Here is a 57,671-nt window from a genome sequence, read left to right as displayed (position 1 = left end):
CGCAACACCGCAGAAGCCCAGCGGTTGGGTATCGGCACGGTTTATCAGGAAGTGAACCTGCTGCCTAATATGTCGGTTGCCGACAACCTGTTTATTGGCCGTGAGCCAAAACGCTTCGGCCTGATCGACCGTAAAACCCTTAATCAGCGGGCGATAAAGCTGCTGGCTGACTATGGCTTCGAACTGGATGTCACCCGTCCGCTGGGGCAGTATTCAGTGGCGATGCAGCAGATTATCGCCATCTGCCGCGCCGTCGATCTGTCGGCTAAAGTGCTGATCCTCGATGAACCGACCGCCAGTCTGGATGCCAGTGAAGTGACCATGCTGTTTACCCTGATGGAACAGCTGAAGGCCAGAGGCATGAGCCTGGTGTTCGTCACTCACTTCCTCGACCAGGTTTACCGTATCACCGACCGCATAACCGTGCTGCGCAACGGGCAGTTTATTGCCACGCGTGACACCCGCACGCTGCCGCAGATTGAACTGATCAAACTGATGCTGGGGCGCGAGCTGCTGGAAACCGCGCTGCAACGGGCGGGCAGTACGCTGAAAAGCAACCAGCCGGTAGTGGAGTTTAAAGATTACGGCAAGAAGGGCACCATCGAACCCTTCAGCCTCAGCGTGCGTCCGGGGGAGGCCGTCGGGCTGGCGGGGCTGCTCGGTTCAGGACGGACAGAAACGGCGGAACTGCTGTTCGGCATTAAACGCGCCGACAGCGGCCGCGCCTTCATCAAGGGAAAACCTCAGACCATTCGCTCTCCGGCTCAGGCATCGCGCCTCGGCATGGGTTTCTGCCCGGAAGACCGTAAAACCGACGGCATTATCGGTGCCGCCTCGGTGCGCGAGAATATAATTCTGGCGCTCCAGGCTCAGCGCGGCTGGCTGCGACCCATTCCGAAGCGTGAACAGCAGCAGGTGGCCGACCGCTTTATCAAAAGCCTGGGCATCCGTACCCCGGATGCTGAACAGGCGGTTGAGCTGCTCTCCGGCGGCAATCAGCAGAAGGTGCTGCTGTCGCGCTGGCTGGTGACGAAACCGCAGTTCCTGATTCTGGATGAACCGACGCGCGGTATCGACGTCGGGGCGCACGCGGAGATCATTCGTCTGATTGAAACGCTGTGCGCCGACGGCCTGGCGCTGCTGGTGATCTCCTCAGAGCTGGAGGAGCTGGTCGGCTACGCCGATCGCGTGGTGATCCTGCGCGATCGTCAGCAGGTGGCCGAAATCCCACTCGAAGAGTTGTCCGTTGCCGCCATCGTTAACGCGATTGCGGCGGGAGGGGAGCAACATGCCTGAATCGCATTTGATGACGGGGAAACCACCGATGTTAAAACGAAAACTGCCGCCGGGGCTGCCCCAGATTGGCGCACTGCTGCTGGTGCTGCTGATTGACAGTCTGGTTGCCAACAACTTTTTTGCTGTTCACCTGCAGGACGGACGGCTGTTCGGCAGCCCGATTGATATTCTCAACCGCGCTGCGCCGGTGGCCATTCTGGCGATAGGCATGACGCTGGTGATTGCCACTGGCGGCATCGACCTGTCGGTCGGCGCGGTGATGGCGATTGCCGGGGCCACGGCGGCTACGATGACTGTCGCCGGGCACAGCCTGCCGGTGATTATTCTGGTGACGCTGGGCAGCGGTCTGCTCTGCGGGCTGTGGAACGGCGTGCTGGTGTCACTGCTGAAGATCCAGCCGTTTGTCGCCACCCTGATCCTGATGGTGGCGGGGCGCGGCATTGCCCAGCTGATTACCCAGGGGCAGATTGTGACCTTCGACAGCGATGCGCTGGCGCGGCTTGGCAGCGGCACGCTGCTCCTGCTGCCGGTTCCGGTGTGGATAACGGTCGCCCTGGCGCTGCTGGTCTGGCTGCTGACGCGAAAAACTGCACTCGGCATGTTTATTGAAGCGGTGGGCATTAATCTGCGCGCGGCGCGCAATGCGGGTGTTAACGGCTGGCTGGTGGTCATGAGTACCTATGTGCTCAGCGGGCTGTGTGCCGCCGTTGCCGGGCTGATTGTTGCTGCGGATATTCGCGGTGCCGATGCCAATAACGCCGGCCTGTGGCTGGAACTGGATGCTATCCTGGCGGTGGTGATCGGCGGGGCATCGCTGATGGGCGGTCGCTTTAATCTACTGCTGTCGCTGATTGGCGCGCTGATTATTCAGGCGATGAATACCGGGATCCTGCTGTCCGGTTTCCCACCTGAGCTGAATCAGGTCGTCAAAGCGGTGGTGGTGATGCTGGTACTGCTGCTGCAATCCCCGCGCTTTATCCAACTGTTTAAAAGAGGGCACCGCCGTGATTAAACGTCATCTGCCGTTAATGATCACCCTGCTGGTGTTTGTAGCGGGTTATCTGTTCTGCCTCAGCCAGTTTCCGGGGTTTGCCTCAACCAGGGTGATTGCCAATATCCTGACGGATAATGCGTTCCTCGGCATCATCGCCGTCGGCATGACCTTTGTTATCCTCTCCGGCGGTATCGACCTGTCGGTCGGGGCGGTGATTGCCTTTACCGGCGTGTTCCTCGCACGATTAATCGGCGACTTTCACGTTGATCCGTGGCTGGCCTTTGCGCTGGCGATGTCGCTGGGCACCGCATTCGGGGCATTTATGGGCTGGCTGATTGATGCCCTGAAGATCCCGGCATTTATCATTACCCTCGCCGGGATGTTTTTCCTGCGCGGCTGTAGCTATCTGGTAGCAGAAAGCTCGTTACCGATCGATCATACCCTGTACGCCACGCTGTCCTCAATGGCGTGGAAAATCCCCGGCGGCGGGCGTCTCAGCCTGCTGGCGGTGATTATGCTGGCGGTGGTGGCGCTGGGAATTTTACTTGCACACCGCAGCCGCTTTGGTAATCAGGTCTACGCTATTGGCGGCAATGCCACCTCGGCGCAGCTGATGGGGATTTCCACCCGCAGCACCACGGTGCGCATTTACATGCTGTCTTCCGGGCTGGCGACGCTGGCAGGCATCGTGTTCTCCATCTATACCTCTGCGGGCTATGCGCTGGCCGGGATGGGCGTGGAGCTGGATGCGATTGCATCCGTAGTGATTGGCGGTACGCTGCTGTCCGGTGGGGTTGGCACCGTACTGGGAACCCTGTTCGGCGTGCTGATACAGGGGCTGATCCAGACATGGATCAACTTCGATGGCACCCTGAGTTCGTGGTGGACCAAGATTGCGATTGGCATACTGCTGTTTGCCTTTATCGCGCTACAGCGCCTGCTGACGGTGATGTGGGACCGCCAGCAGAATGCGCCGGTGAAACGGTTGATATCATAAAAGTGTGACGCAAGGGGCGAGCCAACAAGGGTCGCCCTCTGCGCTAACCTGCCTGTGGCAGCGGGATTAAACATCATGCTGTTGCAGATAACGCCACGCGTACTCGCAAAATCCTCGCCGCCGGTGGTCGTCTTCTCGGCAAACAGCACCCCCATGCATCCGATAGTCACTACCGCTGGTTACAGCGCGGAGGTCTCGCAGGAGACAATGCTCTGCACATTATCATTCCCCAAAAATCACAGGGTTTTCAGCTATCGGCTTGAGTGGTCTCTATAACCTGGCCGGAGTGACCAGCAGATATTTAAACAGGGTGAGGGGGCGGCAGGAGGGAATCTGGCAGGCGGTAAGGCGGACCCTTTCCTGGTCCGCCCTTACTGTTCTCAGAATAAGGATATTAACGCTGATTCAGGCGATAGTACGCTTCATTCCAGCGCAGGGCGTCGCGGAAGCCGTGCAGGGTGGTCTCTTCATCGATAACCAGCACTTCAATTCCGTTCAGCTCGGCATACAGACGCATATCTTCCACCGTCAGCGCCTGGCTGAACACGGTGTGGTGAGCACCACCGCCGAGGATCCAGGCTTCGGATGCGGTAGCAAGCGATGGCTGGGCGCGCCACAGGGCGCGGGCCACCGGCAGCTTTGGCAGCGCCTGAGGCTGTTCAATGGCATCCACCACGTTAACCAGCAGGCGGAAACGGTCGCCCATATCAATCACGCTGGCATTCACCGCGCGTCCCGCCGGGGCGGAGAAGATCAGACGGGCCGGATCGGCTTTGCCGCCAATGCCCAGCGCCTGGACATCCAGCAGCGGTTTGGCTTCACGCGCAATGGTCGGGCACACTTCCAGCATGTGTGAGCCCAGCACCAGGTCGTTACCCGGTGCAAAATGGTAGGTGTAATCCTCCATAAACGAGGTGCCACCCGGTAAATCTCCCGCCATGACCTTAAATACGTGCAGCAGCGCGGCGGTTTTCCAGTCACCTTCACCGGCAAAACCATAGCCCTGCTGCATCAGGCGCTGTACCGCCAGGCCCGGCAGCTGCGTCATGCCGTGCAGGGTCTGGAAGTTAGTGGTGAAGGCCCGGCAGCCTTCGCCGTCGAGGAAACGCTTGATCCCCAGCTCAATACGGGCGGCATCCAGTACGTTCTGGCGTTTGTCGCCGTTGACGGCCGCCGCAGCGCTGAATTCGTAGCTGCTCTCATACTCATCGACCAGCGCGTTCACGTCGCCGTCGCTGACCTGGTTGATTACCTCCACCAGGTCACCCACGCCCCAGCCGTTAACGGCATAACCGAACTGAATTTGCGCCGCTACTTTATCGCCTTCGGTCACTGCCACCTCGCGCATGTTGTCGCCAAAGCGCGCGACCTTGAGCTGCTGGCTGGCCTGCAGGGCGGCGGCACCGCGCATCCACTGGCTGATGCGCTGCTGTGAGCGCTGATCCTGCCAGTGGCCGGTGATCACCTGATGCGGCAGACGCATGCGCGCGCCGATAAAGCCGAACTCACGGCCGCCGTGTGCGGTCTGATTCAGGTTCATAAAGTCCATATCCATGCTGTCCCACGGGATCTCCGCGTTGAACTGAGTATGGAACTGTAACAGTGGCTTATTCAGAATCGACAGGCCGCCGATCCACATTTTGGCCGGGGAGAAGGTGTGCAGCCAGGTGATGATGCCCAGACAGCTCTGGTCATGATTGGCCTCACGGCACAGCGACAGCGCTTCATCGGGCGTTTTCACCAGTGGCTTCAGGTGCAGCGGGAAGGGCAGAATGCCCGCACGGTTGAGGCCATCCACCACCTGCTGACCGTGCTGCTCGACCTGGCGCAGGGTTTCCGCACCGTACAGATGCTGTGTACCAATCACAAACCATACGCTGCGGGCGTTTAACTGTGTCATAAAACGATTCCTTAACTGACTGATGAGGGTTGTGGAGCAAACTGCGGTTCCGCCAGTTCACACCATTGAAGATAACGCTGATAAAGCTGCTGGAAGCGGGCGACGCGCGCCGGATCGGGTTGCAGGGTCTGGTCCAGCGGGCTGGCCATCTGCGCCTGCGCCGACGGAATATCGGCATAGACCCCAGCGGCAACGGCGGCAAAGATGGCAGCGCCCAGCGCACAGCACTCGTCGGAGGCGACGATATCCAGCGGACGATTCATCACGTCACAGCACACCTGCATAATCGCCGGTGATTTACGCGCAATACCGCCAAGCGCCAGCACCTGCTGTACCGGGATATCCTGTTGTTCGAAGCACTCCATAATGGCGCGGGCACCAAAGGCAGTGGCGGCGATAAAACCGCCGAACAGCGTCGGGGCGTCGGTGCCGAGGTTAAGGTCGGTGATCACCCCTTTCAGACGCTGGTTAGCAAACGGGGTGCGGCGGCCGTTAAACCAGTCAAGTACCACCGGAAGGTGGTCGAGCTGTGGATCGGCAGCCCATGAGGCCGTTAATTGTTCCAGTAATCCCTGCTGAATGGCTTCCAGCTGGGTTTTCAGTTCCGGCTGCTGCTGCGCCGCCTGCACCAGAGGCCAGCTCAGCAGGCGGCTGAACCAGGCATACATATCGCCAAAGGCTGACTGCCCGGCCTCCAGCCCAATCATTCCCGGCACCACGCTGCCGTCCACCTGACCGCAGATCCCTTTGATAGCGCGGTCAGCCACGCGGTCAGCGTCGGCAATCAGAATGTCGCAGGTGGACGTACCAATCACTTTCACCAGCGTATACGGCTGCGCTCCGGCACCGACGGCACCCATATGGCAGTCGAATGCACCGCCGGAAAGGGTCACCTGACCCGGCAGCCCCAGGCGCTGCGCCCATTCGGCACTCAGCTGGCCTACCGGCACATCGGCAGTCCAGGTGTCGCTGAACATCGGGTGGTCGAGGTCCGAGGTCAGCAGCGGATCGAGAGCATTAAGGAACTGCGCGTCGGGAAGCCCCTGCCACAGCGGGTGCCAGAGCGACTTATGACCCGCCGCACAGCGCCCGCGTTTCAGGTCGGCCGGGGCCGTAGTGCCGCTCAGCAGCGCCGGCACCCAGTCGCACAGCTCTACCCAGGAAACCGCCGCTTCACGCACCGCCGCATCGTTGCGGCTGATATGCAGAATTTTCGCCCAGAACCATTCTGAGGAGTAAATACCGCCGATAAAGCGCGAATAATCCTGGTACTCGCCGCTGTGGCACAGCCGGGTAATGGCTTCCGCCTCTTCAATGGCGGTATGGTCTTTCCACAGCACGAACATGGCATTCGGGTTGTCGGCAAATTCAGGCCGCAGCGCCAGCACCCGACCTTCGCGATCGATGGGCGCCGGGGTTGACCCGGTGGAATCCACCCCGATGCCGACCACGTTTTGGCGCTGCTCAGGCGTCATTTTAGTGACAACGTCACGAATAGCCTGCTCCAGCGCATCAATATAGTCCTGGGGATGATGGCGGAACTGGTTGTGGGACGGATCGCAGAAGCGTCCGGTTTTCCAGCGCGGATAAGCCACCACCTGCTTGTACAGCTCGCGACCGCTGGCGCACTCTACCGCCAGCGCCCGCACCGAGTCGCTGCCGAAATCCAGACCGAGGGTAATCGCACCCTTTTGCATAGTTGCTCTCCGTAATGTTCAGAACAGACTTTTTTAATGTTCCTCTATCCTGGAAACATGGCGGCGGAGTGGTTAGGTGCGGCTGGCTGCATATATGTACTTTCCTGTCATCAGGTACGGGAATGTGATGGGCTTCAAATGTTGCGTATCGGTTAAATTTGCTGAATAGATGGACAAAACGACTGTAATTTCAGGGTGTGATAGCGCTCTACAAATTTCCATTTACTTGCGGGTAAAACTAGCGCACTACCGCCACTGTTATGACGTCAGTGCTCAGGTAAGGTGTTGTTTAGAAGCTTTTAAATTTTCCTACAACCGATTGTTACCGTTTACATAATCCCGCCTCAGGCGGGCACTGAGCCGGAGAGCCTCATGCACAAATTCACTAAAGCGCTGGCCGCGATTGGCCTTGCTGCTGTTATGTCACAATCCGCTATGGCGGAATCCATGAAGCTGGGTTTCCTGGTGAAACAGCCGGAAGAGCCCTGGTTCCAGACGGAATGGAAATTCGCTGACAAGGCCGGTAAAGATCTCGGCTTTGAGGTAATTAAAATCGCCGTGCCGGACGGTGAGAAAACCCTGAATGCTATCGACAGTCTGGCCGCCAGCGGAGCAAAAGGCTTCGTCATCTGTACGCCCGATCCGAAACTCGGTTCGGCGATTGTGGCCAAAGCACGCAGCTACGGGCTGAAAGTGATCGCCGTTGACGACCAGTTCGTGACGGCAAAAGGAAAGCCGATGGACACCGTGCCGCTGGTGATGATGGCCGCCACCAAAATTGGCGAGCGTCAGGGGCAGGAGCTGTATAAAGAGATGCAGAAACGTGGCTGGGACGTGAAAACCACCGCCGTGATGGCGATTACGGCCAATGAGCTGGACACTGCCCGCCGCCGCACCGGTGGCTCCATTGAGGCGCTGAAAGCGGCCGGGTTCCCGGAAAAACAGATTTACCAGGTCCCGACGAAATCCAACGATATTCCCGGTGCATTTGACGCCGGTAACTCTCTGCTGGTTCAGCATCCTGAGGTGAAAAACTGGCTGATCGTCGGCATGAACGACAACACCGTGCTCGGCGGCGTGCGTGCCACCGAAGGTCAGGGCTTCAAGGCGGCTAACGTGGTAGGCATCGGTATTAACGGTGTGGATGCGGTCAGCGAGCTCTCCAAAGGCAAGGCGACCGGCTTCTATGGTTCTCTGCTGCCAAGCCCGGACGTTCACGGCTATCGCAGTATCCAGATGCTGCACGACTGGGTCACCAAAGGGGTTGAGCCTGCCAAATTCACCGAGGTCACCGATGTGGTACTGATTACCCGCGATAACTTCAAAGCTGAACTGGCGAAAAAAGGCCTGATGTAAGGCACTGGCGAAGGGGCGGACCTTTATCCGGTCCGCCCGAAACGGCATGCCCCGGTATTCGTAGGGGCGGACCTTTTTTTCCGGTCCACCCGAAACGGTATGCCCCGGTATTCGTAGGGGCGGACCTTTTTTTCGGTCCACCCGAAACGGCATGCCCCGGTATTCGTAGGGGCGGACCTTTTTTCCGGTCCACCCGAAACGGCATGCCCCGGTATTCGTAGGGGCGGACCTTTTTTTCCGGACCGCCCGAAACGGTATGCCCCGGTATTCGTAGGGGCGGACCTTTTTTTCCGGTCCGCCCGAAACGGTATGCCCTGATATTCGTAGGGGCGGACCTTTTTTTCCGGACCGCCCGAAACGGCATGCCCCGGTATTCGTAGGGGCGGACCTTTTTTCCGGTCCGCCCGTAACAGACGTCCCAAATGCAGGAGACACCATGACCTCGCAACCGCCGTATCTGAGTTTTCACGGTATCAGTAAAACCTTTCCCGGCGTCAAAGCGCTGCAGGACATCAGTTTTGACTGTTATGCAGGGGAAGTGCATGCCCTGATGGGCGAAAATGGCGCGGGCAAATCGACGCTGTTAAAAATTCTCAGCGGAAGCTACCAGGCGAGCGGCGGCGAAATCCGCCTGCAGGGCCAGCCGGTCAACTTCCAGAATACCACCGACGCGCTCAACGCCGGGGTGGCCATCATTTATCAGGAACTCCATCTGGTGCCGGAAATGTCGGTGGCAGAAAACATCTTCTTAGGTCAGCTACCGCAGCGCGGCGGGCTGGTCAACCGTTCCCGTCTGCGCAGCGAAGCCGCGCGTCAGCTGAAAACCCTGGGTATGGATGTTGACCCGGATCTTCCCCTGAAGTATCTCTCTCTCGGTCAGTGGCAGATGGTGGAGATCGCCAAAGCGCTGACGCGCAATGCTCAGGTGATCGCCTTTGATGAACCGACCAGCTCGCTGTCTGCGCGTGAAATCGATCAGCTGTTCCGGGTTATCCGCCAGCTGCGGGCTGACGGACGCGTGGTGCTGTATGTCTCTCACCGCATGGAGGAGATCTTTGCCCTCAGCGATGCCATCACGGTATTTAAAGATGGCCGCTATGTGCGCACCTTCACCGATATGACCACCACCGGCAATGATCAGCTGGTGCAGGCGATGGTCGGGAGAGATATCGGCGATATCTACGGCTACCGCCCGCGCGCGCAGGGTGAGGTTCGCCTGCAGCTGAACAACGTGCATGCCAGAGGGGTGCGCAGCCCGGTGTCATTCAGCGTGCGCGCCGGGGAAATTGTCGGGCTGTTTGGCCTGGTCGGGGCCGGGCGCAGTGAACTGATGAAAGGGCTGTTTGGTGCCACGCGCCTTATCAGCGGTGAGCTGAGTCTTGACGGCAAACCGCTCACCATCAGGGAGCCGATTGAAGCCATCCGTGCCGGGATCATGCTGTGCCCGGAGGACCGTAAAGCTGACGGTATCATCCCGGTGCACTCGGTGCGCGACAATATCAACATCAGCGCCCGCCGTAACAACCTGACGGCAGGCTGCCTGATTAATAAAGGCTGGGAAGCCAGCAACGCCGGAGTACACATCCGTTCGCTGAATATCAAAACCCCCTCGGCTGACCAGCTGATTATGAACCTGTCCGGCGGCAACCAGCAGAAGGCGATCCTCGGCCGCTGGCTGTCTGAAGAGATGAAAGTGATCCTGCTGGATGAACCGACGCGGGGCATTGACGTTGGGGCTAAAAACGAAATTTATCAGCTGATCTACGCGCTGGCAGAGCAGGGTATCGCCGTGCTGTTTGCCTCCAGCGATTTGCCCGAAGTCATGGGGCTGGCCGACCGCATCCTGGTGATGCGCGAAGGTGAAATCGCCGGAGAGCTGGATCATAACGACGCCACAGAAGCGCTGACGCTGAGCCTGGCGATGCCGAAAACCGCCAAACCTGCCACACACGTGGCCTGAATATGCAGGAGAAACCTATGTCTACGACCTCATCCGTAACACCCGCCGCGCCGTCGCGTTTCAGTCTGAGCCGCATCTGGGACAATTTTGGCATGCTGGTAGTGTTTGCCGCGCTGTTTATTGCCTGCCTGGTCTTTGTGCCTAACTTTGGTTCGCTGATCAACATGAAAGGCCTGGGTCTCGCTATGTCGATGTCCGGCATGGTGGCCTGCGGCATGCTGTTCTGCCTGGCGTCGGGGGATTTTGACCTGTCGGTGGCGTCGGTGATTGCCTGTGCCGGGGTAGTATGCGCGGTGGTGATCAACATGACGGAGAGCCTGTGGATTGGCGTGGCGGCCGGGCTGGTGCTCGGCGTTGCCTGCGGCTTTGTGAACGGGTTTGTGATTGCCAAACTGAAGATCAACGCGTTAATCACCACGCTGGCCACCATGCAGATCGTCCGCGGGCTGGCCTATATCTTCTCTGACGGTAAGGCGGTAGGGATTGAAGATGAGCGCTTTTTCGCCCTCGGTTACGCCAGCTGGCTTGGCGTGCCTGCGCCGGTGTGGCTGACGATAATTACGCTGGCCCTGTTTGCCTTCCTGCTGAATAAAACCACCTTTGGCCGCAATACGCTGGCGATTGGCGGCAATGAGGAAGCGGCGCGCCTCGCCGGAGTGCCGGTGGTACGTACGCGGATTATCATCTTTATTCTCTCCGGGCTGGTCTCAGCGGCGGCGGGTATTATTCTGGCTTCGCGTATGACCAGCGGCCAGCCGATGACCTCGCTGGGTTATGAGCTGATTGTTATCTCTGCCTGTGTGCTCGGCGGCGTGTCCCTCAAGGGCGGCATTGGTAAAATCTCTTATGTTATCGCCGGGGTATTGATCCTCGGAACGGTAGAGAATGCGATGAATTTACTGAATATATCGCCTTTCTCACAGTACGTGGTTCGCGGTCTGATATTGTTAGCAGCGGTGATTTTCGACCGCTACAAACAGAAAGCCAAAGCGGTCTGACAGGAGGCGTTATGTATCATCGTCTGGCGCCGGTGGCGCAGTCCAACCCGTTACTGCCAGGATATCCGTTCAGCGCCTGGCTGGTGGCCGGGTTGACGCCGATTAACGCGGCGGGGCCGCTCGATTTCTTTATCGATCGCCCGCACGGCATGAAAGGCTACATTCTTAATCTGACCATTAAAGGGCGCGGGCGGGTGTTTGACGGTGAAGCCGCCTTCGACTGCGAACCCGGCGATCTGCTGCTGTTCCAGCCGAAAACGCCGCACTACTATGGCCGCCAGCCCGACAGTGACTGCTGGTATCATCGCTGGGTCTATTTTCGCCCGCGCGCCTACTGGAGCGACTGGCTGGAGTGGCAGGATGAAGCTCAGGGCGTAGGGCGGCTGCGGCTGCCGGAGTCGCTGCGCGGCGAGTTTGACCGCCTGTTTGCCAACATTGAACACACCCATAACTCCGGGCGTCCCTTTGCCGAAGAGCTGGCGATGAACCTGCTGGAACGCCTGCTGCTGCGCGCGGTGCAGGAGGATCCGCGCAGCCAGCAGCAGGTGCGTGACGCCCGCGTGGTGGAAGCCTGCCAGTACGTGACCAACAATCTGGCGGCTGAAGTAAAAATAGAAGAGGTCGCCAGACACGTCTGCCTGTCGCCATCGCGGCTGGCACACCTGTTCCGCGAGCAGATGGGCGTTAACCTGCTACGCTGGCGTGAAGATCAGCGGGTGATCCGCGCCAAGCTGCTGTTGCAGACGACTCAGGAACCGATCGCCAGTATTGGCCGCGAAGTCGGGTATGACGACCAGCTCTACTTTTCGCGGGTGTTCCGTAAACGCGCCGGGGTCAGCCCCAGCGATTTCCGCCGCCGCAGTCTTGATGCCCACGACGCGCTGGTTGCCCAGGAAACCTGGCATTTGCCGCGCCGGGCCAACGAGTAGTTTTAGGGTTAATCCTCCTTGTGGTTGCCGCATCGATCGTCTTAAATCAACGGGTAACCACAAGAGGGATAATAATGAGTGATAAAATTCGTGTTGGTCTGGTCGGCTATGGCTTCGCCAGCAAAACTTTCCATGCGCCGCTGATCGCCGGTACTGCCGAAATGGAACTGGCTGCCGTTTCCAGCAGTGACGCCAGCAAAGTTCATGCAGACTGGCCCTCGGTGCAGGTGGTGTCTGACCCTCAGGCGCTGTTTGATGACCCCACGCTGCAGCTGATCGTCATTCCTACTCCTAACGATACCCACTTCCCACTGGCGAAAGCGGCACTTAACGCCGGAAAGCACGTCGTCGTCGATAAACCGTTTACCGTGACACTGTCACAGGCGCGGGAACTGGATGCGCTGGCAAAGTCTAAAGGGCTGTTGCTGTCGGTATTCCATAACCGCCGCTGGGACAGCGACTTCCTGACCGTGAAAGCCCTGCTGGCGGAAGGCACGCTGGGCGACGTCCGCTACTTTGAGTCGCACTTTGACCGGTTCCGCCCGCAGGTGCAGCAGCGCTGGCGCGAGCAGCAGGGTCCCGGCAGCGGCATCTGGTACGATCTGGGTCCGCATGTGATTGACCAGGCGCTTCAGCTGTTTGGCTCTCCGGTCGCCATCAACGTGGATACCGCCGACCTGCGTCCGGGCGCGGTGACTACCGACTATTTCCACGCAACCCTTATCTATCCCCAGCGCCGCGTGGTATTGCACGCCAGCATGCTGGTGGCCGCTGAGTCGCCGCGTTATCAGGTGCACGGCACCCTTGGCAGCTATGTGAAATACGGCCTGGACCCGCAGGAGGATCGTCTGAAATCCGGGGCGCGTCCGCCGCAGGAAGACTGGGGTTACGACATGCGTGACGGCGTGCTGACGCTGGCAGAAGGCGAGGGGTTGGTTGAAAAAACGCTGCTGACGATCCCTGGCAACTATCCTGCCTATTATGCGGCAATCCGCGATGCGGTGAACGGCGTGGGTGAAAACCCGGTGAAAGCAGAAGAGGCGATTCAGGTGATGGAACTGATCGAGCTGGGCTTGCAGTCCGCCGCGAAGCGTCAGACCCTGTCGTTGAAATAGAAAAACGGGCTGACCGCAACGCACGGCCAGCCCTGAATCAAACGGCTATCATGATTGATTACGCCGCAACGCGTGCCCGCACAGCAGCTCGCTCAGCATCACTCAGGAATGCAATTTTCAGTCCGTTCTCCTGCGCCACACGCATCTGCGCCAGGCTCAGGCCCGCTGCCGGGGCTGCCACGGCGTACTCATGGCCAATCTCAATCCCCTGAACCGCCGGGTCGTCAGTGTTAATGGTGGCAAGAATACCGTGCTCCAGGAAAGTCTTCAGCGGATGGCGCGCCAGGGAGGCCACGGTGCTGGTCTGAATATTCGACGTCAGGCACGACTCGACGCCAATACCGTGCTTCGCCATGAAATCCATCAGCGCCGGATCTTCTACCGCTTTCACGCCGTGGCCGATACGCTCGGCACCCAGTTCACGAATGGCCTGCCAGATGCTTTCCGCCCCTGCGGCTTCTCCGGCATGAACCGTGATGCGCAGTCCGGCATCGCGCGCGCGGGTGAAGTGGCTGAGGAACTGGCTGCCGGGGAAGCCCAGTTCGTCACCCGCCAGGTCCAGCGCGGTGATGCTGTCGCGGTGTGCCAGCAGGCCGTTAAGTTCGTTCAGGCAGGCTTCTTCACCAAAGGTACGGCTCATAATGCCAATCAGACGCACGTCAATATTGTGCTGACGACAGCCGGCTTTAATGCCGTCCACCACCGCTTCCACCACGCCCGCAATCGGCAGGTTGTGGGTCATGGCCATATAGCCCGGTGAAAAACGCAGCTCGGCATAGTGAATACCGGCACGTGCGGCATCTTCGACGTTTTCCTGCGCCACGCGGCGGCAGGCATCCAGTGAACCCAGCACTTTTACGCCCCAGTCCAGCTTGTTGAGGAAGCTGACCAGATCTGGCTCGGCCTCAATCACCTGCACGTGTGGACGCAGGGTATCCAGGGTGGTGGCAGGCAGCGCCAGGTTAAACTCGCGGCCTAAATCAAGGATGGTTTGCGCACGGATATTGCCGTCAAGATGGCGATGGATGTCTGTGAGGGGAAGCTGGGAATCGATCATGTCGGCACTCTCTGTTTTTTTAATAAAGTGCGGAGCATTATAAAAACTTATTGCGCAACTATGCCACTAAATTGCGCAACAAGCGTCTTTCGTGACGACCAACTGCTGCTTAATCACGCGGTGAAGAGGGCGGAAACGCCGCGATGGGGGGGTTCAGCCATCAACATCGCGCCTGCCAGGGCTAAAGGTTTCTGATGATTTGCCGACACTAACATCAGTAGGATCTTACTCACTGTGACGTCAGGGCATAAACAAGGGAACTGAAACAATGACGGTTATTCATTCTGTTGGAAACCTCTTAGCAAATACCTCGCTGCTTAACTCAACCCGTCTGAATACTGCTACGGTAGCTGAGACAGCAAAGGAGACCCCTCCCTCCTCTACCTCGGTGACGCTGGGGCAGGTGATAAGCGCCGCGCCGGTCTATTCGCTGGGCAGAATAGCCACGCCGGTGGCGCAGAGCGAGAGTCAGGGCACCCTCAGTGTGAAAACGGCCAGCGGCGCGCAGGTGGAGCTTTCTGAAGCCAGTGACGGATCCGGTATTCTGATCACCCTGAAAAAGGGGAGTCTCAGCGAGGCCGAGCGCGGAGCGCTGGAAACCTTGTCAGAAGGTTTCCGCAAAGCAATGGACGGCCTGACGGGTCTGCCGCCGCGTCTGGATCTCAGCGCACTGACCCAGTTTAACCGCGCCGTGCTGACTTCTGTCGATCTGAAAGCGAGAGTGGACGGCGATAATACGCTGACGCTGGATTTTCATGCGGACAGCAATACGCGATCGGTAAAAACGACGGGCACACTCGGCGCGGTGAATATCAGCGTGGATATGAGCAAGCGCGCGATCCAGGGTAGTGAAAGCCAGCAGCAGCGCGCGCTGAGTCAGTATCTGAAGCAGTTTGACCGTGCGCAGAATCGGGGTGAGGGTGACAGCACGCTGATGGCGATGTTCAGGGATGCCTTCACCGCGCTGAACAGCCACTACGGCGACAGCGCCACTCCGGCAAAAAGCAGTCAGCAAACGATTTATATTTCGCTGACGCGCTCCGATAAAAATATGCTCACCGGGCTGGCTGATTTTACCGCCTCGGTGACACAGACCCCGACAGCCATTAACCCGCTGCGCCTGAGTGAGGTCAATACTTTCTCATACCAGGTATCCCAGACCAGCACGCTGACGGGAACCAGCGATCAAAACCGGCATATCACCCAGAAACAGCAGTCACAATTGACTGCCAGTTTCCATAAGGCCCTGACCGCCGGATTGCCGCTCAATCTGACCAGCGACAGCAGCTCGCAAAACTATCTGTTTACCCGGATTGACGATCGGGCGCAAAGCACCACGGATGTGCAGTATCGCCAGGGGGCGCTGGTCTCTGCCATGCTCGACCAGTCGGCAACCACTTCAACACGGGTGCAGAAGTATCTGAAAGGCGCGCTGGAGTCTGACCTGACTACACCACAGCAGACGGCCAAATCAACGGACCTGCTCGGTAAGTTAATGTCGGACTGGAAGGCGGCAGATTCACGTCAGTCATTTGCCAACTATCTGCGTCAGCATACGCTGCCTGATTTCGGTGGGGATGTGCTGCTGCAGTCGGATCCGCTGGCGCTGTAAAGCAGAGGGGCCGCATCTGCGGCCCCTCTGTTCATCTGACTGCTTACTGTGGCATGCCTTCCGGTGCACCACCACCGCCCAGCATATAGCGGGAGAGGAACTGTTCCAGCGACATTTTTTCACCGTTCATGGTGATCTGCCCGGTGCTGTACTGCAGGCCGGTGGTGATGTTGTTATCCTGCTGCGTGGTCAGTTTAAACATCTGCCCCATCGCTGCCAGGCCTTTCACCTGCTGATCGGCCAGTTTGGTGGCCTCTTCCTGATTGTAACCTTCTGACATCGCCACGCGCGTCATCATCTCGGTCGCCATTGGCATCGAGATAGTCAGTTTGGTATCCAGCGTTTTCAGTACGCTGTCCACCTGCTGGTCCAGGCTCTGCGGTGGAGCCGCAGCGGTAGACGGATCTTTGAACTGGGCGTTGAGGGTAAAGCTGCTCTCGCCTTTGTCGTTTTTCCAGCTTAACGGTGCAATGCTGACGGAAGGATCGCCCTTCAGCAGCAGGGCAAGGTTGGCCGACAGCAGTTCGCTGGCGCGCTGCTGATACAGTTCAATGTTTTCCTGCAGCGCCGGATCGTTGCTTAACGCCTGAATCTGACGGTTATAGTTTTCTGAGAAGGTTTTAACTGATTTACCGTCAAAGCCGTCAAGCTTAATCGCCAGTTTGCCCTGGCCGAAGCCCTGACCCTGAAGTTTCAGGTTGTCGAGGGTGTAGTCAATCTGACCGGAAACGCGGTTGTTAGTGGAGTCAAAGGTAGACTTACCGTTGAAGCCTTCCGCGACCATCGCCTCTTTACCATCCACGGTACTCGTTATCTTCTTCAGATTGATGGTCTGATCGCCAATGCGCAGTCCTTCCGGGCTGAGGTGAGTGTTGGCATCTACTTTCAGATCGTTAACGGTAAACATCATCTGCATACCCAGCTCATTTTTGCCGGCCATAACCAGGCTACCGATGTCGCCGCTGAAGTTAACGTTGTCGCCTTTGTCGTCGGCACTCACTTTCAGCGTGCCGCCGTTGAAAGCAAAACGCTCACCGCTCGGCACATCCGTATAATCAGCCGGCACCAGGGTAATGTCGGAATCGGTGCTGCCGCCGTAGCCAATGCGGGTTTCAGCCTGCACGATTGACTGACCTTTAGCGATTTCAAACAGCTTCTTCACCGCCTCGGTATTTTCCAGCTCGGTGTGGACCGACGCCATGCTTGGCACCAGATTGAATTTTTTCAGCTGCGCCAGAGGGAAAGGGCCGTGATCAATGTTTTCACTGAAGACGATGCTCTGGCCTGGTTTCAGAATGGAGTTGTCTTCGGTTTGTGAACTTGACTGCAGAACAAAGCGCGCATGGCTGCTGAAGATACCGCGCTGAAAATCCTGATAGCTTAACTTCAGACGGCTTTCCGGGGCGGTATTCTGAATCTGCGCGTTAGCCTGCTGAACGACGTGATCCATGTTTTTTTCTATCTGCTTACCGGTAAACCAGGCACCCGCAGTCCAGACTACGCCCAGGGCAACAACCACACCCACAGCAATCTTTGTTTTTTTCATCGGTTATAGCGTCCTTTTAATGTTCACTCACTCAGGAAAACCTGTTCGGCTCCTGCAGGTTGCCCTTTGGCGATAAAAAACGCCTGACGGCGTTTTTTAGTAATTAATGGATAATCTTAGCAATTCTGGCCCGTGGCGTCAGCCGCAATTCAGAGTTCGTTGAATACCCTGGCCACACGGCCCTGGCCGGCGATCGTCAGCGGCGACTCGCTGGCGCTGATAAAGGCAGATTCCCCCGCCTCTAATGACAGCGTCTGCTCACCACAGTTCACGACGGCCTGACCCTCAATGCAGAACAAAATGGCAGCACTCTGCTGGCTGACGGTGAGCGGCCGGGCGTTGAGAGTATGTATGGCAAAGGAAAAATCCTCTACCGGGATCGGGAAATTAAGCGTGCTGCCCTGCTGGTGCGGTGTGGTCAGCAGGGTTTCTGCTGCGCGGGAATCAAAGCGCAGGTTGGCCAGCAGCTCCGGCACGTCGATATACTTTGGCGTCAGTCCGGCACGCAACACATTGTCGGAATTGGCCATCACCTCCAGCGCGACGCCGTGAAGATAGGCGTGCGGGGTTTCGGCAAACAGGAACATCGCCTGCGACGGCTGTAACACGATGACGTTGAGCAGCAGCGGGGCAAACAGGCCGCTGTCGTCGGGATAGACCTGTGCCGTCTCCGCGATAGTCAGCCAGGGTTCAGCCGACTGACGGGCAAGGGCAGCGCGCAGGATATCCAGCGCCAGCGCCTTCTCTTCACCCTGCATGGAGAGCAGGGCAGCAAACAGCGCAGAGAGCGTTGACTCGCCGGGATGATTGAGAAAATGAGCAATAGCCGGATGCGCGCCTGCCACGGGTTCCAGCAGTGAGACGATGTCAGACAGCGGGCGGAAACCGTTAATCGCTTTAAACGGCGTCAGGGCATAGACCAGTTCGGGCTTGTGGTTGGCGTCTTTGTAGTTGCGCGTGGCGGCATCAAGCGGGATCCCGGCTTGATTCTCACGCGCATAGCCTGCTTCTGCAGCAGACTTACTGGGGTGGACCTGAATCGATAAGGGCTGTTCGGCACACAGCACCTTAAACAGAAACGGCAGCTCACCAAAACGTTCGGCTACCGCCGCGCCGAGCAGGCCGGTTTTGTCGCCATCAATCAGTTCGCGCAGCGAGTGCGGCTCACCGTTAATCAGCACCTTCGACGGGCTTTTCGGGTGCGCTCCCATCCATAATTCAGCCATTGGCTGCTGCGACGGATTGGCAATGCCATACAGTTCCGTCAAAGCGGTTTTGCTGCCCCACGCATAATTCTGCAGCGAATTGATTAACTTTTGCATCCTGTCTCCCTGGTCACTCACTGGTTACTGGCAGTATTAAAACAGAAAACTACACTGGTAAAACAATCGGGATGCAATAAACGCGAATGAGTCGCATAATCGTAACCCTGTATATGTCAGACTACTGCCGCGCTTTTGCCCGCCTTGCCGGGCTAACCGCGCCATTAAATCATATGTTTGTACAAAGGAGACAGGAATGGCTGCCAACCGCGTTGAAAAAGACTCAATGGGACCGATTGATGTTCCAGCCGATAAACTTTGGGGGGCGCAGACGCAGCGCTCGCTGGAGCACTTTCGTATCTCCACGGAAAAGATGCCGGTTGAACTGGTGTACGCACTGGCGCTGACTAAACGTGCCGCTGCCAAAGTCAACAATGACCTTGGCCTGTTACCGGATGACCGCAGCGGTGCCATCATCAAAGCCGCTGATGAAGTGCTCGCCAACCAGCATCAGGGTGAGTTCCCGCTGGCCATCTGGCAGACCGGTTCCGGTACACAAACCAATATGAACATGAATGAGGTACTGGCTAACCGCGCCAGTGAAATTCTCGGCGGCGAGCGCGGCATGGCTCGTCTGGTACATCCGAATGATGACGTTAACAAGAGCCAGAGCTCCAATGACGTGTTCCCGACCGCCATGCATGTGGCGGCGGTGGTGGCGGTGCAGCAGCATCTGATCCCTCAGCTGAAAGTGCTGCAAAAAACGCTGAGCGACAAAGCCGAAGCCTTTAAAGATATCGTCAAGATTGGCCGTACTCACCTGCAGGATGCCACGCCGCTGACGCTGGGCCAGGAGATTTCCGGCTGGGTGGCGATGCTCAGCCACAACCTTAAACATATTGAGCAGAGTATTCCGCACGTCGCCGAGCTGGCGCTGGGTGGAACGGCGGTGGGGACCGGGCTGAACACCCATCCCGAGTACGCCGTGCGCGTCGCTAAGGAGCTGGCAGAACTGACGAAACAGCCCTTTGTCACTGCGCCGAACAAGTTTGAAGCGCTGGCGACCTGCGATGCGCTGGTGCATGCGCACGGCGCGCTGAAGGGGCTGGCGGCGTCGCTGATGAAAATCGCTAACGATGTGCGCTGGCTGTCATCCGGCCCGCGCTGCGGCATCGGTGAAATTGCCATTCCGGAAAATGAGCCGGGCAGCTCAATTATGCCGGGTAAAGTGAACCCGACGCAGTGTGAAGCAATGACCATGCTGTGCTGCCAGGTGATGGGTAACGATGTGGCGGTGAACATCGGCGGCGCGTCGGGTAACTTTGAGCTGAACGTTTATCGCCCGATGGTGATCCACAACTTCCTGCAGTCAGTGCGTCTGCTGGCGGACGGCATGGACAGCTTTAACCACCACTGTGCTATCGGGATTGAGCCTAACCGCGACCGTATCAGCCAGTTGCTGAACGAATCGCTGATGCTGGTGACGGCGCTGAACACCCATATCGGCTACGACAAGGCGGCTGAAATTGCCAAAAAGGCACATAAAGAAGGGCTGACGCTGAAAGGCTCGGCGCTGAAGCTGGGCTACCTGACGGAAGAGGAGTTTGACGCCTGGGTTCGTCCGGAAGAGATGGTGGGCAGCATGAAGGTTTAACGCCAGTTAACCTTTATGTCCGGGCCGGCCATTTTTGCGGTCGGCCCGTCTTTTATCTTTTATACCAGCCGGTCGGTATAGAGATGCAGACGCGGGATCAGCAAAAACAGCGGCTGAGCATCGGGTTTATAGCGATGCGTGACGCCCGCCGCATCGTAGTTCAGCAGTTCCCCCAGTTTCGGTACGCTGCTGGCATCCGGGCACAGCACCAGTAGCGGAGAAGGGCAGGCCAGCTGGGTCTGTTTTTGATCGCGACTGTTCCAGACGCGGGCAATAGGCTGCACCTTCACCGGGCGCTTGATCTTCAGCGCCGCTCCGTCAGGCAGTGATTTCACGGCTTCAATCTCATCGGCCACGCGTTCCGCCCACTGTTCACGCGTCCAGGGGGCCACGGCGCGCCCGGCTTTGAGGCTTTTTTGCAGCGTTGCCAGCATGTCGTCACGGCTGACATTCTTAATAATATGTTTGTTTGCCCAGCCGAAACGCACGGAATCCGGTGCATCCAGCAGGGTCAGCGAACGGTAAGCATTCAGGGTAATCAGCCCGCGCAGATGGCGATGCACAAACTCAAAACGTTCTTCACTCGGCAGGCCGGACTCAACGGTAATAATCTGTTCCAGGCGCTGTTTCAGCTGATTAATACCGGCTACCTGCTGGTGGAGCAGGGCAGACTGCGCGCCGTCCGCCTCTAAACAGACTGCGCCGGGCAGACGCACGGCGGCTTTGGTGCTGAGCTTTTCCGACTGGTGCTGCATAAACAGGCGGCGGTAATGTGCCAGCGCCCGCTCAAGCGCGCGGGACCCGGTAAGCTGCTCAACGGCGACCTGCGTCAGCGGGTCATGCTCCTTTCCTTTCTCTACTTCCGGTAGTTCAAAGACGCGTGCGGCCAGCAGACGCAGAGTCAGCAGCTGTTGCTGAAGGGCTGCCAGCGCCTGCTCCAGTTCGGCCACGCAGTGATGAAGTTGATCAACAGCATCATAACGGCTCATTACAGTCTCCATTAGTTACAACATACTAAAGACTATAGCAGCGAGAAACCGCGATGAACATCAGCAACGGTGATTTTTTCGTCATCAGGGCTGGTTGCGCATCTCGCCGCAATCTCCGAACGGGATAAAACAAGCGGGTAACAGCAGAATTCAGCTGTTACCCGGTGAGCTTCAGACGGTCAGTATTACGCTGCCCGTCGTGCGTCCAGACTCAAGGCTGGCATGCGCCTGCCAGGCTTCTGTCAGCGGGAATTCTGCACCGACGGGATTGATCAGCCCCTGCTGTAAGGCTGCCATCAGGTCCGTCGTTCCCTGACGGTAAAGCCCGGCATCGTCCGCATAGGCTAGTGAACTTGGCCGCATCAGTGCAATCGATCGCCTGAAACCTAAATCCTCCACCGGAACGGCAGGAATGGGGCCGGCCGGCTGCCCCATACTCGCAACCATACCAAATGGGCGGACCACGCCCAGTGTGGCTGAGAGCATGGTTCCGCCGATACCATCAATGGCGAAATGCACTCCGTGACCCTGCGTTATTTCACGAACCTTATCCTGCCACGATGGATCGGTATGAAGCAGTACCTCTGCCGCACCCGCAGCAGAAGCCAGCGCCATCCTTGCCGGAGAACTCGCGGTGCCGATCACTCTGGCCCCCTTCATGGTTGCCCAGCGCGTCACGAGTTGCCCGAGGCCGCCAGCCGCCGCATGGACCAGCAGCCATTCCCCCGGCTGCACGTTGCGGACTTTGTGAAGCAACATATGCGCCGTCAGTCCGCGCAGCATTGAGCTTCCCGCAGTACGGAAATCAATCCCCTCAGGGATTTTTATCAGACGGCTGGCAGGAATGTTTCGGCATTCGCAGTATGCGCCCTGCGGATTGCCAGTATAGGCAACGCGATCGCCGGGAGAAAAACAACGGACATGACTGCCAACGTCGATAACCACACCGGCACCTTCGAAGCCCGGCACGGCGGGTGAGGCCGGCAGTGGGTAAAGGCCTGAGCGGTAATAGATGTCAACAAAGTTAACGCCAATGACCGAGTGGCGAATCCGGACTTCATCCGGACCGGGTTCACCCGGGAAAAACGCGATGGTTTTTAAAACCTCCGGGCCTCCCGGTTTGCTGATGATGATGGCGACAGACATTTTCTCTTCCTCGTTGATTAACTGACAGGCAGTATAAAAATGTTTAAGAAGAGAAAATACGCGTATAAAAGACCTAAATACGTGAATTTTTGCACAAGGGGTAACGATGGACTGGCAGGACTTACGCTTTTTTCTGGTGCTTGCGCGCAGGGGATCGATGTCGGCGGCGGCAAAAGAGCTGAAGGTTGATCATGCGACGGTGAGTCGTCGTGTCGCCTCGCTGGAAACCACCCTCGGTCTGCGCCTGACGGAACGTTTGCCCCGCCGAACCACATTAACGGAACACGGGCTGATCATTGCGGCAATGGCAGAGGACATGGACAGGATTGCCGATCGGGTTCGGCTGCAGGCCCAGGCGCTCTCCGATACGCCCACCGCCGTGATTCGGATTAGCGCCTCGCCTGCGGTTGCGGCCCGGATTATTGCGCCAGGCGTTTGCGACTTCACCCGTGATAACCCCGGCGTGACGCTGTCGCTATCGGGCGTACCACACCATGCGCTGCTGGAGAAAGGGGAGGCCGACATAGCGGTACGCCTGACGCGGCCAGAGAACCCCGACCTGGTTACCATGCGCATCGGCACCATGCGTTTTGGGTTGTACGCGGCTGAGAGCTTCAGCACAATCCCCCCGCACCGCTGGACGTTCATCGCTTATGAACAGCAGCACGATTATCTTACCCAACAGCAGTGGCTCAACACGCTGTTGGCGGGCAGGCCGGTGGTGTTTCGCGCCAGCGACCTGATGGCTCAGCAGCAGGCTGCCCGCACCGGACTTGGAGCGGTGGTATTACCCAGTTTTATGGGCGATGCAGACCGTTCATTAATCCCACTGGCAACAGATATTCCTGCGCCGGTCAGGGATATCTGGCTGGTCACCTATCCTGAGTTAAAACGGCTGCCGGCGGCCGTGAAGGTGATGAACTTTTTAGCGCAGCTTGTCGGCCAGTCATGCCCTGGCGATCGGATACTCTGACAGGCTGAGCAGTACGGTCTCCGCACTTTGGCGCACCCGGCGCTGAGAATGCCGGGCACTCTACAGTTTTCTGCTGTACAAGCGGCTTCCCACCAGCAGTGCCATTACCAGCATTGCGGCAATAAATGCCGTAATGCCCTGCCAGCCAAAGTGATGCCAGAACACACCGCCGAGCGTACCGGCAACGCTGGAACCGAGATAATAGCTGAACAGATAGAGTGAAGAAGCCTGTCCCCTGGCGCGGCGGGCGCGTGGGCCAATCCAGCCGCTTGCTACCGCATGTGCGGCAAAGAATCCGGCGGTGAACAGCATCATTCCGGGCAGGATAAGCCAGAGTGAGCTGGAGAGGGTAATCAGCAGCCCGCTCAGCATCAGCAGGATGGCAAACAGCAGCACCGGGGCGCGACCATATTTCGCCGTCATTGCGCCTGCTTTCGGTGAACTCCATGACCCGGTCAGGTAAACGACAGACAGTAGCCCAACCACCGCCTGGTTCATGGAATAAGGCGGAGAGAGCAGACGATAACCAATGTAGTTAAACAGCGTGACGAAAGCCCCCATCAGCAGGAAGCCCTCAGCAAAAAGCAGCGGCAGCCCGCTGTCACGCCAGTGCAGGCGGAAGTTGATCATCAGGCTGCGCGGCTTTAATGAGGCCGGACGAAAATGCCGGGAGGCTGGCAGGATGCGCCAGAACATCACTGCCGCAGCCAGCGCGCAGCAGCCAATGACCATCACGGCAATGCGCCAGCTGGTGAAGTCGGTGATCACCCCGGTTAGCAGTCGCCCGCTCATGCCGCCGATAGAATTTCCGCTGATATACAGGCCCATCGAGAACGCGACCATGCCGGGATGGATCTCTTCACTCAGATAGGTCATACCGACGGCGGCCACGCCACTTAACGCCAGACCGGTCAGGCCGCGCATCAGCAAAATTCCGTGCCAGCTGGTCATCGTGGCAGAAAGCAGGGTAAAAATAGCGGCCAGCATCAGCGCGGTGACCATTACCGATTTACGACCCACTGCGTCCGAAAGCGGCCCGGTGATCAGCAGCCCAAGTGCCAGCATCCCGGTAGAGATCGACAGCGAAATACTGCTGGCCGCCGGGGAGATGCCGAACTCCTGTGATAAAACCGGCAGAATTGGCTGCACGCAGTAAAGCAGGGCAAAGGTCGCCAGCCCGGCGGAAAACAGCGCCAGAGTGACGCGCATAAACTGGGGAGTACCGCGTTTAATAAAGATCGCCTTGTCGGCGGGAGGCGTTTCATCAGCTACAGGAGATGCACGGTCAGCGGAATACGGCGTTCTGACGGCATGAGATGAGCGGTTCACAACAATTCCTTAGAATATTCAGGGGGTACGCTGTAAAGGGTAAGAAAATCAGATTATGATGTCTAATATATTAATAATCTGAAATGATATGTTTAAAATATGAATGTTGAGTTACGCCATCTGCGTTACTTTATCGCCGTTGCTGAAGAGTTACATTTTGGTCGCGCCGCTCAGCGTCTGAATATTTCGCAGCCTCCGCTGAGCCAGCAAATACAGCTGCTTGAGCAGGAAATAGGGGCACGGCTGCTGGCGCGCACCAATCGCAGTGTAAAACTCACGGCGGCCGGCCAGCAGTTTCTGCAGGATGCCCGTCTGGTATTACAACAGGTGGATCAGGCGGCCGATAAAGCCGCCCGCCTGCATCGCGGTGATGAAGGGGAGATCCGTATTGGTTTTACCTCTTCTGCGCCGTTTATCACCGCCGTCTCCGATGCGTTATTCACCTTCCGCCAGCGTTTTCCCGCCGTACATATTCAGATGCAGGAAATTAACACCCGACAGCAGCTGACACCGCTGGCCGACGGACGACTGGATCTCGGCGTGATGCGCAATACATTGCTGCCGGATACGCTCGACCATCAGCTGCTGCTGCGTGAACCGATGTATGCCCTGGTGCATCGCGCCCATCGGCTGGCGGGCCGGTCGCAGATTACGCTGAACGAACTGGCGCGTGAACCCTTTGTCTTCTTTGACCCGCAGGTGGGAACGGCGCTGTACGGCGAAATTCTCGACCTGCTGGGGCGATACGATATTCAACCCGATATCGCCCAGGAAGTCGGTGAGGCGATGACCATCATTGGCCTGGTCTCCACCGGGCTGGGGGTCTCTATTCTTCCCGCCTCGTTTCGCCGCGTTCGTCTGACTGACGTGGTGTGGATCCCCTTACACGAACAGGATGCTCGTTCAGAAGTGTGGCTGGTCTGGTCGAAGCAGCGTGAGATCCCGGCAGTAGTGGCGTCGATGATGGCCCTGTTATTACCGGCATCACAGCAGGAATAGTGGAAAACATGAGCGTTCAAACGCGGTTTATGTGCTGCAAATCACATATCGAATCAAATATTTGACGCCATCATTGAAGTGTTTCACCATGAGCCGGATGCTTTATTTTGAAGCGTGAAAATAAGACCGATCTGCTGGCCATCAACGTCAGTCTGCGACGATGTAATGGACAGTGAGTAAAGCTTCTCTAAACGGGTGATGAGTGGGAGTGGGGTGTGATTGCGGATAGTCAGCCTGGTCATATTGACCAGATTAAACAGACTAATGCCGGAGCGGTGTACAGACTGATCGATCGGTTTGGCCCCATCTCGCGTATTGAGCTGTCAAAAAAAGCTCAACTGGCGCCAGCCAGTATCACTAAAATCGTGCGGGAAATGCTGGAAGCTCATCTGGTGCAGGAAACAGAATTTCAGGAGCCGGGCAGCCGTGGTCGTCCCGCCGTCGGTCTGATACTGGATACTCAGGCCTGGCATTTCCTTTCGGCGCGTATTGGCACCGGCGATATCACGCTGGCGCTACGCGATCTCAGCAGCCAGATGGTCGTGGAACAGCAGTTTGAGCTGCCCGCCGATGGGGACCTGCCGCTGCTGACGCGTATCATCCAGCAAATCGATCAATTCTTTATCCATCACCAGAGTAAGCTCGAACGTCTGACCGCTATCGCCATCACTCTGCCAGGCATCATGAACAGCCAGTCAGGCATTGTGCACCGAATGCCTTATTACGATGTCGACGATATGCCGCTGGGGCCTTCGCTGGCCGCCCATACCGGGCTTCCAGTCTTTATCCAGCACGATATCTGCGCCTGGACCATGGCAGAGTCGCTGTTTGGTGCCTCGCGCGATGCGCGTGAAGTCCTGCAGGTGGTGATTGACCACAACGTCGGGGCCGGCGTCATCACCGGCGGCCGCCTGCTGCACGGTGGCAGCAGTACGCTGGTTGAAATAGGTCATACTCAGGTCGATCCGTGGGGCAAGCGTTGTTACTGCGGCAATCATGGCTGCCTGGAAACAGTGGCCAGCACGGACAGCATGCTGGAGTTAGCTGCCCGGCGAATGCAGGCCTCAATGAGTTCCACGTTGCACAATCAGCCGCTCACCATCGATACGCTTTGTGATGCCGCCCTGGCCGGCGATCAGCTTGCCTGCGATGTCATTTCCGGCGTGGGTAACAGCGTGGGGCGCATTGTGGCGATTATGGTTAACCTGTTCCATCCACAGAAGATTTTGATCGGGTCGCCGCTTAACCGGGCGCAAACCCTCCTTTTCCCGGCCATAATGACCTGTATTCGCCAGCAGTCTTTACCCAGCTACAGTAAAGACCTCAGCGTGCAGCCGACGGAGTTCCTTAACCTGGGCACGATGCCGGGTGCGGCACTGGTTAAGGATGCACTTTATAACGGCTCGTTGTTAATCAAACTGCTACAAGGCTGATAAATCCACTAAACATTGCGCTAACGCAATCTTCGACTCCTGGCGCTCCCCTACAATTTTCGCTCATTAATCAAGTACGAAAATTATCAATGAGGTCAGGCTGTGCCTGCCGGAGTCATCCCATGTTGAAACGTTTATTTGTTACCGGAACCGATACTGAAGTGGGCAAGACGGTGGTTTCGCGTGCGTTATTACAAAAGCTGGCGACAAACAGTAAACATGCCGTGGGCTATAAGCCTGTTGCCAAAAGCAGCCAGCAGACGGAAGAAGGTCCTCGCAATAAAGATGCGCTGGTTCTTCAGGCCTCCTCATCGGTGATGTTGCCCTATCAGGCGATTAATCCAGTAACGTTACTGGAAGATGAGGTCAGTACCAGCCGCACGTCGATCAGCTATGCCACATTAAGCAGTGGTCTGCATGCACTTGATGAACATGCTGATTATATTGTGGTGGAGGGAACAGGGGGCTGGCGTAGCCTGATGAACGACCTGCGCCCTCTGTCCGACTGGGTGGTTCAGGAGCAACTGCCGGTTGTGCTGGTGGTGGGTATTAAACTTGGGTGTATCAGCCACGCGCTGCTGACCGCACAGGCGATCGTCAACGACGGGCTGCCGCTGCTGGGATGGGTCGCTAACCGCATTAACCCCGGTCTTGCGCACTATGCGGAAATTATTAACGTGCTGGGCGATAAAATCCCGGCCCCCCTTCTGGGCGAACTGCCTTATCTGCCACGTGCCGAAAGCCGTGACCTGGCACATTATCTGGACCTGACGCCGCTGAACGTTTAGCGTGACAGGGGCGAGGCATGCCTCGCCCTGATGAACATACGTTTTTTTACCCTTAGTCGCTCTGCCGCAGGGTTACTTCAGTGATTCGCCGTGAGTTTTAATCACGTTTTGATACCAGAAGAAGCTCTTTTTCCGGCTGCGGGCGAGCGTACCGTTACCCTGATCGTCACGGTCGACATAGATAAAGCCGTAACGCTTAGAGAACTCGGCTTTAGAGGCACTCACCAGGTCAATCGGCCCCCAGCAGGTATAACCCAGCACTTCCACCCCGTCTTCAATCGCTTCGCGCACCTGTACCAGGTGATCGTTCAGATAGGCAATACGATAGTCATCATTGATGGACCCGTCGGCTTCAACGGTATCGCGCGCGCCCAGGCCGTTCTCAACGATAAACAGCGGTTTCTGATAGCGGTCATACAGTTCGTTCATCAGAAAACGCAGACCTTCCGGGTCGATCTGCCAGCCCCACTCGGAGCTTGCCAGATGCGGGTTTGGCACCATATTCAGAATATTGGCGCGGGCTTTGTGGTTCTGTTCTTCATTCGTTGTCACGCAGCCGGTCATGTAATAGCTGAACGAGATAAAGTCGATCGGCTCACGCAGATCCTGTTTGTCCTGTTCGCTAATCTCCAGCTGAATACCATTTTCTTTAAAATAGCGCGTCATATAGGCCGGATAATAGCCACGCGTCTGTACGTCCCCAAAGAACAGCCAGTCGCGGTTCTGCTTTTGCGTTTCCAGCAGGTCAGCCGGCAGCGGGCTGAGCGGGTAGAGCATGGCACCCAGCAGCATGTTGCCAATTTTGGCATCGGGGATAATCTGGTGGCAGGCTTTGACCGCCCGCGCACTGCCCACCAGCTGATGGTGGATCGCCTGATATACCGCCTGCTTATCGCTCTCTTCCGGCAATCCGACGCCGGTAAACGGAGCGTGCAGCGACATATTAATTTCGTTGAAGGTCAGCCAGTGTTTGACCTTATCTTTATAGCGGGCGAACACCGTTTCAGCATAGTGGACGAAGCAGTCGATGGTTTTACGGTTGCCCCAGCCGCCGAATTTTTTGATCAGGCCATAAGGCATCTCGTAGTGGGAGAGCGTCACCAGCGGAGCGATATTATATTTCGCCATTTCAGCAAACAGGCGATCGTAAAATGCCAGTCCGGCTTCGTTTGGCAGGGTTTCATCACCCTCCGGGAAGATACGCGTCCACGCAATCGAGGTGCGCAGCACGGTAAAGCCCATTTCGGCAAAGAGCTTAATGTCTTCCGGATAGCGGTGATAGAAATCAATCGCCACATCCTTGATACCAGAATCGCCTTCCTGACGCTCCACGCGCTGACCAAAAATGCCGTGAGGCTGTAAATCAGAGGTCGAAACACCTTTGCCATCTTCCTGCCATGCGCCTTCAACCTGGTTTGCGGCGACCGCGCCGCCCCAGAGGAAATGTTGTGGGAAACGTTGTGTCATCTTGATCTCCTTAATAAAGTTTATTTAATCAGCGTCAGCAGTGGCTCACCTGCGGCCACCTCGCGTTGCTGGCTGGCTGCCAGCACGTCGATATAGTCGTCGCTGTTACTGATCAGCACCGGGGTGGTGAGGTCATATCCCGCAGCGCGGATCGCCGGAATATCAAATTCAAGCAGCAGGTCACCGACGCGAACCTTATCGTCCTGGCTGACATGGGCGATAAAGTGCTGTCCGTCGAGCTTCACCGTATCGATACCGACGTGGATCAACACTTCTGAACCGTCTTCGGCTTCCAGTCCGATGGCATGCCGGGTGCGGAACAGCGAGGCGACGGTGCCGTTGACCGGAGACACCACGCGGCCTGTGGTGGGCTGAATGCCGATACCCTTACCCAGCAGGCCGCTGGCAAAGGTCTCATCCGCTATCTGCTCCAGGGCAACGAGGGTGCCGCTCATCGGGCTGACCAGCGTCTCTTTATGCAGCAGGTCAGGATTCGCCACGGCCATCGGTGCCGCTGGCGTCTCTTCCACGGTGGTTTTTGCGGCCGGCAGTCCAAACAGTGAGGTGGTGACGGCGGCGAAGACAAAGGCAATCAACGCACCGGCAATTGCCGCAATTACGCTGGCATCGAATCCGGTTTTTGGCACGACCTGGCTAAAGGTAAACACCGACGGCAGCCCAAAGGAGTAACTGGTGGTGTGATAGAGGCCAAGCACGGCAGCGCCCAGCGCACCACCGATACAGCCGAAGATAAACGGACGACGATTCGGCAGCGTCACGCCATACACCGCCGGTTCGGTAATGCCGAACAGGCTGGCGCTGAACGCCGAAGCGGCAATGCCTTTCAGTTTGAGGTCACGGGTACGCAGCAGAACGCCGAGCGTGGCACCGGCCTGGCCGAGCACCGCGGGCATCAGCAGCGGGAGCAGGGTATCTGCACCGTGTACCGCCAGGTTATTCAGCATAATCGGGACCAGGCCCCAGTGCAGGCCGAAGATCACGCAGACCTGCCAGAAGGCTCCCATAAAGGCCCCGGCAAAGGTCGGACTAAAGCTGTAGGCGTGAAGGTAGCCCGCCGCCAGCATCTGACTTACCCAGGTCGCCACCGGGCCAATCAGCATAAAGGTGACCGGAACGACGATCGCCAGGCAAATCAGCGGGGTGGTGAAATTGCGCACCGACCCCGGCAGGCGGTTATTCACCGTGCGCTCAATCAGGCAGGAGAACCACGCAGCGAAGATAATCGGGATAACCGACGAGCTGTAGTTAATCAGGATCATCGGGATGCCGAAAAAGTGCAGCGGGGGGCTGCCAGCCTGCGAAGCGGTAAAGGCCGCCATCATCATCGGGTGGACCAGGGCTGCGCCGATAATCATGGTAGTAAAGGCATTGCCGCCGAATTTCTTACCGGCCGTGTAACCGAGCAGAATCGGCAGAAAATAGAACACCGCATCACCGGCTGCGGAAAGCGTAATATAGGTGCCGCTGGTTTCGGCGATCGCACCACAGGCCAGCGCCAGGGACAGTAGCCCTTTGAGGATACCCGAAGCGGCCATGACGCCGACAAACGGGGTAAAAATGCCGGAGACAATGTCAATAAAGCGGGCAAACAGCGACCCTTTCTCTTCGCTGTGGCCGTCGCTGCTGTCATCCCCTAATCCTGCGGTGGACAACAGTGCCTGATAGACGTCACTGACATGGTTGCCAATCACGACCTGATACTGGCCGCCGCTTTCCACCACCATAATCACACCGGCGTTGGCTTTTAATGCCGCCGTATCGGCTTTGCGACTGTCTTTAAGCTTAAATCGCAGACGGGTGGCGCAGTGTATCACCGAGTTAATGTTCTCTTTACCGCCCACACCCTGCAGGATCTCTTCTGATAAAACCTGGTACTTCATCTTAATGCTCCTGGTTTTGACATCTGTGTCAACGGGCCGTTGCTGAATTCAGGCCAAAAAAAAACCTAAACCGCTTCTGCATCGCCAGTGTGGCGCGAAAAGCGGTTTAGGTTTTGCCTGAAAATCAGTAGCAATCCTGTTTTTGTTGTAGCGATATTTCCTTAGTCGCTGGCGCTTAGCAAGAGGGTAAGGGGGGAATAACTGGTTTTCGTGACCGCGATCGACTTTTATAGCGGGCGCGGGTTGCATATTGTTGCGATTTTTTATCCGCGCCAGAGCGGGGAGATTTTGCAACGGCGGGCGTTAAGGCTAGACTGCATCGTATTGATTAGGTTGAGGGCGACGCAAACGTGGATGTTATTGCTGGTAAATCATTACAGGTCTCTGACGCGATTATTTCCTGTCAGTTAGATGGCAAGGGCGGGTTAATCCCGATTGACGACAGCGATGTGCTGACGTGTGACAAGCCGTGCTGGCTGCATCTGAATTATACCCATCGCGAGAGTGCTGACTGGCTGGTATCTACCCCGCTGCTGCCGGATGCGGTCAGGGATGCACTGGGCGGGGACAGCATGCGCCCACGCGTTAATCGGCTGGGGGATGGCACCATGATCACCCTGCGCAGCGTCAATCTGAACAGCGAGTCCCGTCCCGACCAGCTGGTGGTGATCCGCGTGTTCATCAACGAAAAACTGATCGTCTCTACCCGTCAGCGAAAAGTCTTTGCCATTGATGAAGTGCTGACCGACCTGAAAAACGGCAACGGCCCGGTGGATGGCGGTAGCTGGCTGGTGGACGTCTGCGATGCGCTGACCGACCATACCAGCGAATTTATTGAAGAGCTGCACGACAAGATTATCGAGCTGGAGGATGCGGTGGTGGACCAGCAGGTGCCGCCGCGCGGTGAACTGGCGCTGATCCGTAAGCAGCTGATTATTATGCGCCGCTATATGGCACCGCAGCGCGATGTCTACTCACGCATTGCCAGCGAACGTCTGCCGTGGATGAGTGATGACGATCGCCGCCGTATGCAGGATATCTCCGACCGTCTGGGGCGCGGTCTGGACGATCTGGATGCCAGCGTGGCGCGCACCGGCGTGCTGGCAGATGAAATCAGCACCGTAATGGCTGAAGCGATGAACCGCAGAACGTACACCATGTCACTGCTGGCGATGGTTTTCCTGCCCACGACCTTCCTGACGGGGTTATTTGGCGTCAACCTGGGCGGCATTCCCGGCGGTGAATGGCGTTACGGATTTGCCACCTTCTGTCTGATGTTGATGATGCTGGTGCTCGGCGTTGCCTGGTGGTTAAGAAAACGTAAATGGTTGTGATCAATAAGGAATATAAGACCTGTGGCAGAGAAAAAGGGGGTAAAGCTGATCGACGTCAATAAACCACCGCGTCGATCAGGGCAAACTCTTTCCCGCAGGTGAATGCAACGTCAAGCGATGGGCGTTGCGCTCCATATTGTCTTACTTCCTATTTTGAATTAATGCATAGCACATTTGATTCGTACGACGCCGGCCTAACAGCCGGCTTTTTTTTGCCTGTTTGCCAGCGCGGTCAGATGTCCTAAGCTTAATATTCATACCCCGTTGAGGAGAAAGACATGTCAGCTGAACTTATTATCCCGATTCGCGCGTCTGAACCTTTAAGCGATCCGGCCCCGGTTCCTGGCCCGGTTCCCATCCCGCAACCTTTACCAGACCCGCCACCGGCCGACCCGCATCCGATTATTGACCCGCCTCCCTTCCGCTAATACGCATCGCCCGGCGCGAATGCAGCATAAAGGCGGACAGTGCTCATCTCTGCACACGGCAGCCGCCATTTATTTATCATGTTTCGCCTACCCATAAACTTCCGTATAATGCCCGCTTGAGCTGTCATCAGAATAACGTCGTTCTAAAGCCATCAGGGTCCAGAGAAGTATTTATGAATCAAGTAGATGTAAGAAAAGAAACCCTGGAGATCAATAAGCTCCAGAAACGTCTCAGAAGAAATGTTGGCACTGCCATTACTGATTACAACATGATCGAAGAGAATGACGTGGTGATGGCCTGCATGAGCGGCGGCAAAGATTCGTTCGCGATGCTGGATATATTGCTGAGCCTGCAAAAAGTGGCGCCGATCAAATTTGACGTTATCGCCGTGAATCTGGACCAAAAGCAGCCGGGCTTCCCTGAACATATTCTGCCAGCCTATCTCGACAGCCTTGATATCCCTTATTACATTGTGGATAAAGACACCTATTCCGTGGTTAAAGAGAAGATCCCGGAAGGTAAAACCACCTGTGGTTTATGTTCGCGCCTGCGTCGCGGTACACTTTATTCCTTTGCCGAGAAGATTGGGGCGACCAAAATTGCTCTGGGCCACCACATGGACGACATTGTTGAGACGTTATTCCTCAACATGTTCCACGGGGCTAAAATGAAGGCGATGCCGCCTAAGTTGCGTTCTGATGACGGTCGCAACGTGGTGATTCGTCCCCTCGCTTACTGCCGTGAAAAAGATCTGATTGCTTTTTCGGAATATAAAAATTTCCCGATTATTCCGTGTAATCTTTGTGGCTCTCAGGAAAACCTTCAGCGCCAGGCAGTTAAAGCCATGCTGGTGGACTGGGATAAAAAGACGCCGGGCCGCGTTGACAGCGTCTTCAAATCGATTCAGAACATCAGCCCGAGCCAGCTGGCCGACAGAAATCTGTTTGATTTTGAGGCATTACCGCTGGATCGTAGCGGTGACAGAGCCGAATACGCCTTCACCGAAGCGACCGTCTCGTCCACCAATATCGATAAATCACTGTATATCGACGTCGCCAACCTTTAGTCGCAAGCGGGGCGCACAGGCCCCTCTCTTTACATACGAATTGTTGAGAGTAGGGGGCTATCGACTACGCTTAAATAAACAAGCGAGTGGAGAGAGTGATGTCACAAGAGAAAACTAAACCGGAAAAAGAACCGCACCCGGCCAGGGACAATCCCAACGAGCATGGTGAAATCCCACGCACGCGGGACGACAGCGACGATGATAAAAAGGATCCCTACAACGACCGTTAATCCTCTGGGATCGTATCCTGCGACATAAACGGATGAGGCTCAGCGATCCGGGCCTCATAAATTAACAGAAATAACTGAAGTTTTTCCCCATCCTGCCGTTAACTCATCCAGTACTTATTGCCAATTTTATCGCTTCTGGTCCTCCTGCTTATTCCGGGGGGAACGCATGGCGCTGGTGTACCTTCTGAGCTCGCGGCTTGTAAAATAATAAACAGGCGACATCCGGGACCCAGCTTTACTATACTTGCCGCCGACAATTTCGTCTTATCCCGGCATCTTGCATCCAATGACGGCGAAAGAGCGAAAGTAAGGAGAAGGAATATCTATGAAATGGAACCGGAGAAACACCTGGATTGCGATGGTGGCCGCCTGTCTGATTTTCTGGCTGCTGATCGCGTTGGTTTTATCTTAGTCTGACTATGCTATACACAGCGCTGAGCGGGACGATCGCCAGCGCTTTTCTCCCCGACTGACATCTTATCTGCTACAATCAGCGCCATTATTCCTGTCCGTTTTGACCAGAGACCTCTTCCGTGACTGCTTTTTCTACCCTGACACAACTTCCCGCCAGCCAGATCGAAAACCTGAACGAACTGGGCTACCTTGAAATGACGCCTGTTCAGGCTGAATCTCTGCCCGCTATTCTTGCAGGGCGGGATGTTCGCGCTCAGGCGAAAACCGGCAGCGGAAAAACCGCCGCTTTTGGTCTCGGCGTGATGCACCGCGTGGACGCCAGCCAGTATGTGACTCAGGCGCTGGTGCTGTGCCCGACGCGTGAGCTGGCCGACCAGGTTGCAAAAGAGCTGCGTCGTCTGGCCCGCTTCACCGCCAATATCAAGATCCTTACCCTGTGCGGCGGCCAGCCGGTCGGTGCTCAGCGTGATTCACTGGTGCATGCACCGCAGATTGTGGTGGGAACGCCGGGACGCATTCTTGACCACCTGAAGCGTGAAACGCTGAAGCTGGACGGGATTAAAATGCTGGTGCTGGATGAAGCTGACCGCATGCTGGAGATGGGCTTTCGTGAAGACATCGACAGCATCATTCGCCACTGTCCGCCGCAGCGTCAGACGCTGTTGTTCTCCGCGACCTGGCCGCAGGGCATTGCCCAGATTAGCCAGAGCGTTCAGCGCGACCCGCTGACGGTAGAAACCGGAGACGTGTCTGATTTGCCCGCTATCGAACAAACCTTCTATGAAGCCGGTCCGCGCGAGAAACTGACGGCGCTGATTGGCCTGCTGAGCGATCGCCAGCCGTCCTCCTGCGTGGTGTTCTGTAACACCAAGCGTGAATGCGATGATATTGCCCATGCGCTCGAATCGGCGAACATCAGCGCCGTGGCGCTGCACGGTGACCTTGAGCAGCGTGACCGTGACCAGGTGCTGATCCGTTTTGCTAACGGCAGCTGCCGCGTGCTGGTCGCTACCGATGTGGCGGCGCGCGGGCTGGACATTAAATCGCTGGCGATGGTGGTGAACTATCAGCTCTCCTTTGACCCGGAAGTTCACGTACACCGCATTGGCCGTACCGCGCGCGCCGGGCAGGAAGGGTTCGCCGTAAGCCTGGTGGCTCAGGATGAGATGGTTCGCGCCCATGCGCTGGAAGACTATCTGCAGCAGAAGCTGACCTGGCGCAACGTCTCTGAATTGAAGTCCATCGCCGCTAAGCCGTTACCGGCAGAGATGGTGACGGTAAGCCTGGACGGCGGCCGTAAAGCGAAAATTCGCCCCGGCGATATTCTGGGGGCATTGACCGGAGACGGCGGTCTGACGGGGGATCAGGTCGGTAAAATCGATATCGGTCCGACGCAGGCCTATGTCGCTATCCGCCAGTCGCAGGCACGTCAGGTGATGGGGCAGTTGAAAGATGTGAAGATCAAAGGGAAGTCGTGCCGGGCGCGTTTACTGAAATAAACGGTTCTGAATCGGGGTCGATCGACAAACAAGATCGCCCCCGACGGGTCGGATTACACCTTAGTGATGACCGGTGGTTCAGCCAGCAGGCCTTTCACGCCGGCCAGTAGCGCCTGAAAATGGGGCTGCGCTTCATGTTTTTCGATAGCGGCAGCGCTTTTCCAGGTTTCGTGGAATAAAAACAGATCGCTGTTTTCAACGCTACGGTACAGATCGTAATGCACGTTATCTTCTTCCAGACGGCTGGGCGCAACGCAGCGGTTCAGCACTTCATACAGTTCATTGCCTTTGCCTGTCGCTGCGGCAAAGGTTGCCACGATCAGAATCGGTTTATCAGACATCTGTTTCTCCTTCAGTAACATCAAACTGTGGCGTGGTTGACGTTACGCCAGCCCGCCACTCAAATCTCAGGCCTGTAAGCCTGGCACGAAAACGCCTGCCTGGCATGGCCATTTCTGGCTTCAGTGCATTTCTACTGACTGTACGCCTTTGATCTCCAACAGGGTATCATAAAGTTGATGAGGTTCACGCTTGCGTGACAGTGTCACGTCAACCATCATTTCACAGAGTCCGCTTTCGGCGTCGCGATTAACAACGGAAATCTGACCGGTCCGTACCCGATGCTGTTGCAGGGCAATTAAAACCAGCGGAACGCTTTTGGCTTTCAGATGAAAGATGAACGTATGGTGGCGGCCGACAATCCAGTAGCTGAGACGGCGGAAGGTTTCCAGCACCAGCAGCGCCAGCAGCGTACCGTAAATCCCGATCTCATACATGCCGCTGCCGATCACCAGCCCGATGGCCGCAGTGACCCAGAGACCGGCAGCGGTGGTTAATCCTTTGACAATCTGTTTCTGAATAATGATGGTGCCGGCACCAAGAAAGCCCATCCCGCTGACCACCTGGGCGGCAATACGGCTGGGGTCCAGCCCGACGTGGCTTTGCGCCAGAATATCCCCGAAGCCATATTTTGAGACGATCATAAACATGGCACTGCCGATGCCCACCAGAATGTGAGTGCGTAAACCCGCTTCTTTTGCCCTTAGCTGACGCTCCAGGCCAATTAAACCGCCCAGCGCCCCCGCGAGCGCAATGCGTATTAACAGATCGACCGTCATCCACTCTCCTTATCCACCACTGCGGTAGTGCCTTAACTCGAACCGGTAGTTATAAAATAAGACGGCGGGCTATTGATATTTTCTTGCCGATGATTTTGTAAAATTACGTGACAGCTATCGACCTGCCTGGAAACCTAGCTTATGCTAACTGCCGCATTCCAGCGCACCTGACCCGGAGTTTACAGATGAAAGCAGCCTCATTCCTGCTGGCGGCAGCCGCATTATTATTGTCAGCCTGTAGCAGCGACAGTGACAATGAACCGCCACAGCAGGCAACAGCGGCCCACGCCCCGGCGCGGGTAGTGATGGCTGATATGGCTGAGAGCGCCTGTGCGAACGCCGGGGGTACGCTGGCATTATCGCGCCAGCTGGACGGCAGTTCCGTGGGAATGTGTCAGATGGCTAACGGGCGGCGCTGTGGAGAGAGTGCGTTGATGAACGGGAGCTGCGCACGCTGATTGCAGGGTCGGGGCATGCCCCGACCCTTATGCACGGGTTATCCTGCGTTCAGCACGTTCGCGCACGGCTCGCCTTTGTCCAGCAGACGCAAATTCTCCAGCGTCGTCTGTGAAATACTGGTCAGCGCCTCGGCGGTCAGAAAAGCCTGATGGCCGGTAAACAGCACGTTGTGGCAGGCCGACAGACGGCGGAAGATATCATCCTGAATCACGTCGTTCGATTTATCCTCAAAGAACAAATCACGTTCGTTTTCATATACATCCATACCCAGTGCGCCAATTTTTTGCTGCTTCAGCGCGTCTATTGCCGCCTGTGAGTCTATCAGCGCACCGCGGCTGGTGTTAATCACCATCACACCGTCTTTCATCTGAGCGAAGGCGCCGCTGTCCAGCAGATGATGGTTATCCTCCGTCAGCGGACAGTGCAGGGTGATCACGTCGGACTCGCGAAACAGCGTTTTTATATCGACGTACTCGGCACCCAGCTCCAGCGCCTGCGGGCTTGGATAAGGGTCGAAAGCCAGCAGTCGCATGCCGAAGCCTTTCAGAATACGGAGTGCTGCAATACCAATTTTTCCGGTGCCAATCACCCCGGCGGTCCGGCCGTGCATGTTAAAGCCAATCAGACCTTCCAGGGAGAAGTTAGCATCACGGGTGCGTTGATAGGCCCGGTGAATACGGCGGTTCAGGGTCATCATCATCCCCACCGCATGCTCAGCCACGGCTTCCGGTGAATAGGCCGGAACGCGCACCACCTGCAAGCCTAACTCACGGGCCGCGTCGAGGTCGACATTGTTAAAACCGGCACAGCGCAGGGCAATATACTTCACGCCTAATTCAGCCAGCTCTTCTAATACTTTACGGCTGCCGTCGTCGTTGACGAAAATGCAGACTCCCTCACAGCCTACGGCGTTTTTCGCCGTGGTTTCGTTTAACAGAAAGTCGAAAAACTCCAGTTCAAAGCCATAGTCTTCATTGACCTGCGTAAGGTATTTCCGGTCATACTGCTTAGTGCTATATACCGCAAGTTTCATCGCCTTTTTCCTTTAGCCGTGCGTAAGTCATCAGGCAGTGTAACAATTAATCTCCTGCGCGGCAGGGGGGAAGCGGTTTACCTGCGGAAAAAAGTAGCGAGTCGGTTGATTATTGGCGAAAAACTTCACCCTGCCGGCATTCCGTGCCATCATTTACGGGATAATCACGGACTGAACAGGATGTTCCATGAATCGGGGCTGGAAAGTCGCGCTTGCCGTACTGATGTCAGCTGTCCTGCTGCTGACCGGTATTTTTCTGACATTGACCCACTGGCTACCCCGACTGGCCGGCATCTGGCTGCCTGCAGAAACGGCGATCACGCTTGATGGCCGGCTTCACTGGCAGCAGGGCGCGCTGCGTTTGCCCGCAGCCCATTACTATGTGGGTGACTGTGAGCTGGCCAGTGTCAAAGGCGTCGCGCTTAGCTATCGCCAGGCGCGCTGGCAGCTTGTCGTCGATGTTGCTACCGTCGAGACCGCCTGTGCGGCCCGTCTCGCTACGGATGACAACCACACCGCGCCGCGCACGCTGGCTGACTGGCAGCAGATGCTGCCCAGTGCCAGCGTCACCGTTAAACAGTTAACCCTTAATCCCTGGCAGAACTGGGCGGGTCAGCTACAGCTGGAACTTGACGCCGGGCAACAGCATCTGCGTTATCAGGGAAAAAATCTGTCACTGGAAGCCCGGCTGAACGGGCAGCAGCTGGTGTTGCAGTCGTTTAGCGTGCAGGCACCCGGTGTGCCGGAACCCATCAGTCTCAGCGGTACGCTGACGCTGCCAGCGATCCCCGATACGGTTCCCGACCGGGGGGCATTACAGGGCGATCTGGCACTGGCTGGTGTACCCGAACCTCTCCATCTTCAACTGCAGTGGCAGCAGTTACAGGGGCGGCTGATGGTTACGGCTAAAAATCAGCCGCAGCCGCTGTTGACGGTTCCCTGGCAGATCACGCCTGAAACCTTTGCTGTACAGCAGGGCGAGTGGAGCTGGCCGTGGGCCGGGCAGCCGCTCTCCGGCGGATTTACGCTGACAGGAAAAGGCTGGCAGCAGGGATTGCAGGCGACCGAAATTGTCGGCCGTTTCAACCTGCTGACTCAGGGGCTGGGGGGGAAAGGTAACGTGGTCCTGACCCTCGGACCTGGTCGGCTTGACTGGCTCAACAGTCAGCTGCCGTTCCGGTTAACGGGTGACAGCAAACTCGACAGCCTGCAATTTTTTGCCGGCCTGCCGGGGGAACTGCGTGGGCCGCTAACCGACCCTCAGATTTTGATGCATCCCGGCGCGCTGCTGCGGATGAAAGGGCGCCTGTTGTCTACTCTGGAAGTCGATGAAGCGCGCTGGCCGCTGGCGGGCGTGTCCATTTCCTCCGCCGGTATCGACGGGCGCTTACAGGCCATTCTCAGCGCACACGATAGCGAAACGGGCCGTTTTCGCCTGCATCTTGACGGGCGTGCCAGTGATTTCTGGCCGGATAAAGGACAATGGCGCTGGCGTTACTGGGGCGATGGTTTCCTCAACCCGCTGGCGGCAAAATGGGACGTTAAAGGGCAGGGGCGCTGGCAGGATAGCCTGATTGAACTGACATCGCTCTCCACCGGTTTTGACCAGCTGGCTTACGGCAGCGTCACGATGCGTGCCCCCAGGCTGACGCTGGACGCCCCGGTTCGCTGGCAGCGTGACCCGCAAACACCGACCTTCGACGGGCAGCTAACGCTCAAGGCGCAGGAAACACGCTTCAGCAGCGGCGGATTCCTGCCGCCGTCCACCCTGAGATTAACGGTGAAAGGGCGCGATCCGGCAGGGTTCCAGCTTAAAGGCGACCTGCATGCGAAAAAAATTGGCCCGGTTCAGGTCAGTGGACGCTGGGACGGTGAGCGTTTGCGCGGCCAGATGTGGTGGCCGGAACAGCCGCTTAATGTGTTTCAGCCGCTGCTCAGCCCTGACCTGAAAATGGCGATTCAGGGCGGTACCCTGAAAGCGCTGGTCGCATTCTCTGCCGCCAGCGATCAGGGGCTGGAGGCAGGAGGGCACTGGCTGGTCAGCAACGGCAGCGTCCTGATGCCTGACAACGAATTTAACGGCATCGATTTTTCCCTGCCGTTCCGGCTTAAAGCCCATGAATGGCAGTTCGGCGTACACGGGCCGGTGTCGCTGCGTATCAAAGAAATTAAAAACCAGTTTGCCATGCAGAACGTTACCGCCGATCTTCAGGGCTGGTATCCGTGGAGCGAGAATCGCCCGCTGACGCTCAGTGATGTCAGTCTCGATGTGCTCGGTGGCACCCTGAGCATGGCCAGCTTACAGATGCCGCAAACCCAGGCGGCAACCGTTAAGCTCTCGCACCTCAGTCTCTCTGAACTGGTCAGCGCGATGAATCTCAAACAGATTGCGATGTCCGGTTATATTAACGGCGCGCTGCCGCTGTGGTTAAACAACACCCACTGGCTGGTGAAAGATGGCTGGGTGGCCAACAGCGGCCCGCTGACGGTGAGAATGGATAAAGATATGGCCGATGCCATCAGCAATAATAATATTGCTGCCGGTGCGGCCATCGACTGGCTGCGTTACATGGAGATCTCACGCAGCTGGGCAACGCTGGATCTCGATAATCTCGGCTGGCTGAAAATGACCGCTAAAGTCGATGGCACCAGCCGTTTCAGTAACCGTAACCAGCGGGTGGCGCTGAACTACAGCCAGCAGGAAAATCTGTTCCAGCTCTGGCGCAGCCTGCGCTTTGGCGATAACCTGCAATCCTGGGTGGAACAGAACGCCACCCTGCCATCGCAAAAGGAAAACAGTGATGAAAGCCCTGATTAACCTGTGGATCGTAAGCGGCATTTTGCTTCTCTGCGGGTGCATTCCGCGTATTGAAGTGGCCGCGCCAAAAGAGCCCATTACCATCAATATGAACGTCAAAATCGAGCATGAAATTCATATCAAGGTGGATAAGGACGTGGAAGCGTTATTAAAAAACCAGAGCGGCTTGTTCTGAGGTGCAGACAATGAAACGACTTTACTGCGGGTGGTTACTGGGCTGTTTGATGATGTCGCCAGCGGCGATGGCACTGACGCTGGATCAGGCCAGGGAGCAGGGGCTGGTCGGTGAAACGCTGAATGGCTACATTGCCGCTGTTCAGCAGAATGCCGAAACCCAGGCGCTGGTAAAACAAATTAACCAGGGGCGCAGTAAGGAGTATCAGCGACTGGCTGAGCAGAACAATCTCACCACGCGCGATGTGGCCGACATTGCCGGGAAGAAACTGGTTGAGAGAGCGAAACCAGGAGAGTACGTGCGGGGAATTAACGGTCAGTGGCTGAAGAAATAGCGGCGGCACCGACACAGTGCCACCGCACAGGTTGAGGAGGGTAAACTCAACCTGAAATTACGCGAATCAGGCGGTAACGATCTGCGAAATCACGTGTTTTGCATCACTGGCCGCCTTAGCCGCCACTTCCGGGCCGTAGCCAATGCCTTCCGCGAAGACGAACTGCACGTCGCTCATGCCCAGGAAGCCCAGGAGCAGGGTCAGGTAAGGGGTCAGCAGGTCGCTTGGGGTATCTTTATGAATGCCGCCACGGCTTGACAGTACAACCACTTTTTTCCCTTTGATCAGGCCTTCCGGACCCTGCTCGGTGTAGCGGAACGTAACGCCTGCACGGGCAACCAGGTCGAAGTAGTTTTTCAGCTGAGTTGGGATGTTGAAGTTGTACATCGGGGCGGTGATAACGATAGTATCATGCGCCTGCAGTTCAGCGATCAGTTCATTGGACAGGTCCAGTGCTTCCTGCTGACGTGGGGTCAGGGCAGCATCGGAAGGACGCAGAGCGCCAACCAGTTCGCCGTCCAGAACAGGAATCGGGTTGGCCGCCAGGTCACGTTCAGTGACTTCGTCGCCTGGGTGCGCTGCTTTCCACTCGGAAACCAGGTGATCGGCTAACTGACCAGACTGAGAATAACCGGCAAGAATGCTTGATTTCAGTACTAATACTTTGCTCATGGTTTTTTTCCTGTTGATGTCATGCGGAACGTTGCCCGCTCAATGAATGACACTCTACGGATAAAAAGCCGTGAGTGTAAGTGCGAGTTTTCGATATCAATGTTCGAAAATATTGAATAAGACGCGCCGGGCAATTAAAACGCTAAGTGCTTGTCTGTGTTACACTACGCCTAATTCTCAATCCATTTTCAATCCATGTTGCCTCTGTCATCGGCAACAAAGTGAGTTCTACTAACATGTCTGACACGCCACAATCTGCTCTGACCCCGCTGTTCTCACGGCTGGATTCGCTGATGCTGCGCGATCGCCAGCGCCTGCAGCGCCGTCTGCACGGGGCAAAAAAAATTAAAAACCCCGCGTCTCTCCAGGCGCTGATTGAGGAAATTAGCGGGGATATCACCACGGCGGAACGGCGTGTCGATGCCCGCCGCGCCGCCGCGCCTGCCATCCGCTATCCGGAAAACCTGCCGGTCAGCCAGAAGAAACAGGACATTGCCGATGCGATACGCGATCACCAGGTGGTGATTGTGGCCGGGGAAACCGGGTCAGGTAAAACCACGCAGCTGCCGAAAATCTGCATGGAGCTGGGGCGGGGGATCCGCGGGCTGATTGGTCATACTCAGCCGCGCCGTCTGGCAGCGCGAACCGTCGCTGAACGTATTGCGACAGAGCTTGAGACATCGCTCGGCGGCTGCGTGGGCTACAAAGTGCGTTTTAACGACCAGGTCGGAGAGACGACCCAGGTAAAACTGATGACCGACGGTATCCTGCTGGCTGAAATCCAGCAGGATCGCCTGCTGATGCAGTATGACACCATCATTATTGATGAAGCGCACGAACGCAGTCTGAATATCGATTTTCTGCTGGGCTACCTGCGCGAGCTGCTGCCCAAACGCCCCGATCTGAAGGTGATCATCACTTCAGCGACCATCGATCCTCAGCGTTTTTCACGTCATTTCCATAATGCACCGGTGATTGAAGTTTCCGGGCGCACTTACCCGGTCGAAGTGCGCTACCGTCCGGTGGTGGAAGACGCAGACGACACTGAGCGTGACCAGTTACAGGCTATTTTTGACGCCGTTGATGAACTGGGCCATGAGAGTCGGGGCGACATCCTGATCTTTATGAGCGGGGAGCGCGAAATTCGCGATACGGCGGATGCCCTGATGAAGCGCGACCTGCCGCATACGGAAGTGCTTCCGCTGTATGCGCGCCTGTCGAATGCCGAACAGAACCGCGTGTTTCAGTCTCACGTCGGGCGGCGCATTGTGCTGGCTACCAACGTGGCGGAAACCTCCCTGACCGTGCCCGGCATCAAATACGTCATTGACCCCGGTACGGCGCGCATCAGCCGCTACAGCTTCCGCACCAAAGTTCAGCGCCTGCCTATCGAGCCGATATCACAGGCGTCGGCCAACCAGCGTAAAGGGCGCTGCGGCCGCGTCTCTGAGGGGATCTGTATTCGTCTGTACGACGAGAATGATTTCCTCAGCCGCCCGGCCTTTACCGATCCGGAAATTTTGCGTACCAACCTCGCCTCGGTCATCTTACAGATGACCGCGCTGGGGCTGGGCGATATTGCCGCGTTCCCGTTTGTGGAAGCGCCAGACCAGCGCAATATTCAGGATGGCGTGCGCCTGCTGGAAGAGCTGGGCGCGATTACCCTGAAGGAGAATCAGCACTATCAGCTGACAACCTCCGGGCGGGCGCTGGCGCAGCTGCCGGTGGATCCGCGCCTGGCGAAGATGGTGCTGGAAGCGCAGAAATATGGTTGTGTGCGCGAAGTGATGATTATCACCGCAGCCCTGTCGATTCAGGACCCGCGTGAGCGACCTGCGGAGAAAAAGCAGGCATCTGACGAGAAACATCAGCGATTTGCCGATAAAGACTCTGATTTCATCGCCTTTGTTAATCTGTGGAATTACGTACAGGAGCAGCAGAAGGCGCTGTCATCCGGCCACTTCCGCCGCCTGTGTAAAACCGACTATCTCAACTACCTGCGGGTGCGTGAGTGGCAGGATATCTATACCCAGCTGCGCCAGGTGGTGCGGGAGCTGGGGCTGCCGGTGAACAGCGAACCGGCGGAAATACGCGAAATTCATACGGCACTGCTGACCGGCTTACTGTCGCACATAGGGCAAAAAGATACCGACAAGCAGGAGTTCACCGGCGCGCGTAATGCCCGCTTTGCGATTTTCCCCGGCTCCGGGCTGTTTAAAAAGCCGCCGAAGTGGACGATGGTCGCTGAACTGGTGGAAACCAGCCGGCTGTGGGGGCGCATTGCCGGCCGCATTGAGCCGGAGTGGATTGAACCGATCGCGCAGCATCTGCTGAAACGGAGCTACAGCGAACCGCACTGGGAAAAAGCCCAGGGTGCGGTAATGGCCAGTGAAAAAGTCACACTGTATGGCCTGCCCATTGTGGCGGCGCGCAAGGTGAACTATGGCCCGATCGATCCGGTCCTGTCGCGTGAGCTGTTTATCCGCCACGCGCTGGTTGAGGGCGACTGGCAGACGCGGCACGCCTTCTTTAAAGCTAACCTGAAGCTGCGTGCAGAAGTTGAGGAGCTGGAACACAAATCCCGCCGCCGCGATATTCTGGTGGATGACGAAACCCTGTTTGAGTTTTACGACCAGCGCATCAGTCCTGACGTCGTCTCGGCCCGTCATTTCGACAGCTGGTGGAAAACCGCCAGCCGCGAAGCGCCCGACCGGCTCAATTTTGCCCGCGAGATGCTGATTAAACAGGGGGCGGAGAACGTCAGTAAACTCGACTATCCCAACTTCTGGCATCAGGGCAACCTCAAGCTGCGCCTCAGCTACCAGTTTGAGCCCGGCACAGATGCGGATGGCGTCACGGTGTATGTGCCGCTGCCGCTGCTGAACCAGGTGGAGGAGAAAGGTTTCGAGTGGCAGATCCCCGGCGTGCGTCGTGAACTGGTGATAGCGCTGATTAAATCGCTGCCAAAACCGTTACGCCGTAACTTTGTCCCCGCGCCAAACTACGCCGATGCCTTCCTGGGGCGGGTCACCCCGCTGGAGCTGCCGCTGCTGGAGTCGCTGGAGCGTGAGTTTCGCCGTATGTCGGGGGTGACTCTCGATCGCGAAGCCTGGCAGTGGGAACAGGTGCCCGATCATCTTAAAATGACCTTCCGCGTCGTCGATGAAAATAACCGCAGGCTGGCGGAAGGCAAAGATTTGTCGGCGCTGAAGATACAGCTGAAAGGGAAAGTTCAGGAAACGCTGTCACAGGTGGCGGATGACGGTCTGGAGCAGAGCGGGCTGCATATCTGGAGCTTTGGCGACCTGCCGGACCATTTTGAACAAAAACGTGGAAATTACAGTGTTAAAGCCTGGCCCGCGCTGGTCGATGAGAAGGACAGCGTCGCGATCCGCCTGTTTGACTCGCAGCATGAGCAGCAAAAGGCGATGTGGCGCGGACAGCGGCGTTTGCTGTTGTTAAATATTCCCTCGCCGATTAAGTATCTGCATGAAAAATTACCCAACAAGGCCAAGCTGGGGCTCTATTTTAATCCTTACGGCAAGGTGCTCGACCTGATTGACGACTGCATTGCCTGCGGGGTGGATAAACTGATCGCTGAGTCTGGCGGTCCGACCTGGCAGGAGCAGGGTTACGCTCATCTGCACGATAAAGTGCGGGCCGAACTGAATGACACGGTGGTGGAGATAGCCAAAAAGGTCGAGCAGATCCTGACCTCGGTATTCAACATCAATAAGCGTCTGAAAGGGCGTGTGGATATGACCATGGCGCTGGCGCTTTCCGATATTAAAGCGCAGATGGGGGGCCTGGTGTATCGCGGGTTTGTTACCGGAAACGGCTGGAAACGGCTGGGCGATACGCTACGTTACCTGCAGGCAATTGAGCGCCGCATGGAGAAGCTGGCGGTCGATCCACACAGCGATCGGGCGCGTATGCTGAAGGTGGAGTCCGTGCAGCAGGCGTGGAATCAGTGGTTTAACAAACTGCCGCCGGAAAGAAAAGATGATGAAGAGGTGCAGAATATTCGCTGGATGATTGAGGAGCTGCGCGTCAGTTTCTTCGCGCAACAGCTGGGAACGCCTTATCCCATCTCTGAAAAGCGCATCCTTCAGGCCATGGAGCAGGTGGTAGTGTAACGGTGCCCGCCATTGACGGCGGGCAAGCGTATTTACTGCGCCAGCGCTTCCAGGCTGTCGCGGAATGCGGTAACGGCAATTGCCCGGTTATCGGCCAGATAGCGGTCTTTTGCTGCGGGTGCTGAACTCTGTACTGCAATCAGCTGCCATGCGCCGTCAACCTTCAGCAGCAGGGGGGAGCCGCTGTCGCCCGGCAGGGTATCGCACTGGTGAGACAGCACGGTTTTTTGCGCCCAGCCAGTGACCAGGCAGTCGCTGTGGGAGTAGAGCGTATCAAGATGATCTTCCGGATAGCCCGCCTGCGTGACGCGGCGACCGGCGGTTTTTAACGCGGCAGTCAGATCCTTACGTGACCCGTTAAACAACGGGATGGGAACAATACCCGATGGAGGATTACGTAACACAATCAGGCCAAAATCATAGGGTGCAGCCGAAGACGGGACAATCCAGCCGTCGCCATCTGCTTTCAGTTTTTTCCCCAGAGCAGGATCAACCCTTGCTTCAATATCGTGAATCTCATAGCGCCAGCCACTGTTTTCACTGGAAATAAAACGCAGCGCCACGGCTTTATCCGGTTTCCCCGGAGGAGAGAGCAGGCAGTGACCGGCGGTCAGGGCCAGATGAGGGGCAATCAGGGTGGCGCTGCACAGATTACCGCTTTCCGTTTCCAGCTGGCCGATGGCTTCCCACGGTGCCGAGGCGGTATTTTCAACCGGCTGGCGATCGTCTTTTCCGAAGAATAACGTTTGAGTATCGGCCTGGCTCCGCTCACCCTCATCGGCATGGGAATAGAACGAAATGGCCAGGCAACCTATCAATAACACAGCGGTCAGACGCATATTTTTCTCAGGCTGGAAAAACGTGGATATTAGTGGTTATGTTAGTGCAGTAACTATAGACGGATAGTGGCACAAAAGGGAGATTAATTTGGAATATCAGCACGCTACAGAAACAGATATTACAGGTAAAAGCTGGCAGCCACGACACCGCAAATAATCATCGTCACCAGAATGATTTCGAATAAATAGCGACGCACCATCATCCGAAACTCCTCAAAGAAACACCCGGTAAGACCGGGTGTTTGAGTTAATTCATGTGCGTGGAGTGGAGAACACCCCGGCCGTCGTTGTTACGCTTTAGGCGCGGTTTTCTTAACTGCTTTGTGGTGTTTTTTAGCGGCCTGAGCTTTCTGAGCGACAGGTTTTTTAGCCGCTTTGTGATGCTTTTTAGCCGCCTGCGCTTTCTGTGCTACAGGTTTGGTGGCTGCTTTGTGGTGCTTTTTAGCGGCCTGAGCTTTCTGTGCTACAGGTTTGGTTGCCGCTTTGTGATGCTTTTTAGCCGCCTGAGCTTTCTGAGCGACTGGCTTAGCTGCCGCTTTGTGGTGCTTCTTAGCGGCCTGAGCTTTCTGCGCTGGGGCTTTTTTCGCTTTGTGGTGTTTTTTAGCGGCCTGAGCTTTCTGTTCAGCGGCTTTCTTGTGTTTCTTAACGTGATGTTTGGCAGTGGCTTTCGCTGGTGCCGGTGCAGCCGTAGTGGAGGTTGCTACCGCTGGTGCAGCTGGAGCCGCAGTGGTTTCAGCAGCAAACGCAACAGAAGACAGACCCATAGTAGCAGCGACAACCAGAGCAAATAATTTTTTCATTGCAAAACCCTCAAGGTGTTTAGTTCAGGTGTCAGCCCACTCTGGGGCCGGTGAAAAGACTATAAGGGAATGAGAGAGGGCTTTCCGTGAGTGATTGGTATCGGCGTGTAACCGATTGTACGAACGGGGGGTTGGGCGTTTAAACACGGGCGGACATAACCCGCCCTTTGGCCTGTTGTCTGGGCAAACAGGGTCAGGCAAGCCTGACCCGCGTCCGCTTATTTCAAATAACGGCTTTCCAGATGCTGGCGGAAATACTGAGGATTCAGATCTTCTCCGGTCGCGTTTTCAATCAGCTGCCGCGTGCTGAAACGGCTGCCGTGCTGCCAGATGTTCTGCTGTAACCAATTAAATACCGGCTGCAGTTCACCCTGGCGGATCTGCTCGTTGACCTGAGGAATGGCGCGTTTCAGGGCCTGGAACAGCTGTGCGGCGTACATGGCACCCAGCGTGTAGGTCGGGAAGTAGCCAAATGCGCCGTCAGTCCAGTGGATATCCTGCATACAGCCATCACGGTAATTACCGCGCGTATCCAGCCCCAGCCACGACAGCATCTTTTCATCCCACAGCGCCGGGATATCGTCGACTTCAATCTCACCGGCGATCAGCGCACGTTCAATTTCATAGCGCAGGATCACATGCGCCGGGTAGCTGACTTCATCGGCATCAACGCGGATCAGGCCGGGCTTCACGCGCTGATTAAGCGCAATAAAATTGCTCTCTTCCATCTCAGGGCGATCGCCCAGCAGCTGTTGTACCTGCGGGCGGATAAGGCTGAGGAATTCCGGGCTGCGGCCCAGCTGTTTTTCAAAGAACAGGCTCTGGGATTCGTGGATCGCCGTTGAACGAGCCAGTGCCACAGGCTGATCGGCCCACTGTTTCGGCAGATTTTGCTCATAGCGGGCATGGCCGGTTTCATGAATCACCCCCATCATGGCGCTGATAAACTCCGCCTCGTTATAACGGGTGGTGATGCGCACGTCCTGGGGCACGCCGCCGCAGAACGGATGGGCGCTGATGTCCAGACGTCCGGCATTAAAATCAAAACCCAGCTGCTGCATAATCGCCAGCCCCAGCTGCTGTTGGGCCGCCTGCGGGAAGGGACCGGCAGGACGATCGACTTTCTCGTCAGCCTGCTGCGCCACGATTTTTTGTAACAGGTCAGGCAGCCACTGCTTCAGGTCGCCGAAGGTTTTATCGAGTTTAGCGCTGGTCATGCCGGGTTCGAACACATCGAGCAGAGCATCGTAACGTGAGTTGCCGCTGGCCTGAGCACGGATCTCCGCCTCTTCACGGCTCAGCTTTACTACCTCTTTGAGATTCGCGGCGAACCCTGCCCAGTCATTGGCCGGCCGCTGCTGGCGCCAGGCATGTTCACAGCGTGACCCGGCAATTGATTTGGCTTCTACCAGCGAGGCGGGCAGCAGTGATGCCTGCTGCCAGGCGCGCTGCATTTCGTACAGGTTAGCCTGCGCCACATCATCCAGGTCCTCCTGCTGCGCCTGTTGCAGCCAGACACCCACGTCTTTCGCCGTCAGGATTTCGTGGCGCAGTACACTCAGTTCGGCCAGCGCTTCACCGCGTGCCCGGCTGCCACCGGCAGGCATCATTGTCATCATGTCCCAGCCGGCAATGGCAGAAAGATGACCAAAACGGGAAAGGCGCTGGAAGGTACGGGTCAGATTCGCATAGGCAGAAGACATAGAGTTCCTTAATGAGTTCGTTAAGAGAGCAGTGTAGGGGAGATCGGCCAGCAGAAACGCACGCTGGCTCCTCCAAGCGGGCTACTGTCGATGGTGACATAACCACCAAACGCCTGAGCCACGGAATGTACGATAGCCAGACCCAACCCGCAGCCTCCGGTCGCGCGGTCGCGGCTTGGGTCAAGACGAACAAAGGGTTCGAATACGCGCTGACGCTCATCGGGCGGGATGCCCGGACCATCGTCTTCCACCTGCAGAAAAGCGGTATCACCGTCGAACCACAGACCGACGCGCAAACGCCGATCGGCGTAGCGCAGCGCGTTGTTCACCAGGTTATCGAGCACGCGCTCCATCAGGCGGGTATCGGCAACGCCAATATTTTCTCGCTGTGGGGTATCCAGCGTAATGTCAAACCCCGGATTGACCGAGCGGATATCATCCAGCCGCTCGTGTAACCACTCGGCAAGATCGAGGGTTTGCAGATTTAAATCGACCCGCGGACGGTCAAGGCGGGCATAGGTCAGCAGCTCTTCAATCAGCGATTCGAGCTGCCCGATATCCCGGTTAAGTGCGGCTGATTCTGCTTCTGTCAGATTGTCGCTCATTTCCAGACGATAGCGCAGCCGTACCAGCGGAGTGCGCAGCTCGTGCGCGATGCCGTCAATCAACCGCTTTTTACTGGCGACCAGGGTGTTGATATTGTCTGCCATCTGATTAAAGGCAACGCCGAGTCGCAGCAGGCTGGAGGCACTGTCAAAATGAATACGTTCATCCAGATGGCCCTGACCCAGGCGCTGCGCCGCATTTTCCAGTTTCAACATGTCCTGCCAGTGTGGCCGCATCCAGATAAAAACGGGCAGCGCCAGCGAGATGCCAATAAAGGCCAGTAACGCAATATCGAGAATGCGCATCTCATGCAGATAAAACAGATAGGGGATCGGCCCGACCGCCAGCACATAGTGGCTGCGGGGAATATGCTGTAAGAAGGTGTACTCATCGTCCAGCGCCACGATCTCGCCCTGGCGCAGGCGGTGTAACGTTCTCGGATCGAGCTGATATTTGCTCATCGGCTCAATGTGCAGCTTGAACGACAGATTAAGATCGAGGTTATCGATGGTTTTATTCCAGTCGCGCGGGGGGATCTCACGCAGTTCACTGCGCATCAGATACAGCGAGCTTTTCATCAGGTCGTCCATCGACTGACGCCCGGCGCGTTCGGCGGTAAATTTGTACACCAGCCCGACCAGCATCGCCATCACCAGAAAACAGACGAACAGCAGCAGATAAAACTGGATAAACAGCTTCTTCATTACTGCGCATCCCAGGCGTGTGGAGCGAACAAATAGCCTTTATTACGGATGGTTTTAATCCGGTAAGGTTCGGTGGCGCTGTCGAGCAGTTTTTTGCGCAGGCGCGAGATGGCGACATCAATACTGCGGTCCATCCCGTCATAGCTGACGCCGCGCAGGGTTTTCAGCAGCGCATCGCGGTTAAGAATCGACCCCGCATGGGTTGCCAGCTCCCACAGCAGGTCGAAGTCTGCCGTAGACAGGGCAACGATGTCACCAGACAGCATCACCTGGCGGTTAATCGGGTCGATGCTCAGGGTGCCAAAAAGCAGGGCCTTTTGCCCGGCAATACCCGGCGCGATCTCTTCATTCTGGCCGCTGACGCCGGCCTGACGCAAATGCAGACGCAGGCGCGCCAGCAGCACGGCCGGGGGCGTGGTTTTAAGGATATAGTCGTTTGCGCCCATCTCCAGCGACAGAATATGGTTCATATCGCTGTCGAGTGACGTCAGCAGTACGATGGGACCTGACCAGCCGCGGTTGCTGCGCAAATCGCGGCACAGCGTCATACCGTCTTTGCCGGGCAGCATAATGTCCAGCATCACCAGGTCGGGATTGGCCGCGGCAATGGTCTCTTCAGCGCGGTCTCCCCGGCTTTCCACAATCACATCAATGTCATGCCGCCCGAGATAGGCTGCAATCAGTTCACCGACGTCTTTATCATCTTCAACAAATACAATTTTGTTCATAGGGCCGAATATCAGGCGATGGAGAACGGTAGCTTATCCTTTCCTGACCGTAACGACCATTATCCACATTAAATATTGGGGGAGTGTAGTGCAATTCTGGACGAATATGTCATTATATCCCCCGCCTGAGAAGGTGTATTAACAAGACCCGGTTAGGGCAGTTCTTATGTCGAAATGGATAAGGAGAAGAAGAGTGTCAGAACAGAAGCTGGCTTCAGCTGAATACAGTGATCGCATCTGCCTCAACTATATCGATTTCCTTTCCGCCTCCTGTAAAAAGCGCTGGAGCTTTGTGGACGCTATCTACGGGGTGATCCCGTTTTTTGGCATGATCACCCGTAAGCCCGCGAACGCGCCGCGCTCCTCCAGCGAGCCGCTAAAAGATCTGGCACTGCAAATCATCTCCACTCAGGTCAGCGATGAAATTAACATCGCCCGGCTGATCACTCTTGCTCATCAGCAGCAGATTAAGCAGTTTGATATTCAACTGCCTTACCCGCTGTCAGAATCGCAGCTGGTCGCCATTCGCCAGGAGTACGCCCGTCCGCTCGACCTGAAGCAGCGCGACGAGCGTCTGAGCGTGATCATCCCGCTGGTGGCACACTGACCCTTAGTGGGCCAGCATCCAGGCCGCAGGCACTGCGGCAATAGCCAGTAACACCATCATCGATTTCTCTGCCATACACAGTGACCGTGCGCCACGGCCGCCGCGCCGCGCATACAGGAACAGCAGCATCCCCGGTGCGTAAAGCACCACCGACAGCAGCAGATGCATCGGACCTGATGCGTACAGCAGCCACAGCCCGTAAACGCTGGCCCCCAGCGCCACCAGCATGGCCCCCGGCTTGTTTAAGCTGCGTGCCACCTTAAACAGATAGGCGCCGACCAGCAGGTAGGGCACCAGAATCATCTCAGACGCAATCGTCAGCAGCGTATTGTAATCGGAACCCGTCAGCCAGATCAGGATCAGGCACACCTGCACACAGCCGTTGGTCAGCCAGAGCGAGGCGGCAGGGGCACCGCGTTTATTCTGCTGGCTGAGGCCGCGTGGGAAAGCGCCGTGCCGTGCGGCAATTAACGGCACTTCGGCCGCCATAATCGTCCAGCTCAGGTAGGCACCGCAGACGGAAACAATCAATCCGCTGACAATGACCAGGTTGCCCCACGGGCCAATCAGCGAGGTCATCAGCCCGGCCATAGAAGGGTTACGCATTTCCGCTAACTCAGCGCGCGGGACAATACCCAGGGACAGCAGCGTGACCAGCAGATAAATCGCCAGAGCGGCACTGACAGCCAGCAGCGTGGCGCGGCCAACATCGTGGCGGTGTCTGGCGCGGGATGACACCACCACCGCGCCTTCAATACCGATAAACACCCACAGGGTGATCAGCATGGTATCTTTCACCTGCTGCCAGACCGGTTTCCCCAGCGCAATGCCGGTGAAGTCAAAGCGAAAGCGATCGTAGTGGAAGGCGGCGATCGCCAGCAGGATAAACAGCCCCAGCGGCAGCAGTTTCCCCAGCGTCGCCACCAGATTAATACTGGCTGCTGTCTGAACGCCGCGCAGCACCAGCGCGTGTACCAGCCACAGCAGCAGAGAGGCCGCGAGGACCGCCTGCCAGGTATTGCCGTCACCAAAAATGACATGGCCAGGTGAGTCGGTGAAAAAACTCATCGCAGAGAAGACGATCACCAGATAGGAGACATTGGCGATCACCGCGCACAGCCAGTAGCCCCACGCCGAGCAGAAGCCAATCAGCTCGCCAAACCCCGCCTGCGCGTAGCTGAAAATCCCGCCATCCAGCTCGGGTTTTAAACGGCTTAACAGCAGCATCGCCAGCGCCAGCAGCACGATCCCTGCACCGGTGATCGCCCAGCCAATCAGCAGGGCGGCCGGGCTGGCGACGGCCGCCATGTTCTGCGGCAGGCTGAAGACGCCCGCGCCAAGCATTGAGCTGAGTACCAGCGCCGTCAGCGCGCTCAGACCTAACTTTTTGTCCAAAAATAACTCCGCTTACAGAATAAAAAACCAGTTGTCACGACCATGCTGGATTTAACTCAAGATATCAGGCCATAAAAGGCAACGAAATGCCTGAAAGTGGCGGGGGATTCTACGGACTGAGGCGACAGGATGCAATGACTTACTATGCAAAAACAGGCGGGGTTTATTCAGAATAGCGGGGCAGCGGGTAGCTGCCCACGCAGAAACGACTTATTTGAAGAGGTCAGCAGAGACGGTCAGGTTACCGCCGCTCTGATTAGACCACTGGCGGGTGACATGGTAGTACTTAGCACCCTTGGCAATCGCACGACGACCCACTTCTTCAGAGATCTCTGTGGGGGTGCTGAAGTGGCCGGTGAAGGTTACGCTGCCATACGGCTGCATTTGTGCAGCGGTAATCGCATTCACTTCCTGCACGCTTTTACCATCCGGCGTGGTCACGGTATAACGCTTGCCGTTTGAGCTCTGCGTTTCATAGAAACGGCCGACCTTGTTACTCGGGGTTTCACTAGAGGCAACGCCCGGCAGTTCAACGGTCTTCGCGGCTGCACCGCCAGTGGCCAGCGCAGCTTTACCGGCTTCGGAATCGGCCGGGATCAGGTTAGGGGACTGCACCTGACGCTTCGGCGCATCGGACTTATAGATATACGCGGTGATCATCTGATTGCCACCGCTGTTGGTGTCAATCTGGCGCACGATAAAGAACGAGGCAGCCCCTTTCTCTTTGGCCGAGCGGGTGATGGCATCATTGACGTCTGGCTGGCTGCGGAAGAAACCACTGGCACTGACCGTATCGTAAGGCTCAAGAGAGAACGCTTCTGCTTTGGTCAGCTCACGCACACCATTAATGATGCGATCTTTATTTTTTGGCGCGACGGGTGCATCGGCATGATACAGATCGGCGGTCACATTCCAGTTACCGCCGTTGCCGTTGGTATCGTTGATACCCTGAATATAGTAAGAGGCGGCACCCAGAGCGTCAGCACGTTTCGACACGGCGTCACTGGCTTCGTAGATGGCATTGAAACGGCCGCTTATGGTTATCCGATCGAACGGTTTCAGCGCTGCGGCTTTCTCCGGGGTCAGTTCCTGTGCCGCATGGGCGGACAATGCCGTGAGTGACAACAGGGCTGATGCCAGAATGGTATTCTTCAGCTTCATAAAAATTAATCCTTCGCCTTACGCAAATATGAGTACAAAAACGTGCTGGACTCTTGATGTGTAACAGATTAGCGGATGATTATTACATGTAATAATGTTCGCTGTCTCAGCCATTTTGTGTGGAATGAGAGGGCGGCCTTGTCCCGTTTTCAGAGTAATGCAGAATTCTGGCTGAATCGTGTCATTTTCACTGAATTTACCACTTAAGCAGGTAAATACTAACACTTATAACGTTAACGCATTGTTAATCAATGTCTTTTGATGCCCTTAATCTATAAGTGTGAAATTTTATCGTAGCACGTTATGCGCTCTCAACCGCTTAATTCAGGCTCAATATATCGTATCCAGGGGTAAGAACTGAATTTTTATAGCTTAGTCAGTGATTAGCACCCATTGAGTCTGGATCGGAACACGTATTTTCAGTAGGTTGTAACCAGTTTCATACAGGCTGAGCTTCGGTCATCAGGGCCGGAGCCAGGAGAACAAATCATCGTACTCTCTGAAGAAAGGGAAGATTATGCTTATTGGTATCACCAAAGAGCGGTTGCCCAATGAAGCCCGCGCGGCTGCCACACCGAAAACGGTAGAGCAGTTAATCGCACTGGGTTTCAGCGTTGCTGTAGAAAGCGGCGCGGGTAAACTGGCCAGTTTTGACGATGCGGCATTTGAGGCTGCCGGGGCGACCATTACCGATACGGTGAATGTCTGGCAGTCCGATATCGTGTTGAAGGTTAATGCGCCTGACGACGAGGAAATCGCACTGACCCGCGCAGGAAGTACGCTGGTGAGCTTTATCTGGCCCGCGCAGAACCCGGAATTACTGGCAAAGCTGGCGGCGCGCAACGTCACCGTGATGGCGATGGACGCCGTGCCGCGTATCTCACGCGCCCAGTCGCTGGATGCGCTGAGTTCCATGGCCAATATTGCCGGCTACCGGGCGATTGTTGAGGCGGCGCATGAATTTGGCCGCTTCTTTGCCGGGCAGATTACCGCTGCCGGTAAGGTTGCTCCGGCGAAAGTGATGGTGATCGGTGCAGGCGTTGCCGGTCTGGCCGCTATCGGTGCCGGCCGCAGCCTGGGTGCCATCGTGCGCGCGTTCGATACCCGCCCGGAAGTGAAAGAACAGGTGCAGAGTATGGGCGCCGAATTCCTTGAGCTGGACTATGAGGAAGAAGCCGGCAGCGGCGACGGCTATGCCAAAGTGATGTCAGAAGCCTTTATCAAGGCTGAAATGGCCCTGTTTGCCGCCCAGGCGGAAGAGGTCGATATTATTGTCACCACGGCGCTGATCCCCGGTAAACCGGCACCGAAGCTGATCACAGCGGAAATGGTGGCATCAATGAAACCGGGAAGCGTGATCGTCGATCTCGCCGCACAAAATGGCGGAAACTGTGAGCTGACCGTACCCGATACCATCGCCACCAGCCCGAACGGCGTGAAAATCATCGGTTACACCGACCTGCCAAGCCGTCTGCCAGGCCAGTCATCTCAGCTTTACGGCACCAACCTGGTGAACCTGATGAAGCTGCTGTGCAAAGAGAAGAATGGTGAAATTACCATCGACTTCGACGATGTGGTCGTGCGCGGCGTGACGGTGATCCGGGACGGCGATGTCACCTGGCCTGCGCCACCGATTCAGGTTTCTGCAGCGCCTAAAGCCGCAACAACGGCTGCACCGGTGGAAAAACCGGCAGAGAAACCGGCTTCGCCGCTGCGTAAATATGGTCCGATCGTGCTGGCCATTGTGCTGTTCGGCTGGCTGGCGAACGTAGCGCCTGCTGAGTTCCTCTCGCACTTTACCGTGTTCGCGCTCTCTTGTGTGGTCGGTTACTACGTGGTGTGGAACGTCAGCCACGCGCTGCACACGCCGCTGATGTCGGTGACCAATGCCATTTCCGGCATTATCGTGGTCGGCGCGGTGTTGCAGATCGGTCATGGTGGCTGGGTCAGCTTCCTGTCCTTCGTGGCGGTGCTGATTGCCAGCATCAATATCTTTGGTGGCTTTACCGTCAC

General features: G+C 56.7%; 47 protein-coding genes (2 of these 47 only partly in view). 26 read left to right on the top strand and 21 right to left on the bottom strand.

Going from position 1 to position 57,671, the window contains the following annotated elements; all coding sequences use genetic code 11:
* The 3 genes in view from ytfR to yjfF are tightly spaced (at most 10 nt apart) and all read left to right on the top strand, a layout consistent with a single transcriptional unit that may run on beyond the window.
* Positions 1–1,296: the 3' portion of a galactofuranose ABC transporter, ATP-binding protein YtfR gene (gene ytfR / locus ABEH87_RS04530; RefSeq protein ID WP_346574283.1), read on the top strand. 228 nt of this gene lie to the left of the window's left edge; only the last 1,296 of its 1,524 coding nucleotides appear in the window; its start codon lies beyond the left edge, outside the window; it ends in the stop codon at positions 1,294–1,296.
* Between the two features lie 10 nt (positions 1,297–1,306).
* Positions 1,307–2,308, top strand: coding sequence for a galactofuranose ABC transporter, ATP-binding protein YtfT (gene ytfT / locus ABEH87_RS04525; protein ID WP_346574582.1), 1,002 nt, complete (start codon positions 1,307–1,309; stop codon positions 2,306–2,308).
* The gene (gene yjfF / locus ABEH87_RS04520) at positions 2,301–3,287 is read left to right on the top strand and encodes a galactofuranose ABC transporter, permease protein YjfF (protein WP_346574282.1); all 987 of its coding nucleotides are present in this window, start codon (positions 2,301–2,303) and stop codon (positions 3,285–3,287) included. Before ytfT ends, yjfF begins: the two co-directional genes overlap by 8 nt.
* A 394-nt stretch (positions 3,288–3,681) precedes the next feature.
* On the opposite strand, the gene araA is transcribed toward yjfF, so the two are convergent.
* Both araA and ABEH87_RS04510 read right to left on the bottom strand, forming a co-directional pair.
* On the bottom strand, positions 3,682–5,187 hold the full coding sequence (gene araA, locus ABEH87_RS04515) for an L-arabinose isomerase (RefSeq protein WP_346574280.1): 1,506 nt from the start codon (positions 5,185–5,187) through the stop codon (positions 3,682–3,684).
* A gap of 11 nt (positions 5,188–5,198) precedes the next feature.
* The gene (locus tag ABEH87_RS04510) at positions 5,199–6,884 is read right to left on the bottom strand and encodes a ribulokinase (RefSeq protein WP_346574278.1); all 1,686 of its coding nucleotides are present in this window, start codon (positions 6,882–6,884) and stop codon (positions 5,199–5,201) included.
* Positions 6,885–7,256: 372 nt separating this feature from the next.
* Here ABEH87_RS04510 and ABEH87_RS04505 point away from each other — a divergent pair, with 372 nt between their 5' ends.
* From ABEH87_RS04505 to ABEH87_RS04485, 5 genes are all read left to right on the top strand, one after another.
* On the top strand, positions 7,257–8,240 hold the full coding sequence (locus tag ABEH87_RS04505) for an arabinose ABC transporter substrate-binding protein (protein ID WP_346574276.1): 984 nt from the start codon (positions 7,257–7,259) through the stop codon (positions 8,238–8,240).
* A gap of 436 nt (positions 8,241–8,676) precedes the next feature.
* Positions 8,677–10,200 (top strand): L-arabinose ABC transporter ATP-binding protein AraG, encoded by a 1,524-nt coding sequence (gene araG / locus ABEH87_RS04500; RefSeq protein ID WP_346574274.1) that lies wholly within the window; start codon positions 8,677–8,679, stop codon positions 10,198–10,200.
* A 17-nt stretch (positions 10,201–10,217) separates the two neighbouring features.
* Positions 10,218–11,198 carry an L-arabinose ABC transporter permease AraH gene (gene araH / locus ABEH87_RS04495; RefSeq protein WP_346574273.1) on the top strand — a complete coding sequence of 327 codons (981 nt, stop codon included), beginning with the start codon at positions 10,218–10,220 and terminating at the stop codon, positions 11,196–11,198.
* An 11-nt stretch (positions 11,199–11,209) separates the two neighbouring features.
* The gene (gene araC, locus ABEH87_RS04490) at positions 11,210–12,127 is read left to right on the top strand and encodes an arabinose operon transcriptional regulator AraC (protein WP_346574271.1); all 918 of its coding nucleotides are present in this window, start codon (positions 11,210–11,212) and stop codon (positions 12,125–12,127) included.
* A gap of 74 nt (positions 12,128–12,201) precedes the next feature.
* A complete protein-coding gene (locus ABEH87_RS04485; RefSeq protein ID WP_346574269.1) occupies positions 12,202–13,242 on the top strand; it encodes an oxidoreductase in 1,041 nt (346 codons plus the stop codon).
* Positions 13,243–13,300: 58 nt separating this feature from the next.
* Here the strand turns inward: ABEH87_RS04485 and add are convergent, their stop codons facing one another.
* On the bottom strand, positions 13,301–14,299 hold the full coding sequence (gene add, locus ABEH87_RS04480; protein ID WP_346574268.1) for an adenosine deaminase: 999 nt from the start codon (positions 14,297–14,299) through the stop codon (positions 13,301–13,303).
* A gap of 268 nt (positions 14,300–14,567) precedes the next feature.
* On the opposite strand from add, the gene ABEH87_RS04475 reads away from it, so the two are divergent.
* Entirely contained in the window at positions 14,568–15,911 is a 1,344-nt protein-coding gene (locus tag ABEH87_RS04475; protein WP_346574266.1) for a hypothetical protein, read from the top strand.
* 43 nt (positions 15,912–15,954) lie between these two features.
* On the opposite strand, the gene ABEH87_RS04470 is transcribed toward ABEH87_RS04475, so the two are convergent.
* Positions 15,955–17,457: a YdgA family protein gene (locus tag ABEH87_RS04470; RefSeq protein WP_346574264.1), complete on the bottom strand. Its 1,503-nt coding sequence runs from the start codon at positions 17,455–17,457 to the stop codon at positions 15,955–15,957.
* Between the two features lie 149 nt (positions 17,458–17,606).
* A complete protein-coding gene (gene manA / locus ABEH87_RS04465; protein ID WP_346574262.1) occupies positions 17,607–18,779 on the bottom strand; it encodes a mannose-6-phosphate isomerase in 1,173 nt (390 codons plus the stop codon).
* Positions 18,780–18,975: 196 nt separating this feature from the next.
* Between manA and fumC the strand changes: the two genes are divergently transcribed.
* Positions 18,976–20,373 (top strand): class II fumarate hydratase, encoded by a 1,398-nt coding sequence (gene fumC, locus ABEH87_RS04460; RefSeq protein WP_346574261.1) that lies wholly within the window; start codon positions 18,976–18,978, stop codon positions 20,371–20,373.
* Between the two features lie 59 nt (positions 20,374–20,432).
* On the opposite strand, the gene tus is transcribed toward fumC, so the two are convergent.
* Both tus and ABEH87_RS04450 read right to left on the bottom strand, forming a co-directional pair.
* Positions 20,433–21,362 (bottom strand): DNA replication terminus site-binding protein, encoded by a 930-nt coding sequence (tus, locus tag ABEH87_RS04455; protein WP_346574259.1) that lies wholly within the window; start codon positions 21,360–21,362, stop codon positions 20,433–20,435.
* 171 nt (positions 21,363–21,533) lie between these two features.
* Positions 21,534–22,508: a quinone oxidoreductase gene (locus ABEH87_RS04450; protein WP_346574257.1), complete on the bottom strand. Its 975-nt coding sequence runs from the start codon at positions 22,506–22,508 to the stop codon at positions 21,534–21,536.
* Between the two features lie 106 nt (positions 22,509–22,614).
* On the opposite strand from ABEH87_RS04450, the gene ABEH87_RS04445 reads away from it, so the two are divergent.
* Positions 22,615–23,481, top strand: coding sequence for a LysR family transcriptional regulator (locus ABEH87_RS04445; protein ID WP_346574255.1), 867 nt, complete (start codon positions 22,615–22,617; stop codon positions 23,479–23,481).
* 60 nt (positions 23,482–23,541) lie between these two features.
* Here ABEH87_RS04445 and ABEH87_RS04440 read toward each other — a convergent pair whose 3' ends face one another.
* Complete coding sequence (locus ABEH87_RS04440) at positions 23,542–24,810, bottom strand: MFS transporter (protein WP_346574254.1); 1,269 nt, start codon at positions 24,808–24,810, stop codon at positions 23,542–23,544.
* A 99-nt stretch (positions 24,811–24,909) separates the two neighbouring features.
* Here ABEH87_RS04440 and ABEH87_RS04435 point away from each other — a divergent pair, with 99 nt between their 5' ends.
* From ABEH87_RS04435 to bioD, 3 genes are all read left to right on the top strand, one after another.
* Positions 24,910–25,809, top strand: a complete 900-nt coding sequence (locus ABEH87_RS04435) for a LysR substrate-binding domain-containing protein (RefSeq protein WP_346574252.1) — start codon at positions 24,910–24,912, stop codon at positions 25,807–25,809.
* Positions 25,810–26,024: 215 nt separating this feature from the next.
* Complete coding sequence (locus ABEH87_RS04430; protein ID WP_346574251.1) at positions 26,025–27,242, top strand: ROK family protein; 1,218 nt, start codon at positions 26,025–26,027, stop codon at positions 27,240–27,242.
* A gap of 122 nt (positions 27,243–27,364) precedes the next feature.
* Positions 27,365–28,030, top strand: a complete 666-nt coding sequence (gene bioD, locus ABEH87_RS04425; protein WP_346574250.1) for a dethiobiotin synthase — start codon at positions 27,365–27,367, stop codon at positions 28,028–28,030.
* A 72-nt stretch (positions 28,031–28,102) separates the two neighbouring features.
* Here the strand turns inward: bioD and ascB are convergent, their stop codons facing one another.
* Both ascB and bglF read right to left on the bottom strand, forming a co-directional pair.
* Positions 28,103–29,497, bottom strand: coding sequence for a 6-phospho-beta-glucosidase (gene ascB, locus ABEH87_RS04420; RefSeq protein WP_346574249.1), 1,395 nt, complete (start codon positions 29,495–29,497; stop codon positions 28,103–28,105).
* Between the two features lie 20 nt (positions 29,498–29,517).
* Positions 29,518–31,398, bottom strand: coding sequence for a PTS beta-glucoside transporter subunit IIABC (gene bglF / locus ABEH87_RS04415; protein ID WP_346574248.1), 1,881 nt, complete (start codon positions 31,396–31,398; stop codon positions 29,518–29,520).
* A gap of 350 nt (positions 31,399–31,748) precedes the next feature.
* Between bglF and zntB the strand changes: the two genes are divergently transcribed.
* The 5 genes from zntB (at position 31,749) to dbpA (ending at position 36,370) form a co-directional block, all read left to right on the top strand.
* Entirely contained in the window at positions 31,749–32,732 is a 984-nt protein-coding gene (gene zntB, locus ABEH87_RS04410; protein WP_346574246.1) for a zinc transporter ZntB, read from the top strand.
* Between the two features lie 278 nt (positions 32,733–33,010).
* On the top strand, positions 33,011–33,160 hold the full coding sequence (locus tag ABEH87_RS04405) for a hypothetical protein (RefSeq protein ID WP_346574244.1): 150 nt from the start codon (positions 33,011–33,013) through the stop codon (positions 33,158–33,160).
* Between the two features lie 173 nt (positions 33,161–33,333).
* A complete protein-coding gene (ttcA, locus tag ABEH87_RS04400) occupies positions 33,334–34,227 on the top strand; it encodes a tRNA 2-thiocytidine(32) synthetase TtcA (RefSeq protein WP_346574243.1) in 894 nt (297 codons plus the stop codon).
* Positions 34,228–34,325: 98 nt separating this feature from the next.
* The gene (locus ABEH87_RS04395; RefSeq protein ID WP_346574241.1) at positions 34,326–34,457 is read left to right on the top strand and encodes a hypothetical protein; all 132 of its coding nucleotides are present in this window, start codon (positions 34,326–34,328) and stop codon (positions 34,455–34,457) included.
* A gap of 533 nt (positions 34,458–34,990) precedes the next feature.
* Positions 34,991–36,370, top strand: coding sequence for an ATP-dependent RNA helicase DbpA (gene dbpA / locus ABEH87_RS04390; protein ID WP_346574239.1), 1,380 nt, complete (start codon positions 34,991–34,993; stop codon positions 36,368–36,370).
* A 53-nt stretch (positions 36,371–36,423) separates the two neighbouring features.
* On the opposite strand, the gene ABEH87_RS04385 is transcribed toward dbpA, so the two are convergent.
* Together ABEH87_RS04385 and ABEH87_RS04380 are read right to left on the bottom strand one after the other, a co-directional pair.
* Positions 36,424–36,711 (bottom strand): putative quinol monooxygenase, encoded by a 288-nt coding sequence (locus tag ABEH87_RS04385; RefSeq protein ID WP_346574237.1) that lies wholly within the window; start codon positions 36,709–36,711, stop codon positions 36,424–36,426.
* Between the two features lie 120 nt (positions 36,712–36,831).
* Positions 36,832–37,488: an MgtC/SapB family protein gene (locus ABEH87_RS04380; protein WP_346574236.1), complete on the bottom strand. Its 657-nt coding sequence runs from the start codon at positions 37,486–37,488 to the stop codon at positions 36,832–36,834.
* A 185-nt stretch (positions 37,489–37,673) separates the two neighbouring features.
* On the opposite strand from ABEH87_RS04380, the gene ABEH87_RS04375 reads away from it, so the two are divergent.
* Positions 37,674–37,946, top strand: coding sequence for a DUF333 domain-containing protein (locus ABEH87_RS04375; RefSeq protein WP_346574234.1), 273 nt, complete (start codon positions 37,674–37,676; stop codon positions 37,944–37,946).
* Between the two features lie 38 nt (positions 37,947–37,984).
* Here the strand turns inward: ABEH87_RS04375 and ABEH87_RS04370 are convergent, their stop codons facing one another.
* Positions 37,985–38,980 (bottom strand): 2-hydroxyacid dehydrogenase, encoded by a 996-nt coding sequence (locus ABEH87_RS04370; protein WP_346574232.1) that lies wholly within the window; start codon positions 38,978–38,980, stop codon positions 37,985–37,987.
* A gap of 187 nt (positions 38,981–39,167) precedes the next feature.
* Between ABEH87_RS04370 and ABEH87_RS04365 the strand changes: the two genes are divergently transcribed.
* From ABEH87_RS04365 to ABEH87_RS04355, 3 genes are read left to right on the top strand one after another with little or no spacing between them, the layout of a single operon-like run.
* On the top strand, positions 39,168–41,798 hold the full coding sequence (locus ABEH87_RS04365; protein WP_346574230.1) for a YdbH family protein: 2,631 nt from the start codon (positions 39,168–39,170) through the stop codon (positions 41,796–41,798).
* Complete coding sequence (locus tag ABEH87_RS04360; RefSeq protein WP_346574229.1) at positions 41,782–41,973, top strand: YnbE family lipoprotein; 192 nt, start codon at positions 41,782–41,784, stop codon at positions 41,971–41,973. The genes ABEH87_RS04365 and ABEH87_RS04360 overlap by 17 nt, the downstream gene beginning before the upstream one ends.
* Positions 41,974–41,983: 10 nt before the next feature.
* Positions 41,984–42,307 carry a YdbL family protein gene (locus tag ABEH87_RS04355; RefSeq protein ID WP_346574227.1) on the top strand — a complete coding sequence of 108 codons (324 nt, stop codon included), beginning with the start codon at positions 41,984–41,986 and terminating at the stop codon, positions 42,305–42,307.
* A gap of 66 nt (positions 42,308–42,373) precedes the next feature.
* Here ABEH87_RS04355 and ABEH87_RS04350 read toward each other — a convergent pair whose 3' ends face one another.
* A complete protein-coding gene (locus ABEH87_RS04350; protein WP_346574225.1) occupies positions 42,374–42,979 on the bottom strand; it encodes an FMN-dependent NADH-azoreductase in 606 nt (201 codons plus the stop codon).
* 236 nt (positions 42,980–43,215) lie between these two features.
* On the opposite strand from ABEH87_RS04350, the gene hrpA reads away from it, so the two are divergent.
* Complete coding sequence (gene hrpA / locus ABEH87_RS04345; RefSeq protein WP_346574224.1) at positions 43,216–47,115, top strand: ATP-dependent RNA helicase HrpA; 3,900 nt, start codon at positions 43,216–43,218, stop codon at positions 47,113–47,115.
* Positions 47,116–47,147: 32 nt separating this feature from the next.
* Here the strand turns inward: hrpA and ABEH87_RS04340 are convergent, their stop codons facing one another.
* The 5 genes from ABEH87_RS04340 to rstA all read right to left on the bottom strand — a co-directional run bounded on the left by ABEH87_RS04340 (position 47,148) and on the right by rstA (position 52,495).
* Positions 47,148–47,954 carry a serine protease gene (locus ABEH87_RS04340; RefSeq protein WP_346574222.1) on the bottom strand — a complete coding sequence of 269 codons (807 nt, stop codon included), beginning with the start codon at positions 47,952–47,954 and terminating at the stop codon, positions 47,148–47,150.
* A gap of 290 nt (positions 47,955–48,244) precedes the next feature.
* The gene (gene asr / locus ABEH87_RS04335) at positions 48,245–48,754 is read right to left on the bottom strand and encodes an acid resistance repetitive basic protein Asr (protein ID WP_346574220.1); all 510 of its coding nucleotides are present in this window, start codon (positions 48,752–48,754) and stop codon (positions 48,245–48,247) included.
* A gap of 218 nt (positions 48,755–48,972) precedes the next feature.
* Positions 48,973–50,457, bottom strand: a complete 1,485-nt coding sequence (locus ABEH87_RS04330) for a carboxypeptidase M32 (protein WP_346574218.1) — start codon at positions 50,455–50,457, stop codon at positions 48,973–48,975.
* Between the two features lie 20 nt (positions 50,458–50,477).
* Entirely contained in the window at positions 50,478–51,767 is a 1,290-nt protein-coding gene (gene rstB / locus ABEH87_RS04325; protein ID WP_346574216.1) for a two-component system sensor histidine kinase RstB, read from the bottom strand.
* Positions 51,767–52,495: a two-component system response regulator RstA gene (rstA, locus tag ABEH87_RS04320; protein WP_346574215.1), complete on the bottom strand. Its 729-nt coding sequence runs from the start codon at positions 52,493–52,495 to the stop codon at positions 51,767–51,769. The genes rstB and rstA overlap by 1 nt, the downstream gene beginning before the upstream one ends.
* A gap of 166 nt (positions 52,496–52,661) precedes the next feature.
* Here rstA and ABEH87_RS04315 point away from each other — a divergent pair, with 166 nt between their 5' ends.
* Positions 52,662–53,102, top strand: coding sequence for a hypothetical protein (locus ABEH87_RS04315; RefSeq protein ID WP_346574213.1), 441 nt, complete (start codon positions 52,662–52,664; stop codon positions 53,100–53,102).
* Positions 53,103–53,105: 3 nt separating this feature from the next.
* On the opposite strand, the gene ABEH87_RS04310 is transcribed toward ABEH87_RS04315, so the two are convergent.
* Together ABEH87_RS04310 and ydgH are read right to left on the bottom strand one after the other, a co-directional pair.
* The gene (locus tag ABEH87_RS04310; RefSeq protein ID WP_346574211.1) at positions 53,106–54,497 is read right to left on the bottom strand and encodes an amino acid permease; all 1,392 of its coding nucleotides are present in this window, start codon (positions 54,495–54,497) and stop codon (positions 53,106–53,108) included.
* Between the two features lie 210 nt (positions 54,498–54,707).
* Positions 54,708–55,658, bottom strand: a complete 951-nt coding sequence (gene ydgH, locus ABEH87_RS04305; RefSeq protein ID WP_346574210.1) for a DUF1471 family protein YdgH — start codon at positions 55,656–55,658, stop codon at positions 54,708–54,710.
* Positions 55,659–56,175: 517 nt separating this feature from the next.
* Here ydgH and pntA point away from each other — a divergent pair.
* On the top strand, positions 56,176–57,671 hold the 5' portion of the coding sequence (gene pntA, locus ABEH87_RS04300) for a Re/Si-specific NAD(P)(+) transhydrogenase subunit alpha (RefSeq protein WP_346574208.1). It continues 34 nt past the right edge of the window; 1,496 of the gene's 1,530 nt are visible here — the first part of the coding sequence; its start codon is at positions 56,176–56,178; its stop codon lies beyond the right edge, outside the window.

Origin of the sequence: Erwinia sp. Eh17-17, assembly GCF_039675725.1 — a bacterium.
Lineage (GTDB): Bacteria > Pseudomonadota > Gammaproteobacteria > Enterobacterales > Enterobacteriaceae > Erwinia.
This window is presented reverse-complemented; position numbering and strand designations above follow the sequence as displayed.

Excerpts from the sequence above, each read along its gene's own strand:
- ytfT (WP_346574582.1), top strand. The coding sequence starts at position 1,307 with ATGACGGGGAAACCACCGATGTTAAAACGAAAACTGCCGCCGGGGCTG.
- araA (WP_346574280.1), bottom strand. The coding sequence starts at position 5,187 with ATGACACAGTTAAACGCCCGCAGCGTATGGTTTGTGATTGGTACACAG.
- ABEH87_RS04510 (WP_346574278.1), bottom strand. The coding sequence starts at position 6,884 with ATGCAAAAGGGTGCGATTACCCTCGGTCTGGATTTCGGCAGCGACTCG.
- ABEH87_RS04505 (WP_346574276.1), top strand. The coding sequence starts at position 7,257 with ATGCACAAATTCACTAAAGCGCTGGCCGCGATTGGCCTTGCTGCTGTT.
- araG (WP_346574274.1), top strand. The coding sequence starts at position 8,677 with ATGACCTCGCAACCGCCGTATCTGAGTTTTCACGGTATCAGTAAAACC.
- araH (WP_346574273.1), top strand. The coding sequence starts at position 10,218 with ATGTCTACGACCTCATCCGTAACACCCGCCGCGCCGTCGCGTTTCAGT.
- araC (WP_346574271.1), top strand. The coding sequence starts at position 11,210 with ATGTATCATCGTCTGGCGCCGGTGGCGCAGTCCAACCCGTTACTGCCA.
- ABEH87_RS04485 (WP_346574269.1), top strand. The coding sequence starts at position 12,202 with ATGAGTGATAAAATTCGTGTTGGTCTGGTCGGCTATGGCTTCGCCAGC.
- add (WP_346574268.1), bottom strand. The coding sequence starts at position 14,299 with ATGATCGATTCCCAGCTTCCCCTCACAGACATCCATCGCCATCTTGAC.
- ABEH87_RS04475 (WP_346574266.1), top strand. The coding sequence starts at position 14,568 with ATGACGGTTATTCATTCTGTTGGAAACCTCTTAGCAAATACCTCGCTG.
- ABEH87_RS04470 (WP_346574264.1), bottom strand. The coding sequence starts at position 17,457 with ATGAAAAAAACAAAGATTGCTGTGGGTGTGGTTGTTGCCCTGGGCGTA.
- manA (WP_346574262.1), bottom strand. The coding sequence starts at position 18,779 with ATGCAAAAGTTAATCAATTCGCTGCAGAATTATGCGTGGGGCAGCAAA.
- fumC (WP_346574261.1), top strand. The coding sequence starts at position 18,976 with ATGGCTGCCAACCGCGTTGAAAAAGACTCAATGGGACCGATTGATGTT.
- tus (WP_346574259.1), bottom strand. The coding sequence starts at position 21,362 with ATGAGCCGTTATGATGCTGTTGATCAACTTCATCACTGCGTGGCCGAA.
- ABEH87_RS04450 (WP_346574257.1), bottom strand. The coding sequence starts at position 22,508 with ATGTCTGTCGCCATCATCATCAGCAAACCGGGAGGCCCGGAGGTTTTA.
- ABEH87_RS04445 (WP_346574255.1), top strand. The coding sequence starts at position 22,615 with ATGGACTGGCAGGACTTACGCTTTTTTCTGGTGCTTGCGCGCAGGGGA.
- ABEH87_RS04435 (WP_346574252.1), top strand. The coding sequence starts at position 24,910 with ATGAATGTTGAGTTACGCCATCTGCGTTACTTTATCGCCGTTGCTGAA.
- bioD (WP_346574250.1), top strand. The coding sequence starts at position 27,365 with ATGTTGAAACGTTTATTTGTTACCGGAACCGATACTGAAGTGGGCAAG.
- ascB (WP_346574249.1), bottom strand. The coding sequence starts at position 29,497 with ATGACACAACGTTTCCCACAACATTTCCTCTGGGGCGGCGCGGTCGCC.
- bglF (WP_346574248.1), bottom strand. The coding sequence starts at position 31,398 with ATGAAGTACCAGGTTTTATCAGAAGAGATCCTGCAGGGTGTGGGCGGT.
- ABEH87_RS04405 (WP_346574244.1), top strand. The coding sequence starts at position 33,011 with ATGTCAGCTGAACTTATTATCCCGATTCGCGCGTCTGAACCTTTAAGC.
- ttcA (WP_346574243.1), top strand. The coding sequence starts at position 33,334 with ATGAATCAAGTAGATGTAAGAAAAGAAACCCTGGAGATCAATAAGCTC.
- ABEH87_RS04395 (WP_346574241.1), top strand. The coding sequence starts at position 34,326 with ATGTCACAAGAGAAAACTAAACCGGAAAAAGAACCGCACCCGGCCAGG.
- ABEH87_RS04385 (WP_346574237.1), bottom strand. The coding sequence starts at position 36,711 with ATGTCTGATAAACCGATTCTGATCGTGGCAACCTTTGCCGCAGCGACA.
- ABEH87_RS04380 (WP_346574236.1), bottom strand. The coding sequence starts at position 37,488 with ATGACGGTCGATCTGTTAATACGCATTGCGCTCGCGGGGGCGCTGGGC.
- ABEH87_RS04375 (WP_346574234.1), top strand. The coding sequence starts at position 37,674 with ATGAAAGCAGCCTCATTCCTGCTGGCGGCAGCCGCATTATTATTGTCA.
- ABEH87_RS04370 (WP_346574232.1), bottom strand. The coding sequence starts at position 38,980 with ATGAAACTTGCGGTATATAGCACTAAGCAGTATGACCGGAAATACCTT.
- ABEH87_RS04365 (WP_346574230.1), top strand. The coding sequence starts at position 39,168 with ATGAATCGGGGCTGGAAAGTCGCGCTTGCCGTACTGATGTCAGCTGTC.
- ABEH87_RS04360 (WP_346574229.1), top strand. The coding sequence starts at position 41,782 with ATGAAAGCCCTGATTAACCTGTGGATCGTAAGCGGCATTTTGCTTCTC.
- ABEH87_RS04355 (WP_346574227.1), top strand. The coding sequence starts at position 41,984 with ATGAAACGACTTTACTGCGGGTGGTTACTGGGCTGTTTGATGATGTCG.
- ABEH87_RS04350 (WP_346574225.1), bottom strand. The coding sequence starts at position 42,979 with ATGAGCAAAGTATTAGTACTGAAATCAAGCATTCTTGCCGGTTATTCT.
- hrpA (WP_346574224.1), top strand. The coding sequence starts at position 43,216 with ATGTCTGACACGCCACAATCTGCTCTGACCCCGCTGTTCTCACGGCTG.
- ABEH87_RS04340 (WP_346574222.1), bottom strand. The coding sequence starts at position 47,954 with ATGCGTCTGACCGCTGTGTTATTGATAGGTTGCCTGGCCATTTCGTTC.
- asr (WP_346574220.1), bottom strand. The coding sequence starts at position 48,754 with ATGAAAAAATTATTTGCTCTGGTTGTCGCTGCTACTATGGGTCTGTCT.
- ABEH87_RS04330 (WP_346574218.1), bottom strand. The coding sequence starts at position 50,457 with ATGTCTTCTGCCTATGCGAATCTGACCCGTACCTTCCAGCGCCTTTCC.
- rstB (WP_346574216.1), bottom strand. The coding sequence starts at position 51,767 with ATGAAGAAGCTGTTTATCCAGTTTTATCTGCTGCTGTTCGTCTGTTTT.
- rstA (WP_346574215.1), bottom strand. The coding sequence starts at position 52,495 with ATGAACAAAATTGTATTTGTTGAAGATGATAAAGACGTCGGTGAACTG.
- ABEH87_RS04315 (WP_346574213.1), top strand. The coding sequence starts at position 52,662 with ATGTCGAAATGGATAAGGAGAAGAAGAGTGTCAGAACAGAAGCTGGCT.
- ydgH (WP_346574210.1), bottom strand. The coding sequence starts at position 55,658 with ATGAAGCTGAAGAATACCATTCTGGCATCAGCCCTGTTGTCACTCACG.